48 protein-coding genes, 5 pseudogenes and 1 riboswitch (1 of these 54 only partly in view) are annotated in these 55,711 nt (G+C 72.9%); of the genes and pseudogenes, 27 read left to right on the forward strand and 26 right to left on the reverse strand.

From position 1 onward, the window contains the following. Window positions 1–160: 160 nt before the first annotated feature. A complete protein-coding gene (locus ACFXAZ_RS15430; RefSeq protein WP_384590127.1) occupies window positions 161–403 on the forward strand; it encodes a hypothetical protein in 243 nt (80 codons plus the stop codon). Window positions 404–406: 3 nt separating this feature from the next. Here the strand turns inward: ACFXAZ_RS15430 and ACFXAZ_RS15435 are convergent, their stop codons facing one another. The 5 genes from ACFXAZ_RS15435 to ACFXAZ_RS15455 form a co-directional block, all read right to left on the reverse strand. Then, window positions 407–1,654 carry an RICIN domain-containing protein gene (locus tag ACFXAZ_RS15435; RefSeq protein ID WP_384590130.1) on the reverse strand — a complete coding sequence of 416 codons (1,248 nt, stop codon included), beginning with the start codon at window positions 1,652–1,654 and terminating at the stop codon, window positions 407–409. A gap of 130 nt (window positions 1,655–1,784) precedes the next feature. Then, window positions 1,785–2,444 (reverse strand): VanZ family protein, encoded by a 660-nt coding sequence (locus tag ACFXAZ_RS15440; protein ID WP_384590133.1) that lies wholly within the window; start codon window positions 2,442–2,444, stop codon window positions 1,785–1,787. Window positions 2,445–2,492: 48 nt separating this feature from the next. Next, on the reverse strand, window positions 2,493–3,179 hold the full coding sequence (locus tag ACFXAZ_RS15445; protein WP_384590136.1) for a DUF4230 domain-containing protein: 687 nt from the start codon (window positions 3,177–3,179) through the stop codon (window positions 2,493–2,495). Window positions 3,180–3,382: 203 nt separating this feature from the next. Continuing rightward, complete coding sequence (locus tag ACFXAZ_RS15450; protein WP_384590139.1) at window positions 3,383–3,763, reverse strand: anti-sigma factor antagonist; 381 nt, start codon at window positions 3,761–3,763, stop codon at window positions 3,383–3,385. A gap of 460 nt (window positions 3,764–4,223) precedes the next feature. Further along, the gene (locus tag ACFXAZ_RS15455; RefSeq protein ID WP_384590142.1) at window positions 4,224–4,670 is read right to left on the reverse strand and encodes a nitroreductase family deazaflavin-dependent oxidoreductase; all 447 of its coding nucleotides are present in this window, start codon (window positions 4,668–4,670) and stop codon (window positions 4,224–4,226) included. A gap of 215 nt (window positions 4,671–4,885) precedes the next feature. Here ACFXAZ_RS15455 and ACFXAZ_RS15460 point away from each other — a divergent pair, with 215 nt between their 5' ends. Then, on the forward strand, window positions 4,886–5,335 hold the full coding sequence (locus ACFXAZ_RS15460) for a nuclear transport factor 2 family protein (protein WP_384590145.1): 450 nt from the start codon (window positions 4,886–4,888) through the stop codon (window positions 5,333–5,335). 78 nt (window positions 5,336–5,413) lie between these two features. On the opposite strand, the gene ACFXAZ_RS15465 is transcribed toward ACFXAZ_RS15460, so the two are convergent. After that, window positions 5,414–6,307 carry a sigma-70 family RNA polymerase sigma factor gene (locus ACFXAZ_RS15465; RefSeq protein ID WP_384590148.1) on the reverse strand — a complete coding sequence of 298 codons (894 nt, stop codon included), beginning with the start codon at window positions 6,305–6,307 and terminating at the stop codon, window positions 5,414–5,416. A 73-nt stretch (window positions 6,308–6,380) separates the two neighbouring features. Between ACFXAZ_RS15465 and ACFXAZ_RS15470 the strand changes: the two genes are divergently transcribed. From ACFXAZ_RS15470 to ACFXAZ_RS15480, 3 genes are all read left to right on the forward strand, one after another. Further along, window positions 6,381–7,043: an FMN-dependent NADH-azoreductase gene (locus ACFXAZ_RS15470; protein WP_384590354.1), complete on the forward strand. Its 663-nt coding sequence runs from the start codon at window positions 6,381–6,383 to the stop codon at window positions 7,041–7,043. Between the two features lie 272 nt (window positions 7,044–7,315). Then, entirely contained in the window at window positions 7,316–7,771 is a 456-nt protein-coding gene (locus ACFXAZ_RS15475; RefSeq protein WP_384590151.1) for a DUF1348 family protein, read from the forward strand. Window positions 7,772–7,891: 120 nt separating this feature from the next. Continuing rightward, window positions 7,892–8,437 (forward strand): flavoprotein, encoded by a 546-nt coding sequence (locus ACFXAZ_RS15480; protein WP_384590154.1) that lies wholly within the window; start codon window positions 7,892–7,894, stop codon window positions 8,435–8,437. A 16-nt stretch (window positions 8,438–8,453) separates the two neighbouring features. Here ACFXAZ_RS15480 and ACFXAZ_RS15485 read toward each other — a convergent pair whose 3' ends face one another. Next, complete coding sequence (locus ACFXAZ_RS15485) at window positions 8,454–9,275, reverse strand: phytanoyl-CoA dioxygenase family protein (protein ID WP_384590157.1); 822 nt, start codon at window positions 9,273–9,275, stop codon at window positions 8,454–8,456. Between the two features lie 70 nt (window positions 9,276–9,345). Here ACFXAZ_RS15485 and ACFXAZ_RS15490 point away from each other — a divergent pair, with 70 nt between their 5' ends. Beyond that, entirely contained in the window at window positions 9,346–10,308 is a 963-nt protein-coding gene (locus ACFXAZ_RS15490; protein WP_384590160.1) for a helix-turn-helix transcriptional regulator, read from the forward strand. A gap of 265 nt (window positions 10,309–10,573) precedes the next feature. Further along, window positions 10,574–12,394, forward strand: a complete 1,821-nt coding sequence (locus ACFXAZ_RS15495) for a ricin-type beta-trefoil lectin domain protein (RefSeq protein WP_384590163.1) — start codon at window positions 10,574–10,576, stop codon at window positions 12,392–12,394. A gap of 40 nt (window positions 12,395–12,434) precedes the next feature. Here ACFXAZ_RS15495 and ACFXAZ_RS15500 read toward each other — a convergent pair whose 3' ends face one another. Together ACFXAZ_RS15500 and ACFXAZ_RS15505 are read right to left on the reverse strand one after the other, a co-directional pair. Then, entirely contained in the window at window positions 12,435–14,807 is a 2,373-nt protein-coding gene (locus ACFXAZ_RS15500; RefSeq protein WP_384590166.1) for a SpoIIE family protein phosphatase, read from the reverse strand. A 224-nt stretch (window positions 14,808–15,031) separates the two neighbouring features. After that, window positions 15,032–16,702: a cytochrome bc complex cytochrome b subunit gene (locus ACFXAZ_RS15505; RefSeq protein WP_384590169.1), complete on the reverse strand. Its 1,671-nt coding sequence runs from the start codon at window positions 16,700–16,702 to the stop codon at window positions 15,032–15,034. A gap of 217 nt (window positions 16,703–16,919) precedes the next feature. Between ACFXAZ_RS15505 and ACFXAZ_RS15510 the strand changes: the two genes are divergently transcribed. Continuing rightward, entirely contained in the window at window positions 16,920–17,165 is a 246-nt protein-coding gene (locus ACFXAZ_RS15510) for a hypothetical protein (protein WP_384590172.1), read from the forward strand. A 3-nt stretch (window positions 17,166–17,168) separates the two neighbouring features. Beyond that, a complete protein-coding gene (locus tag ACFXAZ_RS15515; protein ID WP_384590175.1) occupies window positions 17,169–17,552 on the forward strand; it encodes a toxin Doc in 384 nt (127 codons plus the stop codon). Window positions 17,553–17,637: 85 nt separating this feature from the next. On the opposite strand, the gene ACFXAZ_RS15520 is transcribed toward ACFXAZ_RS15515, so the two are convergent. Further along, window positions 17,638–17,907: a hypothetical protein gene (locus tag ACFXAZ_RS15520; protein ID WP_384590178.1), complete on the reverse strand. Its 270-nt coding sequence runs from the start codon at window positions 17,905–17,907 to the stop codon at window positions 17,638–17,640. A 683-nt stretch (window positions 17,908–18,590) separates the two neighbouring features. Here ACFXAZ_RS15520 and ACFXAZ_RS15525 point away from each other — a divergent pair. Then, entirely contained in the window at window positions 18,591–20,201 is a 1,611-nt protein-coding gene (locus ACFXAZ_RS15525) for an RICIN domain-containing protein (RefSeq protein ID WP_384590181.1), read from the forward strand. Here the strand turns inward: ACFXAZ_RS15525 and ACFXAZ_RS15530 are convergent. From ACFXAZ_RS15530 to ACFXAZ_RS15550, 5 genes are all read right to left on the reverse strand, one after another. Beyond that, complete coding sequence (locus ACFXAZ_RS15530) at window positions 20,192–21,136, reverse strand: acetamidase/formamidase family protein (RefSeq protein ID WP_384590184.1); 945 nt, start codon at window positions 21,134–21,136, stop codon at window positions 20,192–20,194. The two genes, ACFXAZ_RS15525 and ACFXAZ_RS15530, sit on opposite strands and share 10 nt — an antisense overlap. A gap of 180 nt (window positions 21,137–21,316) precedes the next feature. After that, window positions 21,317–22,057, reverse strand: a complete 741-nt coding sequence (locus tag ACFXAZ_RS15535; protein WP_384590186.1) for a Type 1 glutamine amidotransferase-like domain-containing protein — start codon at window positions 22,055–22,057, stop codon at window positions 21,317–21,319. A gap of 464 nt (window positions 22,058–22,521) precedes the next feature. After that, complete coding sequence (locus ACFXAZ_RS15540) at window positions 22,522–23,856, reverse strand: ABC transporter substrate-binding protein (protein ID WP_384590189.1); 1,335 nt, start codon at window positions 23,854–23,856, stop codon at window positions 22,522–22,524. Between the two features lie 150 nt (window positions 23,857–24,006). Beyond that, window positions 24,007–24,705, reverse strand: a complete 699-nt coding sequence (locus ACFXAZ_RS15545) for an alpha/beta fold hydrolase (RefSeq protein WP_384590192.1) — start codon at window positions 24,703–24,705, stop codon at window positions 24,007–24,009. Window positions 24,706–24,779: 74 nt separating this feature from the next. Further along, on the reverse strand, window positions 24,780–25,310 hold the full coding sequence (locus ACFXAZ_RS15550) for a hypothetical protein (RefSeq protein ID WP_384590195.1): 531 nt from the start codon (window positions 25,308–25,310) through the stop codon (window positions 24,780–24,782). Between the two features lie 601 nt (window positions 25,311–25,911). On the opposite strand from ACFXAZ_RS15550, the pseudogene ACFXAZ_RS15555 reads away from it, so the two are divergent. From ACFXAZ_RS15555 to ACFXAZ_RS15580, 6 genes and pseudogenes are all read left to right on the forward strand, one after another. Beyond that, window positions 25,912–26,226: pseudogene (locus ACFXAZ_RS15555) on the forward strand (ArsR/SmtB family transcription factor); the annotation flags it as partial. Window positions 26,227–26,421: 195 nt separating this feature from the next. Further along, window positions 26,422–26,952: an SRPBCC family protein gene (locus tag ACFXAZ_RS15560; protein WP_384590198.1), complete on the forward strand. Its 531-nt coding sequence runs from the start codon at window positions 26,422–26,424 to the stop codon at window positions 26,950–26,952. A gap of 144 nt (window positions 26,953–27,096) precedes the next feature. Then, a complete protein-coding gene (locus ACFXAZ_RS15565) occupies window positions 27,097–27,474 on the forward strand; it encodes a hypothetical protein (protein ID WP_384590201.1) in 378 nt (125 codons plus the stop codon). A gap of 10 nt (window positions 27,475–27,484) precedes the next feature. Continuing rightward, window positions 27,485–28,123, forward strand: a pseudogene (locus ACFXAZ_RS15570) (caspase domain-containing protein); the annotation flags it as partial. A gap of 756 nt (window positions 28,124–28,879) precedes the next feature. Further along, window positions 28,880–29,773 (forward strand): annotated as a pseudogene (locus ACFXAZ_RS15575) (PP2C family protein-serine/threonine phosphatase); the annotation flags it as partial. Between the two features lie 165 nt (window positions 29,774–29,938). Beyond that, entirely contained in the window at window positions 29,939–31,183 is a 1,245-nt protein-coding gene (locus ACFXAZ_RS15580) for a S1 family peptidase (protein ID WP_384590204.1), read from the forward strand. A 95-nt stretch (window positions 31,184–31,278) separates the two neighbouring features. Here the strand turns inward: ACFXAZ_RS15580 and ACFXAZ_RS15585 are convergent, their stop codons facing one another. Continuing rightward, a complete protein-coding gene (locus tag ACFXAZ_RS15585; RefSeq protein WP_384590207.1) occupies window positions 31,279–33,405 on the reverse strand; it encodes a SpoIIE family protein phosphatase in 2,127 nt (708 codons plus the stop codon). A 406-nt stretch (window positions 33,406–33,811) separates the two neighbouring features. Here ACFXAZ_RS15585 and ACFXAZ_RS15590 point away from each other — a divergent pair, with 406 nt between their 5' ends. The 4 genes and pseudogenes from ACFXAZ_RS15590 (at window position 33,812) to ACFXAZ_RS15605 (ending at window position 38,749) form a co-directional block, all read left to right on the forward strand. After that, a complete protein-coding gene (locus ACFXAZ_RS15590) occupies window positions 33,812–36,316 on the forward strand; it encodes a SpoIIE family protein phosphatase (RefSeq protein ID WP_384590210.1) in 2,505 nt (834 codons plus the stop codon). Window positions 36,317–36,449: 133 nt separating this feature from the next. Next, a pseudogene (locus tag ACFXAZ_RS15595) lies at window positions 36,450–36,605 on the forward strand (sugar phosphate nucleotidyltransferase); the annotation flags it as partial. 310 nt (window positions 36,606–36,915) lie between these two features. Continuing rightward, the gene (gene rfbB, locus ACFXAZ_RS15600; protein ID WP_384590213.1) at window positions 36,916–37,884 is read left to right on the forward strand and encodes a dTDP-glucose 4,6-dehydratase; all 969 of its coding nucleotides are present in this window, start codon (window positions 36,916–36,918) and stop codon (window positions 37,882–37,884) included. Between the two features lie 61 nt (window positions 37,885–37,945). After that, on the forward strand, window positions 37,946–38,749 hold the full coding sequence (locus tag ACFXAZ_RS15605; protein ID WP_384590216.1) for a class I SAM-dependent methyltransferase: 804 nt from the start codon (window positions 37,946–37,948) through the stop codon (window positions 38,747–38,749). Between the two features lie 103 nt (window positions 38,750–38,852). On the opposite strand, the gene ACFXAZ_RS15610 is transcribed toward ACFXAZ_RS15605, so the two are convergent. After that, window positions 38,853–40,781 (reverse strand): glycosyltransferase family 2 protein, encoded by a 1,929-nt coding sequence (locus ACFXAZ_RS15610; RefSeq protein ID WP_384590219.1) that lies wholly within the window; start codon window positions 40,779–40,781, stop codon window positions 38,853–38,855. A 309-nt stretch (window positions 40,782–41,090) separates the two neighbouring features. Between ACFXAZ_RS15610 and ACFXAZ_RS15615 the strand changes: the two genes are divergently transcribed. Then, the gene (locus tag ACFXAZ_RS15615; protein ID WP_384590222.1) at window positions 41,091–43,061 is read left to right on the forward strand and encodes a GTP-binding protein; all 1,971 of its coding nucleotides are present in this window, start codon (window positions 41,091–41,093) and stop codon (window positions 43,059–43,061) included. 7 nt (window positions 43,062–43,068) lie between these two features. On the opposite strand, the gene ACFXAZ_RS15620 is transcribed toward ACFXAZ_RS15615, so the two are convergent. The 3 genes from ACFXAZ_RS15620 to ACFXAZ_RS15630 all read right to left on the reverse strand — a co-directional run bounded on the left by ACFXAZ_RS15620 (window position 43,069) and on the right by ACFXAZ_RS15630 (window position 44,713). Further along, a complete protein-coding gene (locus ACFXAZ_RS15620) occupies window positions 43,069–43,929 on the reverse strand; it encodes a bifunctional 5,10-methylenetetrahydrofolate dehydrogenase/5,10-methenyltetrahydrofolate cyclohydrolase (protein WP_384590225.1) in 861 nt (286 codons plus the stop codon). 22 nt (window positions 43,930–43,951) lie between these two features. Further along, a riboswitch (ZMP/ZTP riboswitch) is annotated at window positions 43,952–44,033 on the reverse strand. A 63-nt stretch (window positions 44,034–44,096) separates the two neighbouring features. After that, complete coding sequence (locus ACFXAZ_RS15625; protein WP_384590228.1) at window positions 44,097–44,342, reverse strand: hypothetical protein; 246 nt, start codon at window positions 44,340–44,342, stop codon at window positions 44,097–44,099. Between the two features lie 8 nt (window positions 44,343–44,350). Further along, window positions 44,351–44,713: a nuclear transport factor 2 family protein gene (locus ACFXAZ_RS15630; RefSeq protein ID WP_384590231.1), complete on the reverse strand. Its 363-nt coding sequence runs from the start codon at window positions 44,711–44,713 to the stop codon at window positions 44,351–44,353. A gap of 505 nt (window positions 44,714–45,218) precedes the next feature. On the opposite strand from ACFXAZ_RS15630, the gene ACFXAZ_RS15635 reads away from it, so the two are divergent. Next, entirely contained in the window at window positions 45,219–45,524 is a 306-nt protein-coding gene (locus ACFXAZ_RS15635) for a hypothetical protein (protein WP_384590234.1), read from the forward strand. 25 nt (window positions 45,525–45,549) lie between these two features. Here the strand turns inward: ACFXAZ_RS15635 and ACFXAZ_RS15640 are convergent, their stop codons facing one another. Continuing rightward, window positions 45,550–47,304, reverse strand: coding sequence for an ABC transporter ATP-binding protein (locus ACFXAZ_RS15640; RefSeq protein ID WP_384590237.1), 1,755 nt, complete (start codon window positions 47,302–47,304; stop codon window positions 45,550–45,552). Window positions 47,305–47,386: 82 nt separating this feature from the next. Continuing rightward, the gene (locus ACFXAZ_RS15645) at window positions 47,387–47,962 is read right to left on the reverse strand and encodes a rhodanese-like domain-containing protein (RefSeq protein ID WP_384590240.1); all 576 of its coding nucleotides are present in this window, start codon (window positions 47,960–47,962) and stop codon (window positions 47,387–47,389) included. A 72-nt stretch (window positions 47,963–48,034) separates the two neighbouring features. On the opposite strand from ACFXAZ_RS15645, the gene ACFXAZ_RS15650 reads away from it, so the two are divergent. Beyond that, window positions 48,035–48,322, forward strand: a complete 288-nt coding sequence (locus ACFXAZ_RS15650; protein WP_384590243.1) for a metal-sensitive transcriptional regulator — start codon at window positions 48,035–48,037, stop codon at window positions 48,320–48,322. 26 nt (window positions 48,323–48,348) lie between these two features. On the opposite strand, the gene ACFXAZ_RS15655 is transcribed toward ACFXAZ_RS15650, so the two are convergent. The 3 genes and pseudogenes from ACFXAZ_RS15655 to ACFXAZ_RS15665 all read right to left on the reverse strand — a co-directional run bounded on the left by ACFXAZ_RS15655 (window position 48,349) and on the right by ACFXAZ_RS15665 (window position 51,320). Continuing rightward, complete coding sequence (locus ACFXAZ_RS15655) at window positions 48,349–49,311, reverse strand: TSUP family transporter (protein ID WP_384590357.1); 963 nt, start codon at window positions 49,309–49,311, stop codon at window positions 48,349–48,351. A gap of 141 nt (window positions 49,312–49,452) precedes the next feature. Continuing rightward, window positions 49,453–49,950: pseudogene (locus ACFXAZ_RS15660) on the reverse strand (TSUP family transporter); the annotation flags it as partial. A gap of 5 nt (window positions 49,951–49,955) precedes the next feature. Further along, complete coding sequence (locus ACFXAZ_RS15665) at window positions 49,956–51,320, reverse strand: rhodanese-like domain-containing protein (protein WP_384590246.1); 1,365 nt, start codon at window positions 51,318–51,320, stop codon at window positions 49,956–49,958. A gap of 309 nt (window positions 51,321–51,629) precedes the next feature. Between ACFXAZ_RS15665 and ACFXAZ_RS15670 the strand changes: the two genes are divergently transcribed. From ACFXAZ_RS15670 to ACFXAZ_RS15680, 3 genes are all read left to right on the forward strand, one after another. Continuing rightward, on the forward strand, window positions 51,630–52,715 hold the full coding sequence (locus tag ACFXAZ_RS15670) for an S-(hydroxymethyl)mycothiol dehydrogenase (protein WP_382692971.1): 1,086 nt from the start codon (window positions 51,630–51,632) through the stop codon (window positions 52,713–52,715). Further along, complete coding sequence (locus tag ACFXAZ_RS15675) at window positions 52,715–53,344, forward strand: MBL fold metallo-hydrolase (protein ID WP_384590249.1); 630 nt, start codon at window positions 52,715–52,717, stop codon at window positions 53,342–53,344. The genes ACFXAZ_RS15670 and ACFXAZ_RS15675 overlap by 1 nt, the downstream gene beginning before the upstream one ends. Window positions 53,345–53,477: 133 nt before the next feature. Beyond that, window positions 53,478–54,392, forward strand: coding sequence for an SDR family oxidoreductase (locus tag ACFXAZ_RS15680; RefSeq protein WP_384590252.1), 915 nt, complete (start codon window positions 53,478–53,480; stop codon window positions 54,390–54,392). A 50-nt stretch (window positions 54,393–54,442) separates the two neighbouring features. Here the strand turns inward: ACFXAZ_RS15680 and ACFXAZ_RS15685 are convergent, their stop codons facing one another. After that, window positions 54,443–54,994: a hypothetical protein gene (locus ACFXAZ_RS15685; protein WP_384590255.1), complete on the reverse strand. Its 552-nt coding sequence runs from the start codon at window positions 54,992–54,994 to the stop codon at window positions 54,443–54,445. A 49-nt stretch (window positions 54,995–55,043) separates the two neighbouring features. Between ACFXAZ_RS15685 and ACFXAZ_RS15690 the strand changes: the two genes are divergently transcribed. After that, window positions 55,044–55,711, forward strand: partial view of an SDR family NAD(P)-dependent oxidoreductase gene (locus tag ACFXAZ_RS15690; protein ID WP_384590258.1) — the 5' portion only. 130 nt of this gene lie beyond the right edge of the window; 668 of the gene's 798 nt are visible here — the first part of the coding sequence; the start codon lies at window positions 55,044–55,046; the stop codon falls past the right edge of the window.

A 55,711-nucleotide genomic window follows, 5' to 3' on the forward strand; every position in this document is an offset into this window, starting at 1 on the left:
GCGTCGGGGTGCGGGGGGGTGGGGGGGTGGGCGCTGGGTTGTGTGTGCGTGGCGTGCTTGCGTTTCCGGGCGCAAGCGTCGTGGGCGTCGGTCCTCTGTCCTACCACGGGCCCCCCCTATCGACAGATCGTTCCGGCCGAATGCGCTCTACGCTCTAGACATGACCGAAGTAGACAGTCCGCGCATTTCCCAACCGCGGATCCTGGTGCTCGGAGTGCAGCCGGGCACCCCGCCGTTCCGCATCGTGGAGATCGACGGCGAGGTGGTCGGTGCGGCGAGGACCATCATCGACGTGCTCGAAGTGGCCGCCGACTGGGGCATCACCATCCGGGACCTGGACGACCCGGACGTGGTCCGCTGGGTCGGCGGTGACAAGTTCACCTGGACCACACGCCGGATCTGACGCTCAGCCGACGGTCCACTTCTGGGCGGCGGTGCCGTTGCAGGTCCACAGCTGGAGCCGGGTGCCGTTGGCGGAGTTGGCCCCGGTCACGTCCATGCACTTGTTGGCCTGGATGTTCACGATGTCCTGTGCGCCGCTGACCGTCCATCTCTGGGCGCCGGAGCCATTGCAGTCCCACAGCTGGAGCCGGGTGCCGTCGGCGGTCCCGCCCCCCGTGGCGTCCAGGCACTTGCCGAGCGCCCGGATGGTGCCGTCCGACCCGACGGTCCAGCGCTGCGCGGTGCTGCCGTTGCAGTCGTAGAGCTGTACGGGGGTGCCGTTCGCGGAGTTGGCAGCCGCCACGTCGGCACACTTGCCGGCCAGGCCCCGCAGCGCCGAACCGGTGCCCGAGTCGCTGGTCGTCACCGACACATGGTCCACCACGAGCTGCTGCGGGAAGACCGTCGAGCCGTCCGGGTCGCCCGGCCAGTAGCCGCCCACCGCGAGGTTCAGGATCAGGAAGAACGGCTTGTTGAACACCCACTGGTTGCCGCCGAGGTCGGCCGGGGTGCGCCGCTGGTAGACGGTGCCGTCCACGGACCAGGTGATCGCGTCGGGCGCCCAGTCGACGGCGAAGGTGTGGAAGCCGTCGGCGAAGGCCTGGCCGCCCGGCAGCGAGTAGGCGGCGCCGATGCCGCCGGAGCCGGAGTAGCCGGGGCCGTGGAGCGTGCCGTGGATGGTGGAGGGCTCGAAGCCGACGTTCTCCATGATGTCGATCTCGCCCGAGTTGGGCCAGCCGACCTGGCCCAGGTCGTTGCCGAGCATCCAGAACGCGGGCCACATGCCCTGTCCGCGCGGCACCTTGAGGCGGGCCTCGACATGGCCGTACTGGGCGGTGAACTTCCCGGCGGTGTTCAGCCGGGCCGAGGTGTACTCGCACCGGCCGTACCAGCACTGGTAGTTGTTCGGGTTCTCACGGCGGGCGGTGATCACCAGCTGGCCCTGGCCGTTGAGGGCCGCGTTGGCGTTGCCCGCCGTGTAGTACTGGCGCTCGTGGTTGTTGACGTTGTCGCCGGTCTCGATCTGCCAGTTCGCACCGTTGACGGCGGCACCGGCCGGTCCGTCGAAGGTGTCGGAGAAGACCACGGCCTGGGCGCCGATCGGCGCCTCGGCCTGGGCCTGTGCGGGGGTGGTGGCGACGGCTGCCGAACCGACCATCACTGCGGACAGCGCGGCGAGCAGACATCTGCGGAGCAGTCGTGGAGTGGCCACGGCTCTCCCTTCCGTAGGCAGCCCGATGGGGCGGGAGTGCCTACCGATGTGGGGGATAGAGAGGTCGCCCTTGATTTAAGTAATGAAATAAGGGGTCGTCAAGACTCTGGTCCGGACCAGTGTTCGCATTTCAGTGTCCGCGTCCCCAGGTGTGAACGGCCCGGCCCAGTCGTCGGCCGAGCAGCAGATAACCGGCCAGCGCCCCCGCGCTGTTGAGAATGACGTCGTCGATGTCGAACGCCCGCCCGGTGATCATCGCGCCCTGGACCAGCTCCACCAGCAGCATCACGGTCGCGGTGAGCAGCAGGACGCGCAGCATCCCGCGCGCCTTCGGCGCCACCACCGGCACCAGCACCCCGAAGGGGACGCCGAGCAGCAGATTCCCGCCGATCTGCTTGGCCGCGTCCCGCAGTTCGGGCCGGTCCAGATACGCCATGAGTGAGCGGCCGGGGCGCAGATTGGTGTGGGTGAGCGCCTCCGAGGCGGGGGAGGGCTGAAGGGTGAGCCGGGCGAGCACGACCGCGAAGCCCACCATCAGCACGAACGCGCAGACGACGGTGAGCAGCCGCACCAGCAGCCGGAGATACCGTCGCGCCGAGCGCCCGGCACGACGGGCGGGCGATCGCTTGGCGTCATGGGCGGGCGTGCGCTGGGCGGCGCCGGACGCCTTCTGTCCCGTACCGCCGGGTGACGGGTTCGCCTTCTCGGCGCGGGCGCGGGCGCTGGCGCGGGTGCGGGTACCGGTGCGAATGCGTTGCGGGAGCCGGAGACGTGCGGCTGCGCGGGACATGCGGGGTTCCTCCAGTCGTCGACCGCCTGGCGCCGGGCGTACGGCGGTTCAGTCGCCGTACGTCACGCGTACCTCCTCGAAGCCGAGCGAGCGCAGCAGCCCTTGCAGCATCCCGGTGGTGTTGTCCTCGGCGCGGGCGGTGAGCCCGCTCTCCTTCGCCGCGTCGCCGATGTGCCGCACGGCGAGCTGCTGCACGGCCTGTTCGCTGTTGGGGTTGTCGGAGAAGAGGTCGCCGAGGCGGTCGAGGAGCCCGCGCTCCTTGGAGACGGCGTAGGAGCGGTCGGGGTCGAGGGCCGGGGTGCCGAGCGCGGCGTGCGGCAGCCGCAGCGTGGCCGATGTGCGGTCCTCGTCGACCGTGATGTCGTTCTCGCCGACCTTGCCGAGGTCGACGTAGGCGTCGACGGTGCCCGCGCCCACGTACAGGGTGCGGGTGCCGCGGATGGCGTCGGGCAGCAGTTTGGCGTCCTTCTCCAGGTCCACCACGACCTGGAAGTTGCCGGAGGCGGCGTCGTAGCGGCTCATGTCCTGGATGGACTGGAGCAGGGCCGGACCGGAGCGGTCCTGGGTCTCGGTGCCGAACACATCCTTGAGTCCGGGCAGCACACTCAGCCGGAGCCCGGCGAACAGCACGGCGAGCACCAGCACCACGACACTCGCCACCTTGGCCCAGCCAGGTATCCGGCTGGGCGTCCGGTCGGGCGTCCGGTCGGGGAGGCGTCCGAGGGAAGTCGACATGTCGATGGCCCTCCTTCCTTCCTCCCTTCCGGATGCCCACACAAGTCTCCCGGCATACCGACGGGTTGACGCCTTGGGCGCTTTGCCACCGAACGGGCGGTACGGGAGGGACCGGCTGCCGGGCGGGAGTACCGGGGAGCACCGGGGAGGACCGCGGAGGACCAGAGAGGACCGGGGCGGCGGAGGAACCGGGCGAGGCGGGGTCAGACCGAGCCGGACGCGGCTCCCGGACGTTCCAGCGCCGCCGCCAGGGTCGGCCGGGGCGGCAGCAGCCGGGACAGGCCGGTCACCCGCAGCACGCGCAGGGTCAGCGGGTGGACGCAGACCAGCTGAAGCCGGCCGTCACGGTCCAGGACCCGGGAGCGGGCCCGGTACAGCAGGCGCAGCCCGGAGCAGTCGAAGAACTCCACCCGGGTCAGGTCGAGGACGATGAGCGAGCCGGGGCGGGCGGTGACGGCGTCCAGGTGCGGGGCGATCTCCGCCGCCGCGGCGATGTCGATCTCGCCCCGGAACTCCACGATGGTGTGGCCGCGCACCCGGTGGACGAGCAGATGCCGGGTGAGCGGCGCGGGGTCCTGCTGCACGACGACATCGCCTCCTACCTGCTGAACCCGCGGGGCTCGGCCCAACACCGTTCTTTGCCCTGCAAGTTACCCTCGTTAGGAGGAATTTCAGCATGTTCGATTGACATATGTCGCCGAATTGAGAGCGAGTTCTCAGCTCTTGGTGGTGAAGTCCGCGCTCCCGGAGGTGAAGTCGACCGGTGCCGAGCGCTGCGCGGGCCGGGCGGGAGACGCTCACGCCCCACCGCGCGCCGGGGCGCGCCCACCCACCGCCGGCCGGCGGGACCGTCCCCATGGCCTACTCGACAACCCCCGTGCCACCACGCACACGCGTCACACCCCTCCCCGCTGACGGCACAAAGAGGCCCCGCCGCGACGGGGGAACGCGGCGGGGCCTGACAGTGGACTGCCCAGTGGAAACAGATTTATGCGCGCCCGGCGCGGAGAGTTCGCTTCCGCTCCCCGGGCCGCCCCACCCGCATCACCCGTCGGCAGGCTCCACCACGAACAGCGGAAGCACCCGGTCCGTCTTCAGCTGGTAGTCGGCGTACGGCGGGTACGCGGCGACCGCGCGCTCCCACCACTGCTCGCGCTCCGCGCCGGACAGCTCACGGGCGATCATGTCCCGCTTCCTGGGCCCGTCCTGAAGCTCGACCCGTGGGTCGGCCTTCAGGTTGTAGTACCAGACGGGGTGCTTCGGGGCGCCACCCAGCGACGCGACCACGACATAGCTCCCGTCGTGCTCCACCCGCATCAGCGGCGTCTTGCGGATCTTGCCGCTCTTCGCGCCCAGACTGGTGAGGATCACCACCGGCAGATCACCGCCGGGCTGATGGTTGCCCTCGGCCCCGCCGGTGCGCTCGTACAGCGCGACCTGATCCTCCACCCACTTCTGCGGACTCGGCTCGTACTCACCTTCCAGAGGCATGACTTTTCATCCCTTCCCGCTGCCGCGCGGCGTTCCGGCAGCGCACCTTTCGCTCCAACACCGGCCCGCACCCGATTCATCCGGTGCCCAGGGCCTTTCCGGCCGACCGTCATTACCTCGGACGTCATCGACCGCCCGAGGTCCGTCCGGCACAGTGGTGACCACCTCGAACCGATCAACCTCGATCAACATCGCACGACAACAGGGGAGCGGCCATGACCACGGCCATCGACACGACCACCCGCACCGTGGTGGCGGAACTGCTGCGCCGGATCGGCACCGGCGACCCGGAACACATCGCCGAGCTGTACGCCGAGACATCCGACTGGCGGCTGAGCTGGCCCGAGGACGAGCACGGACGCGCCGACACCCCCTGGATCCGCGAGCGCCGCACCCGCGCCGACACCGCCGCCCACTTCCGGGAGCTGGCCGCCCACCACGTCCCCGAAGCGGTCGACACCCGGGTCGAGCGGATCCTCGTGGACGGCGCCGACGCCGTGGTCCTCGGCGAGATCCGCCAGACCGCCGCCCCCACCGGCCGCGCCTACCGCGCCCGGTTCGCCCTCCATCTGACCGTCGAGGACGGCAAGGTCGTACGCCACCACGTGTACGAGGACAGCCTCGCCGTCGCCCGAGCCTTCACCCCGGCCGACGACGCCCGCTGAGCCCTGCCGGGCCACTACCCGGGCCTCCACCGAGCGACACCGAGCCCCCAGCCAGCCCCCATCCGCACCGCCCGGCCTCTACCCCCCAAGCACCCCCACCTGGACCTCCCCCAGCCGCCCCGGATCCGCGATCACCTCGTACGACGCGATCCGCTCCCCCGTCACCACCACCCGGAGTACGGACAGGAGCCGCCCGCCCGGAGCCACGACGATTCCGACCGTGCCGTCGACCAGGGCGACCGCCCCGGACCGGGCCCGCTCCCGGAGCAGCACCGTGCCCTCCGCCACCGCGCGGGCGCCGCGCAGCTCCACCGGCATGCCGGGCGGCAGCGCGGCCGGGTCGGCGCGGCGCACCACCTCGGGCGCGAGCACCGCGAGCAGCGCGGCCGTGTCACCGCCCCGCGCGGCGGCGAGGAACGCCTCGACGACCCGCCGGTGCCGGTCGAGTTCCGCGCCGGGCACCTCGGACGTGCCCCGCACCTTGTGCCGGGCCCGGCTGGCCAGCTTCTTCGCGGCCGGCAGCGAGCGGTCCACGATCGGGGCGATGTCCTCGAACGGCACCGCGAACAGATCGTGCAGCACGAACGCCACCCGCTCGGCCGGGTTCAGCCGCGCCAGCACCACCAGCAGCGCCAGCCCGACCGAGTCCGCCAGCACCGCCTCCTCCTCGGGCACGTTCCCGTCGTCCCCGCCGGGCTCCGGCGTGGGCGGCCCGTACGGCTCCGCCCGCCGGGCCGCCCGCGCCCGCAGCATGTCCAGGCACACCCGGGACACGACCGTCGTCAGCCAGCCCGCCAGATTGCCGATCCCCTCGGCGCCGGTCCGGCTCAGCCGCAGCCACGCCTCCTGGACCGCGTCGTCCGCCTCGTCCGGCGAGCCCAGCATCCGGTACGCGACCGCCCGCAACCTCCCGCGCTGCTCCTCGAACCGCCGCGCCAGCTCACCGGCTCCGCCGTCCTGGTCGTCGTGCATCGGTCACCTTTCCCTGTCGTGCCCCGTCACCCCTGTGACGAGCCCACGACCATCGAGGTGACCACAGATGACCATGACCCTGCTGCACATCGACGCCAGCGCTGACACGCCCGCCGACTCCGTGAGCCGACAGCTCACCGGGCGGTTCGTGACCGCCTGGCGGGCCCGGCACGGCGACCGGGTCCACCACCGTGACCTGGCGGTGGACCCGGTGCCGCCGCTGACCGCCGCCTACACCACGCTCGGCCGCCGCGTCGAGCGCGAGGGCCTCGTCCCGCCGGAGAAGGTGCCCGCGCTGATCGCGAACCCGGCCGAGGAGCGCGAGTGGGCCCACACCCGCCCGCTGATCGACGAACTCCGGGCCGCGCGGACGCTGCTGCTCGGCGTCCCGATGTACAACTTCTCGGTGCCCGCCGCCCTGAAGGCGTGGATCGACCGGATCACCTTCCCCGGCGCGTTCACCGACCCCGACTCCGGCGAGAGCCTGCTGGCCGGGACCCGCGTGGTGGCCGTGCTGGCCCGGGGCGGCGCCTACGGCCCCGGCACCCCGCGCGAGAGCTACGACTTCCAGACACCGTACCTGCGTGCCTACTTCGGCAATCTCGGCGTCACGGACCTGCATGTCGTGGCCGCCGAACTGACCCGCGTCGACGTCATACCGCAGCTCGCCGGGCTCGAAGAGCTGGCCGCCCGCTCGCTCGCCCAGGCGAAGGACGCGGTCACGGCGCTGGCCTGATCTCGGCCCAGCGGCAGCCGGGCCGCCTCCCGGGCGCGGGCGGCGGGCCCGGTGCCGCCCGCGATACCCGCCGTGACCATCGCGCTGTTCGCCAGCCCGAACAGCGCCCCCACCCGCTCGGCCTCGCCCCCCGCCCCGCCCGTACGCGTTGATCCACGCGCACCCCCGGAAGCCCTCCTCGGCGAGCCCCCCGTGCCAGCCCCGAGACCAACCGCACACCCCGCCCGTAGAACCCATGCTCTCCTGGTCCCATCCCCCACGAGGAGCAGCCCATGGACCGCCCGCCCCTGCCGCCCTTCACCCGCGAGACCGCCGCCCGGAAGGTCCAGGCCGCCGAGGACGCCTGGAACACCCGCGACCCGCACAAAGTCGCCCTCGCCTACTCCGAGTACTCCGTCTGGCGCAACCGCGACATCTTTCTCACCGGCCGCGCCGAGATCACCGCGTTCCTCACCGCCAAATGGGCGCGCGAGCACGACTACGCGCTGCGCAAGGACCTGTGGGCCTTCGACGGCAATCGCATCGCCGTGCGCTTCCAGTACGAGTGCCGGGACGCCGACGGCCGCTGGTGGCGCTCGTACGGCAACGAACTGTGGGAGTTCGACGCACACGGCCTGATGACCCGCCGCGAGGCCAGCATCAACGACGTCCCCATCGAGGAGCACGAGCGCCGTATCCACGGCCCCCGCCCGGCAGCCGAGCACGGGGCGTCCTTCCCGGTCCAGTAGGCCCGCGTTCACGGGTTCCGGCGTTCAGTAGGGTTCCCGCGTGAACCAGGTGAGCGAGACGGCCGGATGAGCGGGACGGGCGGGGTGAACGGGCCCGGGCCGAATGACGGGCCGGCCGGGATGAACGGGCCGGGCGGGAAGCCCTTCCTCTACGTCGTCGTCTGCGCCGCCGGGATCGCGGCCGACGTCGGTGAGCTGATCGGCGCCGCCCAGGCACGTGGCTGGGAGGTCGGGGTCATCGCCACGCCCGTGGCCCTGGCGGGCGGCTTCTTCGACACCGCCGCCGTCGAGGAGCGCACCGGCCGCCCGATCCGCTCCGCCTGGCGCAGCCCCGGCGATCCCCGCCCGTTCCCGCCGCCCGACGCGGTGGTGGTCGCCCCCGCCACCTTCAACACCGTCAACAAATGGGCGGCGGGCCTCGCCGACACCCTCGCCGTGGCCACCCTGTGCGAGGCGTACGGTCTCGGCGTCCCGATCGCCGTCCTGCCCTGCGTGGGCGCCGCCCTCGCCGCCCACCCCGCCTACCAGGACAGCCTGACCCGGCTGCGCGGCATGGGCGTGCGCTTCGGCGACCCCTACGCCGGCGACCCGGACCCGGCGGGTCGCCGCCCGGCGTTCGGGTGGGCGCTCGCCCTGGACCTGCTGGAGCGCCGGAGCCCTTCCTGAGCGCCGCGGGCCCCTCTCAGTGCGGGCCCCGGGGCGCGAACTCCGTCCCGCACGGGCCCGCCCCCTCGCTCTGCGGGAGCGGGACCCGTTCGCCGCGCAGGGTCAGGGTGCGGTAGTAGGCGCCGATGCGCTGGGTGGAGCGGCCCACGTAGTGGCCGATGAAGGAGCGGCGGAAGCGGTCGGCGGTGCGGTTCGGCTGGGAGCCGTGCACCAGGCTGCCGTTGAAGAACAGCACGTCACCCGGTGCCATGTCGACCGGTACCGGCGTCAGACCGGGCGGCGGCGGCACGTACTCCCGCGCGAAGGACAGCTCCTCGTCCGCCGTCTCGGGACAGAACAGGTCCATCCGATGGGTCCCCGGCACCACCTGGAGCCCGCCGTTGTCCTGGTCGATGACATCACAGGCCACCCACGCCGCCACACAGGTGCCCGGCTCGACCCGCAGATAGAAGTTGTCCTGGTGCAGCGCCTGCCCCCGGGCGCCCGGCGGCTTGAAGTAGAACATGCTCTGCGCGGCCAGCACCTCCTCGCCCAGCAGCACCTCCAGCACGGTCCGCAGCCGGGCGTCCAGCAGCATGTCCCGCGCGCGGGCGTTGATCTCGTGCGGCTGCATCACCCGCGGATACTCGGCCAGCGGATCGCCGGGCGCCCCCCGCCCCGGCTCGAAGTGCCCCGGTACCGGACCGGCCGCGTGCAGCGCCGCGAACTCCTCGCACAGCCGAGCGATCTCGGCGTACCCGAACAGACCCCGTACCACCAGGAAGCCGTCCTGGAAGCTGGCCAGCTCGGTTTGGGTCAGGATGGAGGTGTCGGCGGTGCCGTTGTCCGTGGCTGTCATGCTGCGCTCCCTCGGTCCGGCGTCCCTGCACACGTCACGCTAGGTCGGCGGACCGTACGGGAGGATGTCCATGAGCGCTGACGAATTGTCCGTGGCTGCCGCCCCGGGCAATCCCTCCCCGCCACCCGGCCTGGTGGTGGCCGGGCACTACGACCAGGGCCCCGGCTACACCGTCAGCCGGCCCGGCGGCGCCGACAGCTGGCTGTTCACCTGGACGACCGGCGGGCGCGGCCGGCTGCGCCAGGGCGGCACCGAGGTGCGCACCGGCCCCGGCGAGCTGGTGGCGCTCGCGCCGGGCGTCCGGCAGCTCTACAGCGTGGCCCCGCGCGCCCGCCACTGGCGGTTCTGGTGGGCGCACTGCCGCGCCCGCGCGTCCTGGCTGGGCTGGCTGCGCCCGTACGAGGCCGGGGACGGCGTCTATCTCGTGGCGCCGGTCGCGGCCGGACTGCACGGCCGGGTGGAGTCGGCGTTCCTGCGGCTGCTCGCCGACGCCCGCTGGAGCGGCGACCCCGCCGCCGCGCCCCGGCCACCCGGCGCCCTCCCGCCACCCGGCGCCCTCCGACCCGGCGGCCCCCGCCCGCACTGCGGCGAGACGGTCGCCGTCGCGCACGGCGCCCTGACCACCGAGCTGGCCCTGGGCGCGCTGGAGGAAGCGGTCCTGCTCGCCACCGGCACCGCCCGCGCCGCCCCCACCGCGCCCGGTATCGACGTCCGGCTGCTGCGCGCGCAGGCCGTCATCGCCGCCGACCCCGGCGCCGCGCACACCGTCGCCTCCCTGGCCGCCGCCGTCGCCCTCTCGCCCTCCCGGTTCGCCCACCTCTTCGCCCAGCAGCTCGGCGAGTCCCCGATGCGGGCCCTGCGCGAGACCCGGCTCCAGTACGCGGCCCGGCTGCTGGAGAGCAGCGATCTGGCCGTCGAACGGGTCGCCCTGACCTCGGGCTTCGCCAGCCCCTTCCACTTCAACCGGATCTTCCACCGCCGCTACGGCGTCCCCCCGGGCGCCTACCGGGCCGCCCACCGACCCCACCGGTGAATGCCCCGGACTTCCGCGTCAGCCGATAACAATTGACGTCGAATTCCCATGTCGACATAGCGCCGATTTCTTGTCGCTACGGCACTCGTGCAGAGGGTTCGGTGATGAATTGACGCGGGGTCAAATAGGTTCCCCCGTGCGGTAATGCCGGGCCGTTGGGAATGCGAGGACGTCTCTTGTTCCGTCTGGTGCCCTGTGCGAAAGTGTGCGCAGTTGGTGTGCGGACTGTGCGTTCGCCGCATGTCCTTTTGAGAGGAACGCAGCCGTGCTCGACGCAGGCTCGTCGAATTCCCCGGACCCCGTGCCCCACCTCGTCGGCGAACTGCTCGACCGGCACTGGGCAGCGGCCTTCGCCTACGCGCGTCTGTGCACCGACGGTTCCCGGGCCGCCGGAATACTCACCACGGCCGCGTTCACCAGGCTCTTCGGCCAATTGCCGGCGCGCGGCGCCCCGTCACCGCTGTGGCGCCAGCGGCTGCTGATCGCCGTACGCCGAATAGCGGCCGAGTGGGGCACCGACGACAGACGCGCGATGCTCGCCCCCGAACTGCGCGGCGACACCGACCGGCGCGGGCCGGTCCCCCTGCTGCCGTCCACCGAACGACGACTGATCGCGGTGGCGTTCCAGCGCCTTCCGGAGCCGGCCCGCGCTCTGCTCTGGCACACCGAGGTCGAGTCCGACCCGCTGTCGGTCCCGGCCGCCCTGCTCGACCTGGACGAGCCGGGCGCGGACCTGGAACTGCGCCGGGCCCGGGAACGGCTGCGCGCCGAATGCGTCCAGGCCCACCACGAACTCGCGCCCTCCCCGCGCTGCGGCCACTTCAGCCGGATGCTCGACGTCAGCTGCCTGCGCGGCGGCACCGGGATCGACCCCGACCTCGGCACCCACCTCGACGCCTGCCCGCACTGCCGGAACGCCGCCGACCAGCTCCGCCGGTTCCACACCGACCTCGGTACCGTCCTCGCCGAGGCGGTCCTCGGCTGGGGCGCCCGGCCCTACGTCGCCGCCCGCGCCGCCCGCGCCGCCCACCCGAGCGCCACCGGGCAGGTCCACGCCGACCTCCCGCCCCGCCCGGCGGACCCTCCCCTCGGCGCCGTGCCCTCCCCCCGGCACGCGCCCGCCGCCGAGTCCCTCACGGCCGTCCCCACTACGCGCCGCGCACCTCGCGCCCCGGCACCCAGGGTCGCCGCCCGCCGCGCCGCCGCCCGGCGCCGCAACCGGGCCGCCGCGCTCTTCACCGTCGGCGCGCTCGTCGCCCTCCCGCTCGGCCTGTGGGCCGCGAACGGCTCCGGCGAGGGCGTCCCCGTCGCCGCCGGGACCCCCGACACCGACCGGCCCGAACCCTCCGCCGACCCGTCCGGCTTCGAGAACGCCGCCGCACCCGAGAGCGATGTCCGCGGCCGGCTCCACAACGTCGCCTCCGGGCTCTGTCTCACCGTCGCGGACGGCGAGGTCGCCAAGGACGCCGGGACCGAACTCGCCCCCTGCGGCGACGACATGGCCCAGCAGTGGTCGTACGAGACCGACGGGTTGCTGCGCAGCGCCGCCGATCCCGGCCTGTGCGTGGACTCCCGCATCGGGCACTCCGTACGGCTCGCCGCCTGCACCGACGCCAAGGCCGTCCGCTACGACTTCAGCCGCCAGGGCGCCCTGATCCCGCGCTGGGACCAGGACCTCGCGCTCGCCCCCGCCGCCACGGACGGCTCGGGCACGCTCATGGTCAAACTGCGCGACGGCGGCCAGACCCAGCGCTGGGTCTTCGACACATCCCACCCCGATCTGCGGATGGCGGCCGTCAACCGGGACACCGTCGGCGGCCTGAACCGCCCACCCGAGACAACCACCCCCACCCCGACGCCTTCCCGGACCACCACCCCACCCCGGGCGGCCCCAGCGGCGACCACCTCGCCCCCGAGCGCCCAGCCGCCCACCGAGTACCCCTGCTACCCGCACCACTACTGCGACGGATTCGACGACGACCATGACGGGGGCGGCGAGGACGGCGGGGGCGGCGGAGGACGTGACGGAAACGGGCGCGGGGCCGGGGGTGGCGGGCGCGACGGCGAGGGCCGGGGCGGACGCTGAGCGCGGCCCCGGTGCGGGGGGACGGCGTGGCCGGTCCGGCTCAGGGTTCGTCGAGGAGGGCCAGTTCCGCCCAGATCGTCTTGCCCTCGGGGGTGTGGCGGCTGCCCCAGCGCTGGGTGAGCTGGGCGACCAGGAGCAGGCCACGGCCGCCCTCGTCCCAGGTGCGGGCGCGGCGCAGGTGCGGCGCGGTGTGGCTGGTGTCGGAGACCTCGCAGATCAGGGTGTCCGTGTCATGGATGAGCCGGAGCCGGATCGGGTGGGAGCCGTAGCGGATGGCGTTGGTGACCAGCTCGCTCACCACCAGTTCGGTGGTGAAGGACGCCTCCTCCAGGTCCCACGTGCCCAGTTGCCGCACGACCTGCTTGCGGATCGGGGCCACCAGCGCGGGGTCGGCCGGGATGTCCCAGGTGGCGACCCGGGCCGGGGCCAGGCCCCGGGTGCGGGCCAGCAGCAGGGCCACGTCGTCGTAGGAGCCGCCCGGCGGCAGCAGGGTGTGCAGGACGTGGTCGCAGATCTCGTCCAGCGAACCGCCCGTGTCGGCGAGCGCCCGGCGCAGCAGCCGCAGCCCCTCCGCGTGGGGGCGGCCCTTGGACTCCAGCAGCCCGTCCGTGTAGAACGCCAGCACACTGCCCTCGGCGAGATACAGCTCCGCGTTCTCGAACGGCAGCCCGTTCACCCCGAGCGCCGGACCCTCCGGCACCTCCACCTCCTTGGGCTCCCCGCCGGGCGGCATCAGCAGCGGCGCCGGATGCCCCGCGCTGGCCATGGTGCAGCGCCGCGACACCGGGTCGTACACCGCGTACAGACAACTGGCCCCCACCTCCCCCGGGTTGGCCTCGCCGCCCGACTCCTCCGACAGCCGCAGCACCAGATCGTCCAGGTGGGTGAGCAGCTCGTCCGGCGCGAGATCGATGTCGGCGAGAGTGCGTACGGCGGTACGCAGCCGGCCCATCGTGGCCGACGCGCTGATGCCCCGCCCGATCACATCCCCGACCACCATGGCGACCCGCAGCCCGGACAGCGGGATGACGTCGAACCAGTCGCCGCCGACCCCGGCCCGCGCGGCCGGCAGATAGCGCGAGGCCGCGTCGACGGCGGCCGTGTGGGGCAGATTGCGCGGCAGCAGACTGCGCTGGAGGGCCAGGGCGGTGTGCCGCTCACGCGCGTAGCGGCGGGCGTTGTCCAGACAGACCGCGGCCCGCGCGGTCAGATCCTCGGCGAGCAGGACATCGTCCTCGGTGAACGGGTCGGGGCGTCGAAAACGGGTGAAGACGGCCACGCCGAGAGTGATGCCCCGGGCCCGGACCGGCACCGACATCGTGGCGTGCACCCCGATCCGCCGTACGCGCTCGCTGCGCAGCTCCGCGGTGGCGAGCCAGGGATCCAGATCGCCCGCCGCGACCGAGGCGATGACCGTATGACCGGCCGTCAGTGAGGAGGCGTGCGGGGAGGCTGCCGGATAGCGGTCGATCTCGCCCGGCTTGACCGTGGCCTCGGGGGTGCCCGGGGTGATCGACCGGTGGGCGGCGCGGCGCAGATCGAGCGGGGCGGTCAGCCGGAGCGGGGGCTCACCTCCGTAGTCCTCCGGGTCCAGCAGATCGACGCTGACGAAATCGGCGAGCACGGGGACACAGAAGTCCGCCAGCTCCTGCGCCGTGCGGGTGAGGTCGAGGGTGGAGCCGATCCGTACGCTCGCCTCGTTGAGGAGTTGCAGACGGTCGCGGGCGAAGTGGTTCTCGGTGACGTCGTGCGCCGCCAGGCACACGCCCCGCACCCGGCCCCGGGCGTCGGTGACCGGCGCGATTCGGGTGAGCCAGGCCCGCGCCCGGTCGGTGCCGCCGGTGCGCATCCACATCTCGACGTCCAGGGACTCGCCGGTGGTGAGTGCCTCAAGCAACCTCCGCTCCAGGTCCTCGGTCTCCGGGGTCCCGCCGACCTCGGAGGGCCGCAGGCCCCGGATGCGCTCGGCGGGCAGGCCGATGATCTTGGCCATGGCGTCATTGAGGTTGTGCACCCGCAACTGCTCGTCGCAGATGGCGACGGCACAGGGCGACTGGGTGAGCACGGCCGTGTCCAGCGGGTCGTCCGGGTCACGGGGGCCGGTGTCCGCCAGGGGCGTGACCACCAGATAGTGGACGGGGCCGCCCTCCGGGGGCCGACGGCGGTGGGCGAGCAGCCACACCGGGAGCGTACGGCCGTCACGGTGGCGCAAAGTGAGCGTTCCGTGCCAGCGCGCGGTCTTCGGGGCCGGGGGAGGGCCGTCCAGCAATGCCGCGGCCGGACGGCCCACGACCTCGGCGGCGGTCCAGCCCAGCAGCCTGCGGGCCCCTTCGTTCCACTCCACCAGATCGCCGTGGGCGTCGATGACAGCCCGCGCCGTCGCGGCATCGTCGAACGGATTGTCCGGGCTCATCGTCGCCACTCCTACGCGCACACTCACGGTGAACAGGTGCGTCACTTGAGTTCCAGCGTAGTGCGTTCCGTCGCATCCCGAGCGGCAAGCTTCAAGGCCCGCCGACCGGAATTCGCCGACAGGTCAAGGAGGGGAACCAGCCGATCCGGTGTACGAGGTACGGCCGTACACCGGAAATCGGCCCGATCCGAAATGACGTACCGTCAAAATCTGTCCTTTCGAGATCAGTTATGGACTCGGGCCCCGCTCGGTGAACCCCCTTCGCCGTCGGCCGGGTGTCCGGTCTCCTGCCCGGCCTCGTGTCCGGAGTCGACTCCGGAGCCGAATCCCGGACCGTCTGCGGGGCCGTCTGTGGAGCCGTCTCCAGGGCCGCCGCCCCCGGGCCGTTGACCGTTCTCGTGGACGTTCTCGTGGCTGTGCTCATGTCCGACCGGCGGGCCGGGCCGTTCGTGCGCGGTCAGGGTGTGGCGCCGGGCCCGGTCGAGCGGCTCGTGGACCTCGACGTACTCGCCGTGCGGCAGCCGTACGATCCGGCCGGTCTCCCGCCCGTGCGCCACCAGCTCCCGATCGCGCAGCCGCAGGCCCAGGCAGATCCGGCGGGTGATCACGAAGGCCGCCGCCGGGACGGCGAAAGTGCCGATCCGCACCGCCCAGGTCACCGTGTTGATGGACAGCTGCAACCGGGTCGCCACGATGTCGTTGCCGCCGCCCGCGAGCAGCACCAGATACAGGCTGATCCAGGCCGCGCCGATCGCCGTGCGCACCGGCCGGTCGCGCGGCCGGTCCAGCAGATGGTGTTCGCCCCGGTCCCCGGTGACCCTGGCCTCGATGAACGGATACACCCCGATGAACACCAGCAGCAGCGGGAAGACCACCACTGGGATCAGCACCCCCAGGACGAGTGTGTGCCCCCAGAGGTCGACCTCCCATCCCGGCATCACCCGGACGAGCCCCTCGGCGAAGCCCAGATACCAGTCGGGCTGGGCGCCCGTGGAGACCTGATCGGCGCGGAACGGGCCGTAACTCCACACCGGGTTGATCGTCGCCACCGCCGCGATCACCGTCAGCACCCCGAACACCAGGAAGAAGAACCCGCCCGCCTTCGCCAGATAGACCGGCATGAACGGCGCGCCCACCACATTGCGTTCGCTGCGGCCGGGGCCGGGAAACTGGGTGTGCTTGTGGTGGATGACCAGCAGGATGTGCGCCACCACCAGCGCCGCCATGATCCCGGGGACCACCAGGACGTGCAGCGAGTAGAAGCGCCCCACGATGTCGTCGCCCGGGAACTCCCCGCCGAACAGGAAGAACGTCAGATACGTCCCCACGATCGGCACCGACAGCAGCGCCCCCGCCACGAACCGCAGGCCCGTGCCCGACAGCAGATCGTCGGGGAGCGAATAGCCGAACAGGCCCTCGAACATCCCGAGGAACAGCAGCAGCCAGCCGAACAGCCAGTTCACCTCACGCGGCCTGCGGAACGAGCCGGTGAAGAAGTGCCGCATCATGTGCGTCAGCATCGCCGCTACGAAGATCAGCGCGGCCCAGTGGTGCAATTGCCGGATCAGCAGACCGCCGCGCACATCGAAGGAGATGTCCAGCGTGGAGGCGTACGCCTCGGACATCCGCACACCGTTCAGCGGCACATAACTGCCGTCGTACACCACCTCGTTCATCGACGGATGGAAGAAGAAGGTGAGCCACACGCCCGTGAGGATCAGCACCACGAAGCTGTAGAGACAGATCTCACCGAGCAGGAACGACCAGTGGTCCGGGAAGACCTTGCGCAGATACCGCCTGCCCAGTGTGTGGACGCCGAGCCGTCCGTCGAACCAGTCGGCCACCCGCTCGCCCCGGGTGGGACGGGCGGTGCCGGGTACAGATGGGTCGGACATACGTATCCCTCCGCAGCGGTGCGCTCGCTCGCCACTGGGAGGGATCCGGGGTGCCGGATTGTGACATGGGATGGGTTCGTGTGACCTACGTCTCATCATGTGGCGGCGCCCCGCGTGCGCCCGTGTGCCCAGTGGACCGCCGTCGCCCGGTACCGTCACACAGCTGCTGTGACCTGGCGATATTTACGGGTGAGTACCCCGGCGGTACCGTTGGGGCATGCCAGCTCTCAACGTGGAGTTCAGTGACCGCGAACTGGAGGATCTCCGGCAGATCGCCAAGGAGCGCGGTACGTCGATGAAGGCGCTCGTGCGCGAGGCCGCCGCCGCCGACATAGCGCGGCATCGGGCCTTGCAGGAGGGGGCGCAGGCGTTCCGCCAGTTCTTCGCGTCCCACGCGGACGAATTCGCGGCGGCGTTCCCGGAGGACGAACCGTTCGCCAAGGGCGCGGGGAGGGTCGGCTGATCGATGACCGCCGCCCCTGTCATCCACATCGATGTCCCCTGGCTGCTCCAGCGGCACGAAGAGGTGCTGCCGGACCAGCCGACCGTCAATGACTTCTCCGCCCTGGTCGCCGCCGTCGCCCGGCACCGCGTGGATCCGCCCCGGCTCGGCGTGGACTCCGACCCGGCCTGGCGCGCCGCGGCCCTGCTGCACACCCTCGCCCTGCTCAAACCCCTCCCCGCCGCCAACGCCCGCTTCGCCTGCGCGACCGCCGTGGCCTACATGTTCGTCAGCGGCGTCGGCATGGACCCGCCCTACGGGGCCCTGGTGGACCTCGTACGGGACCTGATCGACAGCAAGACGGATGTGTACGGGGCGGCGGACCGGTTGCGGTCCTGGCAGATCTGACGGGGGTGGAGGAGGGGGTGCCGGTGTCCGGCGGCCCGCCGGCCATGGTCATCGGCGTCATCGGCCGCCCGTCGCCGGTGCCGCGTCACCGGCCCCGGTACGGCAGCCCGTCGAGCAGTTCCTCCAGTGTGGGTTCGCCCGCGAGGGTCCGGGCTCCGGCGTCCAGGGCCCGGCCCACCCGTTCCACGACGGCGTCCGGCGCGGGGCGGACCTCGGCGTGCGCGCGGGCCTCCTCGGCCAGGTCCGGTACGGGGCCACCGGCCTTGGCGGCGTCGACGGCCGTCTCCCGTGCCCGCGCGCGTCCGACGAGCGGGGTCAGGTACTGGGTGCCACCGCGGCCCGGGAAGATGCCCATACGGGTCTCCGGCTGGCCGAGCCAGGTCGCCCCCGGCGGCGAAGCGCAGGCCGGCTTCCGGCGCGACTCCCGCGCCCCGGCGGCCGACCGGCCGGAGTGAGGGCGCGCGCCACCGCTCGGCGTGCGGAAGCGCCCCCGGCCGAAGTGAGGAAGCGCGCCTCGCGTGGGCCGCGTGGGTTTCCTTCCCGGGGCCGCCGGCCGAGGGCGGGTGATCGGGGCCGGCGGCCCGTGTCGCGCAGGAGTGCCGCCGTCCTGCGCGTGGCCTCGCGGGAAGGGGGCCGGGTCCAGTGGACCGCTCGCGACACCCCACCGGGAGCGTGCGGGAGCGGCCGGTCCGTGCAGAGGATTCACACGGGGCGCGAGGAATGCGGAAATCCCCGCCGGGCGGGCTGCGGTTCTGGAAGTCTGACTTTCCCTCAGTGATATGGATGTTGCTCAAGTGCCTTGTTGGCCAAGAGTGAGTTGTGCGAGGGTTTACGTCCCAAGGGGAGGTAATGGACGGGGCCGGTGAGGCACCCGTCGGTGAACGAAGTCCGCCCTGCCGAAGCCCGGCACACCGCGGACGAATTCACGCTCCCCACGACCACGCCAAAAAGGTACACACCAACTCGGACCAACTCGGACCCCTTTTTCGGCGAACTGAAATCCTGTGTGTCACGCGTGCGTGGGAAGGAATCCGCTCAGTGCCCACCCCCCACCCCCCTCGTCCGCCCTACCCCCCGCCGGGCGGGATGCCCGGAGAATCCGATGAGTCCCTCGCCACCCGCCTCAGCGGCAGCACGGACCGGGAAGTCGCCCATTCCACCGCCCTGCTGACCGCCCGCCACTGGCGCCCGGCCCACGACTACGCCGTGATCTGCCTGGCGGCGTCCTCCGACCTCGCGGACATGGTCACGGGCGCCGCGTTCCACCAGGTCCTCGACCGGCTGACACTGGGCGAGCAGGCCGTGGCGCTGCGCCCGCGCCTGCTGGTGGCCGTGCGGGACACCGTCCGGCTCTGGTCGGCGGACGACCGCATAGCCGCCGTCCACCCCGATGTACGAAGACCGGCCGGTGGACGTGGCATGCGCACGGCAAAATCGCTCACGCCGGAAAACCGGGTGCTGGCCGAACGCGCATTCAAGGGCCTTACCGGACTCGCCCAGTGCCTGCTCTGGCACCACGAGGTCGAGGCCGAGCCGATATCCGTTCCCGCCGCACTGCTCGGCCTGGATCCCGACAGTGCGTCGGCGGGACTCGAACAGGCCCGGGACACCTTCCGCGAGGGCCTTGTCCGCGCCCACCGGGAACTCGCCCCGAGCAAGGACTGCGGTTACTACAACCGCCTTCTCGACGTCCCGATCCGCCGCGGCGGCGCGCTGCTGCCCGATGTGCAGCAGCATCTCGCCGAGTGCCGGTACTGCCGGGACGCGGCCGAACAACTGAGCCATTTCGAGGGCGGACTGGACCTGCTCCTCGCCGAGGCCGTCCTCGGCTGGGGCGCCCGCCGCTACCGCGACTCCCGCCCCGGCCGCACCGACCCCGCCCGCCGCACCGGCCGCGGCGTGCCCGGCGGACGCCACCGGATCGTCTCCCGCTTCCCCCTCCCGCCGCGCCGCGCCGATCCCGCCCGCGCCCGCTCCCCCCGGGCCCTGCTCACCGGCGTCGGCCTGGTCTCCGCCGGGCTGCTGGCCGTCGTCCTGACCGCGACCCCGTGGGGCGACGGCGGCACCGCCGACCCGGTCGCCTCGGACGGCGCCCCCGGCGGCGGCACCCAGGGCTCCGGTGCCTCCGCCCCGCCCGGCACCGCCGGTCTGCCCGGCGCCCCGAGCCAGACCCGGCTGCGCAATGCCGCCACCGACGCCTGTCTCGCCGTCCGCGGCGACGCCGCGCCGGGCGCCGGGACCGAACTCGCCGTGTGCTCGGCGGCCCCGGCGCAGCAGTGGTCGTACGAGGCCGACGGTCTGCTGCGCAGCGTGGTGGCCCCGGACCTGTGTCTCGACTCGCACGCCGACGCCGGGGTGGTGATCCTCGGCCGCTGCGCCGACCAGGACTCCGACCGGGCCGACGACGTCCGCTACGACCTCACCGGCCAGGGCGAACTCCTGCCCCGCTGGGACGACCGGCTCGCGCTCGCCCCCACCACCGAGGACCTGGCCGCCGATATCGTCGTCAAGGTCCGCGACGGCTCCGCCCCGCAGCGCTGGCGCATCGACCCGTCCTCGACGGGCCCCGGCTCCCTGTCCATCGACAGCGCCGGATCGTCACCGAGGGCGGTGGAGGCGGCGGACCGGGACGGCACGACTCACGGCTGACCGGCGTTCACCGGGAAGAACGCCTTCGGCAGATACGCCGAGACGACCCAGTTGGGCGCGTCGACCACCTCGGTGATCCGCAGGTCGACGGCCACGCTGCACAGTACGTAGGCGTCCACCGGGGCCAGCCCGTAGGTGGTGCCGAGGTGGTCGATCATCGCGCGGGTGGCGTCCTGGGCGGCGGTCATCAGGTCCGGTGCGACGCCCATCGTGGCGTAGTAACCGGCCCGGTCGTCACCGGCCCTGGGGGACCCCGCCGTCTCGAACCGCGGCCCCGTGATCCGGCGCCCCTTGTGCAGCCGGACCCGTGCCGCCCCGCTCATCGACGCCTCGATCGCGCTGACACACAGTTCGCCGTCGCCCTGTGCCGCGTGCGGATCCCCGAAGGCCAGCCGGGCGCCGGGCACCTGCACCGGCAGATACAGCTTGGTGCCGGTCACCAGGTCCCGGCAGTCGACATTGCCGCCGAACCGGCCCGGCGGCAGCACGTTCTGCGGCTCGGTGACATCGGGACAGACCCCGACCACCCCGCAGAACGGCCGCATCGGCACCCGCGCGACCCCGAGGAAGTCGGCGCTCCTCCCGTCGGTCAGATCCCACAGGTGCAGATGCGCGTCCGGGAAGTCGTCGGCGAGCAGCCCGAGCCCCGGCAGCACCGCCGTCCACCCCCAGTCCACCGACCGCATCTCCAGGAACTCCACCTCCAGCACATCTCCCGGCTCCGCCCCCTTCACCAGGATCGGCCCGGCGAGCGGATACACCCGGTCCCAGTCGAACCCCGCCACCACGGCGGCCGTCGACTCCGGGGTGAACTGCCCGCCCGTCGCCTCGGTCAGCTCGAACTCCACGGTGTCGCCGTCCGCCACCTCCAGCGCCGGCTCATGCTCGACCGACCACAGCCGGTGCGGTTCCTTCGGGACGAGATGGTGGCTCATGGGACCGTCCTCACCTGATCAGTGACATGTCGGTGCCCCGGACTCTGCCCTCACGATGACCGGAAATCAAGCCTGGAGGGCGAATTCTGTTGACCGTGAGGCATGCGGGTGGTGGCTGTGCGGGGTTTGGGCCGGGAGGCGTGCGCCTACGGTACGTAGGGTGACATGTCCATACGATGGTCAGTACGGGGTCGCGGGCAGCGGGCGGGGCTCGATCCGCTCCTCCACGGCCGCGTCGCCCTCCCGCCGGACCAGATAGGCGCCCTTGCCCGCCATCTCCGTCACCGCCTCGACGAGTTCCGTGCCCCGGTAGACCAGCCCCACCCCGTCGTCCGTGCAGTGCGCCTGTGTGAAGGTGCCGTCCGCGACCAGGCGGTGGATCAGCGGCCGACGGCCCGCGTCCACGTCGTAGTGCACCCCATTGCCGTACGGCAGCAGCCCGAGGCTGTCGGTGATCGGGCGCAGCCGCGGCCCGTACGAGTCCGTCGCGCCGCCCTGGAACCAGCACAGGGATCCGGCGCTGACCCCGCTGAGCACGACGCCCGCCTGCCAGGCGCGGCGCATGATCCGGTCCAGGCCGTGCACCCGCCACACCGCCAGCAGATTCGCCACCGAGCCGCCCATGACCCAGACGACATCCTGTTCCAGCACCGCCGCCTCGATGTCCTCGACATTGGGCATGGGGAACAGATGCAGCGGCGTCAGATCGAACCCCGCGATCCGCGCCGCCTCCGTCATTCGGGCCGTGAAGTGCTCGGCGTCGCCGATGGCCGTGCCGACGTACATCACACGCGGACGCCGCCCGTGCGCCCCGGAGAGGTCCACTGCGTGGTGGACCAGCGAGTCGAACAGCACCCGGGTACGGGCGCCGGCGCGATGACCGCCGGAGGTGGCGAGGATGGTGGGTTCGGATGCCGTCATGCCGATGATCGTATCGACGCGGCTGAGGGGGCCTGGGGGTGTGCTGGTGGGGCGCGGCGGTCAGGCGCGGTGGTCCGGACGCCCGGTGGTCCAGACGCCCAGCGGTTCGGAGCCGGGCGGTTGGGATGCCTGGTGGCCCGGAGGCCCGGACGCCTGGTGGCCCGGAGGCTCGGCGGTCGGTGGCCTGGCGGGCCGTTGGGCCGTGCGGTGATCGTATCCACGCGCCTGCGGCGGTCTGGTGGTCCGGCGGTGCGGATGCCCGGTGGCCCGGGCGCTTGGTGGCTTGGACGCCCGGAGGACGGGAGGCCGGGAGACCCGGCGGTCTGGAATCCCGGAGGCCCAGCGGCAGCGGTCCGGCGGTCCGGAGGTGCTGTGGGTCCATGGGCCCTGCGGGCCATCGGTGGTCGGGCGAGTCCCGTGCGCCCGACCCTAGACGGCCCTTCGGCCTAGGCGCTTCCGGCGTCCTACCGCTGCCAGCCCGCCTGTGCGTTGCGCAGTGCGCGGGTGGCGCTCTGCCCGCCCGCCACGGCCAGGGCGAGTTCGTCGGAGAGGAGTTGCAGGTTGGCGGGGTCGGCCGGGCCCTTGGGCCAGACGACCGGGGTGCCGCCCAGTCCGGCGCGGATCAGGCCGACGGCGGTCGGGGTGGTCGCGCCGTACGTCGCCGAGTTCAGCACGCTGGTGCGGTTGGGGTCGATGGCGCTGTTCTTCTGGGTGGTCTCCCAGAGCATGGATTCCTTGCTCGTCGCCCACTTGATGTAGGCCAGCGCCGCCGTACGCTTGCTCGACGCCGAGGACACCCCGAGTGCGTAACCGCCGTTGAGGGGTGTGCGGCGGCGCCGGTTACGGCCGCCGAGCGGCAGGGCGACCGCACCCCATTTCCCGGCGATCTTCGACAGCGCCGGGTCGTCGGCCCGCCGCGCCAGGCCGGTCCAGGACTCGATCAGCCCGAGCTGCCCGCCGAGGAACGCGTTGGTGGCGGGGTCGAAACTGGGTTGATCCGGCGAGATGTACAGTGAGGACGGCACGACCTCGATCAGATGCCGGGCGGCGGCGACGGCCGCGTCCGTGGTGAGTGTCGGGCGGCCCGAGCGGTCGACGAGATCGCCGCCGTAACCGATGAGCCGGTTGATGAAGCAGCACCCGAGCCCCATCACGTGCGGCTGGCGCTGGAGCACCGCGCCGTAGTGCTCGCCGGCCCCGCCCTGGGTGATCTTCGCGGCCACGGAGTCGAACTGGTCCCAGGTTGCCGGGGGCTGGAGGCCGTACGCGTCGAGGAGTTCGCGGTTGTAGAAGACGAGATGCTGGTCGCCGTCGTAGGGCAGGCCGTAGCGGCGTCCCTCGTGGAGGGTGTAGGCGTCGTAGATGGACGGCAGGAAGTCCTTGGTGTTCAGGTCGCGTTGGGACTTGATCCAGGAGGTGAGATCGACGAGCGCGCCCGCGTCCGCGATCGCGCCCAGCCCGTAGTAGTAGTAGTCGAAGATGTCGAACGCGGCCGTCCCGCTCTGGACGTCGTCGATGATCCGGCCCGTCAGCTGTATGTAGTCGGTGGACGTCACCTCCACCGTGCCGCCGGTCAGTTGCTGCCAGAGCGGTGCCAGGATCGTGCGATGCATGGCGATGTGCGGGGAGTTGACCAGGATCTTGAGGGTCACCCCGGTGAAGTCGAGGAAGGGCAGGGCGGCCGGAGCGGCGCTGGCCGTGACACCGAGGGGCATGAGCGCGGGGCCGGCCACGGCGAGTGAGGCGGCACCGCGCAGGACGGTGCGGCGGGACGAGCGGGCGGGATGCGGAGAGGACACAGGCATTCCTTCAGGAGGGGACGACGGAGATCTACTCGCATCCTGAGAAACGGGTCAAGCGCGCGGAACGATCTCTGGGTAAATACACAGATATCTGATAGCGGCGGAGGGCGCTGCACGCGTGTCGGTCACCTCAAAGAGGGGAAGGCGTCAGACCCGCCCGGCGGAGGCTCTCATCAGTACCTGGGCCAGCTCGCCCGGCCGGGACAGCATCGGCCAGTGACCGGTGTCCATCGTCACCCCTTCCCAGCGCTCGCTCTTGAGCAGCACCGCCACCGGGGGCATCGGCTCGTCCCCGTCCAGCAGACACTTGACGTACGTCGCCGGAAGCTCGGCCAGCGGGCGCTCCAGCACCGCCGGTTCGGCGAGCGTGGCGCCCGGATGCGGCGTGCCGCCCGCCACCAGAGCGGCGATCTGCGCCTCGGACAGCCCCTGACCCGCGTACTCCCCGGCCGTGAGCGGCGGCCAGAATCCGTCGTGTTCCTCGATCGATCTGCGGACGTCGTCACTCGGCCAGCCCGACAGGAACGACTCGCCGTCCACCGGCACACTGGCGTCGACGAACACCACGCGCCGCAGCCGGTCCCCGATCCGCTCCGCCGCCTGGCCGACCGGCACGCCGGAGTAGCTGTGCCCGACCAGCACCACGTCCCGCAGTCCGCGCCGCTCGACCTCCGTCACGATGTCCTGCACATGCGTCCGCTGTCCCGCCTCCTGGCCCTGCCGCTCGGCCAGCCCCGACAGCGTCAGGGCGTGCACGCCATGCCCCGCCGCCCGCAGCTCCCCGGCCACCTCGTCCCAGGCCCACGCGCCCAGCCAGGCCCCCGCCACCAGCACGAAATCCGTCATGGCGCCAACGTAGCCCCCGGCACTGACAATCGCCGGGACGGTCACTCCGTCCGCCCGTGAAGCCTTCCGCGCGCTCAGGACGTGGTCGCGTCCGGGCCCTGGGAGCGCACCCGGTGCACCTGCTCCAGGGACGTACGCAGTTCCGTCAGCCAGTCGTCCGCGTGGCGCTGCACCAGGCGGACACACCAGGCCAGGGCCTCGCTGCGGCTGCGGGCCACGCCGCCCGCTATGAGGGTGTCCAGGACCTGCCGCTCGGGCTGGCGCAGGCGGGTCATCACGGGGGCCGCGACATGCGTGAACAGGGCCCGCTCGGCGCCGCAGACCGCGCCCCAGGACACCTTGCGGCCGAAACGCTGCTCCGCCTCGCGGGCGACCGTCATCCGGGCCTCGCGAGTGCGTTCCCGGAATTCCTGGATGCGGCCCTGCGCCGCCGCCTCCCGCTCGGTCGCCGAGGCGCCCTCGGCCAGCCGGGGTTCGGGGACGCGGCCGATCACGGTGATCTCCTCGCGGTCGACCGTCACCTCGGTCACTTCCTCGAAGAGATCCTCCGGCAGCCGGCCCGCGAACCAGCCGCGTACTTTCTCGATCTGTTCTGAAGTAATCATGTAATGACGATTACTCCGTAAAGGGTGGAAGACAAGGCCCAGCGGAGGTTATCCGCCGAGAGCGGAATCGGAATGTTTCAGGCCGATTAAAGAGCCTGGACAAAGCGGCCTTCCGGCCATCGCCGACGATCAAGAACCGCGTGAAATCGCGGTGGCGTCGCTCCGGCCCTGTGACTTCACGCCACTGATTCAATACGCAAGGTTACTGAAAGCCGTGGGGTCGAGATGAATTTCCGCGCAGGACTCGGCAGACTCGCGCTCGCCGCTCATGGCCCCACCGGGCACTGTCCGGCACCTGTCCCGGAACGATCCGGGGAGGACTGGAGGGGCCCGTCTCTCATGGGTCTCTCTCCAGGGTCGAGTTCGCCGGTTCCCGTGAGTGCGGCAAGGGGGTCCGCGCAGGGGAAGTAGGGGCCCCTGCCACGGGGTGACCGCGATCTCGCACAGGGGGTGCGCCGGCCGGGGGGCTACGGGTAGTCGCGGGGGGGCGGGGGGCGGCGGGGGGCGCCCCCCCCCCCCACCCCGGCACGGTTTCCGGGCCTCGTGCGCCCCGACCGTGTATGCCTTGACTGGAATATAACCCGCGAGGCATATTGGCCCCATGTCCGACGACGCGCTCTGGGCCGCCCTCGCCGATCCCCATCGGCGGGCCATCGTCGCGCTGCTCCTGGAGCGGCCGAGGTCGGTGGGCGAGATCGTGGAGCGCGGCGGGCTGAGCCAGCCGAGCGCCTCCAAGCATCTGAAGGTGCTGCGCGAGGCGGGACTGGTCCGGGTACGGCAGGACGCCCAACGCCGCGTCTACGCCCTGAACCTCGCGCCCATCGCCGCCCTCGACGCCTGGCTCACGCCCTACCGCGAGCTGTGGAACCGCAGCCTGGACGCCCTCGGCCACCGCCTTGACACGCCCGATCACGGGACGGACCCCGTGTCGGCCGGGACGGAATCCGCGCCGGCCGGCCCGGACTTCGCGTCGGCCGGCCCGGACTTCGCGTCGGCCGGCCCGGACTTCGCGTCGGCCCGGACGAACCCCGCGTCGACCGGGACGGACGCCACACCCGCCCGTACGCCGTCGGACCGCACCGAGTCACCCCCACCGAAGGACTGATCCACCATGACCGCCGACCTCACCGGCACCTATCTGACCCTCGACGACGGCCGCCCGGCGATCCGGTTCCACCGTGACTACGACCACCCGATCGACCGCGTCTGGCACTTCGTCACCGACCCCGACGAACTCGCCGGCTGGTTCCCCGCCCGCGCCGAGATGGACCTGCGGCCCGGCGGAGCCGTCACCTTCTCCGGCGACCCCGGCATGGCGGACCACCCCGGCCGGATCATCGCCGTCGACCCGCCCCGCCATCTGTCGTTCGAGTGGGGCGGCGACGAACTGCACTTCGACCTGGAGGCGCTGGACGACGGGCGCACCCGCTTCACCCTCACCAACGTCCTGGTCGCCAGGGACACCGCCGCCCGCAACGGCGCCGGCTGGGAGGTCTGCCTCTCCGCGCTGGACGCCAAGGCGCGCGGCGACCGTTTCGAGGGCCCGCACGCCGGGCTCGGCGCCCCGTGGCAGGGCTTCTACGAGGGTTATGTCGCCGCCGGTTTCCCGTCCGGCGCGGCGATCCCGGGCGCCGACGCCTGACCGGCTCTCCGACCGTCCTTCCAACCGTCCCTCCAACCGGCTCTGACCGGCGGCGCCCCCGTGCCGAACGGCTGCGCGAGCCAGGCGCGTTGTGCCACTGTGTCTGTCGACACATGCTCGAACGGCTCGAACGGGGGGAGAGCCATGGACCTCGTCATCACCGCGGAACCCGCGGATTCCACAGCTTCCGGGGGCTCCGGGGGCCCCGGTACAGACACAGAAGCGGAACTGCGCTCGCTGTATCTGTGGCTGTCCGACGACCCCTACATCCGGCGCAACGCCCGTCTCGAACTCGGCGGCGACCGGCCCGCCCCCGGCACGATGGGCTCCGCCCTCGATGTCCTCCAGCTCGCCCTGGACAGCGGCTTCCAGCTCACCAATCTGGCGCTGGCGTGGATGACCTGGCGGGCCACCCGCCCCCGCCCGCCCGAGATCACCATCGAGCGCGACGGCACCAGGATCACCCTGTCCGGGCAGGACGCCGAGACCGCTGCCCGGCTGCTGGCCGCCCTCGACGAGTAGGGCGGCCGACGTGGACACCTCGGCGTCACCCGCGAGATCCGCCGCCGTACTGATCGGGGTGAGCCGGTACGACCATCTGGAGCCGCTGCCCGGCGTCCAGGGCAATGTGACCGACCTCGCGGCCCAACTGTGCGACCCCTCGGTATGGGGGCTGCCCGCCGATCAGTGCCTGGTGCGGCTCGACCCGGTCAGCCAGAGCGCCGCCCTCGCGCCCCTCCAGGAACTGGAGCACCGGCGGCTGGACACCCTGATCGTCTACTACGCGGGACACGGTCTGATCGACCCGAACACGGGCGAACTCTGGCTGGGACTGCCGGGTTCGCGCACGGGCGCCGTGGAGACGGCCGTGCCGTACGACTGGCTGCGCCGCAAGCTGCTGCGGCTGGACGTCGAGCGCCGGATCGTGATCCTCGACTGCTGCTACAGCGGCCGGGCGCTCGGCATGATGGGCGACCCGCCGTCCGCCGTGGCGAACGGCGCCGTGGTGGAGGGCACGTACCTGATCGCGTCGGCGGGGGAGTCCGCGCAGGCCCTGGCCCCGCCGGGGGCCCGGCACACGGCCTTCACCGGGGAACTGATCGGCATCCTCTCGCGCGGCGTCGAGTACGGGCCCGAGGTCCTGCCGCTGGACGCGCTGTTCGAGTACCTCACCGAGGCACTGCGCGCCCGCTCCTGCCCCCAGCCGCAGAAACGGGTCCGCAACACGGCGGGCCGCCTGCCGCTGTTCCGCAACCGGGCCTACACCCCCGGCCGGGCACAGCGCGTGCTGGCCGACCGGTACGAACTGGGCGCGGTCGTCCGCCGCGACGCGGTCACCGAGACGTACCAGGCCCACGACACGGCCCTCGACCGGCAGGTCGACATCACCTTGATGACCCCACGGGCCGCCGCCGATCCCGCCCTGTCGGCCGGGTTCCGCCACCGGGCCAAGTCACGGGCCCTGCTCCGGCATCCATCGGTCGCCGTGCTCCTGGACATCGGGACGGAACCGCGGGCGGGACTGCCGTGCCCGTATCTCGTGACCGAACGGACGGCGGGCACACCGCTGCGCGTGTTCGCCCAGCCGCGTCCCGCTCCTGTCGACTGGGCCGTGCGCGTCGCCGCCGAACTGCTCGGCGTGCTGACCCATGCCCACCAGTTGGGCGTCCACGGCTGGCGACTGGACGCCGACAGCGTCGTCCTCACCCCCGAGGGCCAGATCAAGGTGGTGGACCTGGGAGACGCCCCCGACGGACGGGACGACCTCCTGGAGGTCGGCCGGCTGCTCCACACGCTCCTGACCGGAGAGTCCCCGGCGGGCGCCCCGCCCTCGGCACGGCGTCCCGAGGTCTCGGACGAACTGGACGCCGTGGTCCTGCGGGCCCTGGCGCCCCACCCGGCCGCCCCATACCGGACCGCCCGGGACATGCAACTCGCGCTGGAGGGGCTGCGGGACCGGGCTGTGCGGCGGAATGCACGGCCCACGGCCCCCGTGACCCCCGTGCGGTCGGCGGCCCGTACGGCAGAGGCCGCGCCCTTCACCCTCCGGTACGCCGCGGGCTCGCACCGAGGCCTGCTGCACGACCGTAACCAGGACTCCGGCTACGCGGGCCCGCGTCTGCTGGCCCTCGCGGACGGCGGGAGCGGGACTCCCGCCGGGGAGGTGGCCAGCTCGGAGGTGATCGCGGCCATCGTCAACCTCGACGACGATCCTCCCGGTACGGATCTCCTCGCCCCGCTCGACGAAGCCGTGCACCGGGCACATCAACAGTTGCGCATCATGGCGGAGGACGGTCCCGGTCTCCTTGGCATGGAAACCACGCTCACCGCCCTGCTCCTGGCCGACCGGCGGCTCGGGCTCGCGCATGTCGGTGACTCACGCGCCTATCTCCTCCGGGACGGACGCCTGGAGCAGATCACGGCGGACCACACCGTGGTGCAGCGCCTGGTGGACGAGGGCCGGATCACTCCCGAACAAGCCTTCGTCCATCCCCAGCGCGGTCTGCTCACGCACGCGTTGGGGCGGGCCGAGGCCGTCGAACCGGACCTGTCGGTAGGGGAGATACGGGCCGGTGACCGGTACCTGCTGTGCACCGACGGTCTGAGTTCCGTGGTCTCCCACGAGACGATGCGCTCCTGCCTGGCGGTATTCGACTCACCCGACGCGACCGTCCAGGAGCTGATCCAGCTGGCCCTGCGCGGCGGCGGTCCGGGCAATGTCTCCTGCGTCGTCGCCGACATCGTCCCCGCGAACAGGGACGAAATCATGGGCTGGACAGCGGACGTTCCTGTCGTCATCGGCGCCGTGGCCGAGAACCAGGTCGACCGCCGGTGAGTCCCTGGCTCCTGCCAACTGCCGCCGCACCAGCGCACGCAGCCGCCCTCGGGATTGAACGCCCCGCCCGCCCCGTGCGTACCAGTGGCCAGCCAGGCGCCCCCCACCGCCGCGCACGGCGGCGGAGCCCGTCCCAGGAGGTCGAGAAGGTTGAGTCACCAGCGAATCCCGAAGCGCAAGGCCGCCATAGCGGCGGGCGGTGTCGTGGCGCTCGGAGCGGCGGCCATCCTGCTGCCGAACGCCAACGCCTCCCAGGACGCCGCCCCGGAGCAGGCCGCGCCCCGCACGCTCAAGGCGCAGGACGCCTCGGACCTCGCCTCCCAGCTCGCCGGAGCGCTCGGTGACGCCTTCGCCGGCTCCTACTACGACGCCGACAGCCGGCACCTCGTCGTGAACGTCACCGAGGACGACCATCAACTCGTCGTCCAGGCCAGGAGCGCGGGCGCGGCCGTACGGGAGGTCGACAACAGCACCGCCGAACTCACCTCGGCCGCCCGGACCCTGAAGAGCGAAGCCACCGTCCCCGGCACGTCCTGGGCCGTCGACCCGCGCACCAACAAGATCCTGGTCACCGCCGACTCCACCGTCACCGGCGCCCGCTGGGACCAGGTGGAGTCGGCCGTCGAGCGGCTCGGCGACGGCATGGCCACCCTGAAGAAGTCGGCCGGCACCTTCACGACCTTCCTCTCCGGCGGCGACGCCATCTTCGGCGGCGGCGCCCGCTGTTCGGCCGGCTTCAATGTCACCGCCGGTGACGGTGCCCCCGCCTTCCTCACCGCCGGGCACTGCGGGGTCGCCGCCGCGCAGTGGTCCGACGCGCAGGGCGGCGCCCCCGTCGGCACCGTCGACCAGGCCGTCTTCCCCGGCGCGGGCGACTTCGCCCTCGTCCGCTACGACGACCCGGCCACCCAGGCGCCCAGCGAGGTCGACCTCGGCGACCAGACCGTCCCGATCGGCCAGGCCGCCGAGGCGACGGTCGGACAGCAGGTCTTCCGGATGGGCAGCACGACCGGCCTCTCCGACGGCCAGGTCCTGGGCCTGGACGCCACCGTCAACTACCCCGAGGGCACGGTCACCGGCCTCATCCAGACGAACGTGTGCGCCGAACCCGGCGACAGCGGCGGCTCCCTGTTCACCCAGGACGGCCTCGCCATCGGCCTCACCTCCGGCGGCAGCGGCGACTGCGCGATCGGGGGCGAGACGTTCTTCCAGCCGGTGACGACCGCCTTGGCGGCGGTGGGGGCGACGCTGGGTGCGGGTGCGGGGGAGCAGGGTGGTGGTGCGGGGGACGCTTCCGGGATCGGTGACGGCTCGGGTGACGCCGGCTCCGGGTCCGATGACCAGTGGCAGGACGGACACCAGGCGGACGGCTCCGCGCTGACCAGGACCCACTGACCGCCTCCCCCACCCGCGGCCGGTGGCGGCGCGGTGGCCCGGCCGCTCGGCGGGACGGCCGGGCCACTCGCGCTCCCGTACGTGCCGTCAGCCCGTCAGCCCGTCGCCCGCAGCAGCAGGAGCGCCACGTCGTCCGGCCGCTCGCCGCCCGCCGCGCCCCGGCTCATCAACGCCTCCGCCAGTTCGTCCAGCGGCAGATGCCCCGCCTCACCGAGCCGGCCGCCCAGGTCGGCCAAGGCGTCCTCGATGTCCACGCCGGGGGATTCGATCAGCCCGTCCGTGTACAGCACCAGCACCGAACCGGGGGCCAGTTCGACCTCCGTCGTCGGGTAGGCCGCCGCGCTGTCGATGCCCAGCAGCGGGCCACCCGCCAGATCCAGCACCCGCACCTGGCCGTCCGGGCGTCTGAGCAGCGGCGGCGGATGCCCGGCCCGCGCCATCACGGCCCGCCCGCGCACCGGATCCAGCCGCAGATACAGACAGCTCGCGAACAGATCCGAACCCAGCTCGATCAGCAGCCGGTTGGTGCTGCTCATCACCTCGTGCGGCGGCTGCCCGACGGTGGTGTAGGCGCGTACGGCGGTACGGATCTGGCCCATCAGCCCCGCCGCCGTCACGTTGTGCCCCTGGACGTCGCCGATCACCGCCGCCGCCGTACCCTCGGCCGGGACCAGGTCGTAGAAGTCGCCGCCTATGTCCATGCCCCGGGTGCCCGGCAGATAGCGGGCCGCGGCGTCGATGCCGGGCAGCGGGGGGAGCGAGCTGGGCAGCAGCGCGGCCTGGAGGCCGTGGGCGAGCTGGTGCTTGACGTCGTACAGCAGGGCCCGTTCCAGGGCGAGCGCGATCAGCGCGCTGAGACTGGTCAGCACCGCCCGTTCCTCGGTGGGGAAGGGATGCCGCTCGGCGTAGGCGAGCACACAGGTGCCGACCAGCCGGCCGGAGGCGATCAGCGGGAGATAGGCCCAGGCCGCGAAGCCGTCAGGGGTGGCGTACCGCGCGGGATACAGATGCTCCAGATGCTCCTGGGACTCGAAGAACGACGGCACCGCGCTGTTCGCGGCCTGCACGCCCGGGATCGGCTCGGACAGCGAGGTCCCGTCGAAGCGCTCGATGACCTGCGCGTCCGGATAGCCGCGATGCCCCAGGACGTGCAGCCGCCCCGCGCGCGCGGTGAGCAGGACGACGGCCTGACCGCCCACCGCCGGGGCCACCTCGTCCGCGACCAGTTCCACCACGTCCCGCACGCTCGCCGCCTGCGTCAGCGCCCCGGCCAGGGTCAGCACCTGCGACATGGTCACCAGTCGGGGCGGCGTACCGTCCTCGCCCGCCCCCGGCCGGCCCATCTCCGCCACTGCCCGCGCCGGGCTGATCCGCACGCTCAGCCCGGTCCGGCTGGGAAAGAGCCGGAACGACAGCCAGTCGCCCGGCGGGCGCAGCGCCACGAACGACGTGATCTGCTGGCTGATCAGCGCGGCCCGGTAGCGGTCCTCGAACACCGGGTCGTTCAGCCAGGGCACCGTCGCCCACAGCTGGAGGCCCAGCAGCCGGCTCACCGGGACGCCGATCAGGTCGGCCGCCGCCGGGTTGGCGAAACCGATCCGGCCGTGCAGATCCAGCGAGCACAGCCCGTACGGCAGCCGCGCCGCCATCCGGACCGCTTCCACCGCCCCGAGCGTGCCCGACAGCCCGCCGACCATCTGCGCACCGGGCGGATCCGGTTCGGGCGGCAGCGGGAGACTGTCCTGGGCGTGCCGTTCCAGACGCAGCGCGAGCCGCCCGCAGGCCGCCGTCAGCTGCTCGCGCTCCCGGTCGGACAGCTCCGGCGGATGCGATCCGGGCCAGGTGACGAAGACCGCCCCGTACACCATGGTGTCCGTGGCCAGCGGCAGCGCGGCCAGCGCGAACGGGTACGGCAGCACCACCGAGACCCGCGGATAGTGGCTCGCCATCTCCTCCTCGCCGCTCACCCACACCACCCGGCGCTCGCGCGCCGCGTCGGCGACCGGGATCGGCGCGGCCAGCCCCACCCGCTCCCAGGGCGCCGCGAAGGCCCGTGGCAGCCCCGCCATCACCGCCATCTCCAGCACCGGCTCCTCCTCCGCGAGCAGGTACACCGCGCCGGAGTGCGCGTTCACGCCCTCCATCATCTCGATCAGGGCGAGGGACAGCAGCGGCCGTCCGGCCGGGCCCCTCGGCCGCCCGGAGGGCTGCCCGTCGGACATGCCGACCACCTCCTCGACCGGCCGCGGGACGGGCCCCAGGGAACAGAACACACTCTCCCCCGGCACGTCCCCCGGCGCACGGCGAACGAGGGTGAGCGACGGTGAGCGGGCGGATACGGGGTGTGCGATTCGGGGGCGATCAACGGTGTGGGGTGGGGCTATCGGATTGCTGCCTGTCGCTGATCGGCGGCGGGGGCGGGGCGATTGGGTGGTGGTTCGGCGGTGGTCGGTGGTGGGTGGCGGGTGATCGGGTTGTGGTTCGGCGGTGATCGGTCGTGGCGGAGCGGCGCGATCGGGTCGTGGCCCCGAGATGACCGCCCGTGGGCGGTGGCATGGCGGGGGCGGGGCCATGGCCGTACGGGCGCCGGTGCACGGGGGGCTGCGTTACGGCGGCATACGCGCTGTAATGACGGACGTGGTCGACGAGGGCGCAGCGGAGCGCGGAGCAGGGGTGCCGCGTGCCGAGGCCGCCCTGAAAGCGCTCGCCGGCGATCCGGATTCCGTCGAGCGGCGCCACCGGGTGCTGGAGCAGGCGCTCGCCTTCACCTGTGCCACCTTCGCGGGCGTGTACACCCCGGCCGGGGACGGCGGACGGCTGCGGCTGGCCGAGGCGGCGGGGGCGCCGCGCGCGCTGTACGGGCTGCCGGACTCCTACCCCACCGACGGACCCTCCGCGCCAGCCACCGCCCTGCGCACCGGCGAGCCCGTCTGGCGGGGGCCCGCAGAGACCGCCGCCGGGGGAGCGGAGCCGGACGCGGCCGGTCACTGCCTCGCCGTCCTCCCCGCACGGCACGGCGGTCTGCTGCTGGCCATCACCGAGTCCCCGGAGGGCTTCGGCCCCGCCGAGCGCGCGTGTCTCGAACTGATCGCCGACGCCGTCACGGGCGCCGCCCCCGACCGCCCACCGGACGCCGGGGACCCGATGCCCGGCGGTTTCGTGCTCGCCATGGACACCGGACGCATAGAGGCCGGTCATGAACTGCTGGAGCTGTTCGGGCTCGGGCCGACCGAATTCGACGGCCGGGTCGAGACGCTCCTCGGGCTGACCGTCCCCGAGGACCTGCCGTCCCTGATGTCCGTGGTCGAGGCCGACCACATGGCCGTCGGGGACCGCGAGCTGGACTTCCGGGTGGCCGGACCCGCCGGACCCGCCGCACCGCCACGCTGGCTGCGGCTGCGCGGCCGGCTGCTGCCCGCCGCCCCGGGCCGCGCCGCCCGGCTGGTCGGCACCGTCGCCGACGCCACCAGCGGGCGCTCCGACGCCACCGACGTGGCCCGCGTCCAGCGGCTCGCCGCCGCGCTGGCCACCGCCGGAACCGTCCGGGACGTCGGCCACGCCGTGGTCGCCGCCCTGCGCCGCCCGCTGCGCGCCGACCGGATCGCCCTCGCCGAACTGGAGGGCGACCGGCTCGTCGTCACCGTCCTCGACCCGCCCGAGCCCGAGTCCTGGCCCGAGCTGTGGCGGCTGGAGTGGCGCACGGAGTGGCCCGAGGCGCCGCTCCGGGCCATGCCGACCCTCGCCGCCTCCCTGCGGGAGGGCCGCGCCCAGATCTGGCCCGCCGGGACCGCGCTGGAACCCGCCCTCGCCGAGGTCGGTCCCGGTGCTCTCGCCGTACTGCCGCTGCCCGCGGGCACCAGGATGGCCGGGGCCTGTCTGATCGGCTGGGACACCCCGCACGACGTCGGCCCCGACGAACGCGCCCTGCTCACCGCCGCCGCCGGACTCGCCGGACAGGCCCTCCTCCGGGCCCACGCCTTCGACGCCGAGCACGAACTCGTCGGCATGCTCCAGCGCCAGCTGCTGCCGCGCCGCCTGCCCCGGCTCCCCGGCGCCAGGGCCGTCGCCCGCTATCTGCCCGCCACCGCGGGACTGGAGCTGGGCGGCGACTGGTACGACATGATCCCGCTGCCCGACAACCATGTCGCCCTCGTCATCGGCGACGTCCAGGGCCACAGCGCCGCCGCCGCGACCCTGATGGGCCAGCTGCGGACCGCGCTGCGCGCCTACGCCGCCGAGGGGCACCCGCCCGACGTGGTGGTCTCGCACGCCAACCGGCTGCTGCTGGAGATGGAGACCGACCTCTTCGCCACCTGCGCCTATGTCGCCGTCGACATCGAGGAGGGCACCGCCTGGTGCGTGCGCGCCGGTCATCTGCCGCCCGTGCTGCGCCATCCCGACGGCACCACGGAGATCGCCGAGGCGGAGGGCGGACCGCCGCTCGGGGTTCTCGCGCGGGCGGACTTCCCGATGACTGAGCTGCGGCTCCGGCCGGGCACGCTGATCGCCCTGGTCACGGACGGCCTGGTCGAGGACCCCGGGAGCGACATCGACGAAGGTATGGAGCGCTTCGCCCACGACCTGGCGGGCGCCGACCCGGCCCACCTCGGCCCGGTCGCCGACACCCTGCTGCTGGGCGCCCGCCGCAACGACGACATCGCGCTGCTGCTGATGCGCTACGACGGTCTCGCCGTGCGCCCCCGGCGGGAGAGCTGGACGGTGTGGCGGGTCCTGGAGGCGGCCCGGCACGCCCGCCGCTTCACCCGCCGCACCCTGCGCACCTGGGGCGTCACCGAGAACCCCGAGAACCCCGGGAACCCCGGGAACCCCGAGAACCCCGGAAACACCGAGGAGTACGACGCCGTACTGCTGGTGGTGTCGGAGCTGGTCACCAACGCCCTGGTGCACACCGACGGACAGGTCCGTCTCGATCTGACGCTGCTCGGCGGCCGGCTCCGGATCGCCGTCGCCGACGCCCTGGCACGCAGCCCCGTCAAACCGACCAGCATCGGCTGGGAGGCCACCGGGGGACGCGGGCTGCTGCTGGTGGAGGCCCTGTCGGCGACCTGGGGAACCGTGCCCGTGAGCGGCGGCAAACAGGTCTGGAGCGAGATCATCGTGACGGGCAGCTGATCCACCCCCAACGGCCTCGCTCCGCCCCCGCCTTGCCCAGGTGACACCTCGGGAAACGGGAGTCGGAATGGAGTGATACGCAACCACAACGGAGCACCTCCATTCGGGCCGTTCCCCGGCTATGGTGTGCCAGATGAAGGCACTTGTGCTGTCCGGGGGCGCCGGAACACGCCTCCGGCCGATCACGCACACCTCGGCCGGGCATCTCGACCCGGTGGCCGACAGAGCCGCGCTGCTCCACGGCCCGGAACCCCTCGCGCGAGCCGGGGTCACCGACGACGGCCCGGTGGAGGCGTTCGTCGCCGAGCCGAGCCCCTCCGGGCACGTGGTCCGGCCGAAGGACAAGCCCGAGCACCCGCGCGACACCGGCGATCACGGCAAGGTCCCGATCCGCACATGAACGACCCGCGGCGGTCCCGTACCCCGGCCCGCTGTGCCCTCCCCGCTCACCCCGTCCTCTCCGTTCACCCCGTTCTCCCAGTTCGCTCAGCCCGCTCCGTTCTCCCAGCTCTCCCAGCTCTCCCAGTAATCCCCCACCCGCGCCCGGCGCGAGCCGGTCGTACTGCCTCTCCGGACATGACCAAGGTGCAGATCCCTACATGAACCTCCTCGTCACCGGCGCCGCCGGGTTCATCGGCTCCACGTACGTCCGCGGGCTGCTGGCCCGGCCCGGCGGACCACGGGTCACGGTGCTCGACCGGCTCACCCACGCCGGCACCCGGGACAACCTCCCCGACGCGCACCCCCGGCTGGAGTTCGTCCACGGCGACATCTGCGACCCGGCCGCCGTCGACCGGGTGATGGCCCGCACCCACCAGGTCGTGCACTTCGCCGCCGAGTCCCAGGTGGACCGCTCCATGGACGGCGGCGCCGGGTTCGTCCGCACCAACGTCATGGGCACCCAGACCCTGCTGGAAGCCGCCCTGCGGCACGACGTGGAGACCTTCGTGCATGTCTCCACCGACGAGGTGTACGGCTCGATCAAGGCCGGCTCCTGGCCCGAGGAACACCCGCTGCGCCCCAGCTCCCCGTACTCCGCCTCCAAGGCCTCCTCCGACCTCCTCGCCCTCGCCTACCACCACACCCACGGCCTGGACGTGCGCGTCACCCGCTGCTCCAACAACTACGGGCCGCACCAGTTCCCCGAGAAGGTCATCCCGCGCTTCATCACCAACCTCCTGGAGGGCCGCAAGGTCCCGCTGTACGGCGATGGCCTCAACGTCCGTGACTGGCTGCACGTCGAGGACCACTGCCACGGCATCGAGCTGGTGCGCACCAAGGGCCGGGCCGGTGAGATCTACAACATCGGCGGCGGCACCGAGATGACCAACAGGGAACTCACCTCCCTGATCCTCGACGTCTTCGGCGAGAGCTGGGACATGGTCGAGCACGTCACCGACCGCAAGGGCCACGACCTGCGCTACAGCGTCGACTGGACCAAGGCCCGCGCCGAACTCGGCTACCGCCCGCTGCACGACTTCGAGACCGGCATCGCCACCACGGCCGCCTGGTACCGCACCCACCGCGCCTGGTGGCGCGCGCTCAAGCAGCGCGTGGTGCCGACGTGAGTGCCCACCCGACCCGCACACCGCACCAAGAACCGCCCCTGATCCGCGAGGAGTCACCTGCGTGAAACGCCATGAGTTCCTGCGGGGCCTGCACCGGGCCACCGCCAACCGCAACTACCTGGAGATCGGCGTCAACGACGGCCGCAGCCTCACGCTGTCACGGGTGCCCAGCATCGCCATCGACCCGGCGTTCAAGGTGGTCACGGAGATCCGCTGCGATGTCCACCTGGTGAAGGCGACCAGCGACGACTTCTTCGCCCGGGACAACCCCCTGGCCCACCTCAAGGGCGGCCGGCACCCGCTGCGCAATCTGGCCCGGGGCCGCAGCCCGCTCGGCCACTGGCGGCGCACCTCGCTCGACCTGTCCTTCATCGACGGCATGCACCTGTTCGAGTACGCGCTGCGCGACTTCATGAACGTCGAGAAGCACTCCGACTGGGCCAGTGTGATCGTCCTGGACGACATGCTGCCGCGCAGCATCGACGAGGCCGCCCGTGACCGGCACACCAACGCCTGGACCGGCGATGTCTACAAGCTGGTCGAGATCCTCACCCGGTACCGCCCCGACCTGGTGACGGTCCTGGTCGACACCGAGCCCACCGGCCAGCTGGTGGTGTTCGGCGCCGACCCCACCAACACCGTGCTCACCGAGAAGTACGACGACATCATCGCCGAGTTCGAGGTCCCCGACCCGCAGAAGGTGCCCGAGGCCATCCTCGACCGGGTCAACACGGTCCGCCCGGAGGACCTGCTGTCGGCCGGCTTCTGGGGCCCGCTCGCCCGCGCCCGCAACATCGGCGCGGGCCGCTCCCGGGGCTGGCCCCCGCTGCGCCGCGCCGTGGAGGAACTCGCGGTCACCCGCTGACGGTTCCCGCCCGGACCGGGGCGCGGCGGCCCGCATCCGCCGCGCCCCTGCACATCGGCTCATAGAGCACCCCGGGACACCCCGGGGCACACCGGCTCCGCCGTCACCGCGCCCCGCGCAGCACCCGCCCGACCTTGCCGGCCAGCCGTGACAGCGGGCCGGGCCTGGTCCCTCGTACCACCTCGAACCCGTGCGCGGCCGGTCGCAGCCGCACCGGCAGCGGGTGGAAGCGGGGCTTGTCCGCCGTGGGCGCGAGGTTCACGGAGACGCGCCAGGTCTGGCCGTCGAGCGCCTCCGCCGGTACCTCCGCGAGGAGCAACGCCCCCTCCCCTTCCGCCTCCGGCGCGAGCCTCCCCGGCAGGTCCCGCACCCCGTCCGCCCCCGCCGCCGTCAGCCGTACGAGGACGTCGGTGGCGGCGGGCACATGGAGCGGGAGCCGCGCCCGGAGGCGGCCGTCCACGCTCGCCACCGCGTCCGGCGTCAGCCCGTCCAGGCCGAGGCTCTTGCGGGCCCGGTCGACGTCCAGGGAGAGATGGGCGTGCTGCTGGGTCCAGTACGGCAGCACCACATGCCCGGCGACCACGGCGGCGGGCGGCAGCGCGCGCCGGTGGGCCTGGGCGGGGCCGAGGCGCCGCCCCTTGGTCCAGCCGCCCAGCTTGACCCGGGCGTCGAGGTCCCAGAGCCCGCCGGCCGGCGGTGCGCCCTCCACGGCGGTGGTGAGATCGAGCAGCGCCGTGCCGCGCAGCACCAGCCGGACCCGGGAGCCGTCGCCGACGGGCATGCGCGCGCGGGTCACTTCCACGGGCTGGAAGTGGGTGGCGGAGCTGGCCCGTTCACGCAGCAGCACGTCCAGCGTGGCCCGGTCGAAGCGGGCGGTGGTGTCCATGCCCACCCAGTCGATCGCGCCGGGCGCGTCGAGCGGCGGTTCGGCGGGCAGCTCCTCAAAGGTCCCGGCCGGGAAGGTCATCGGCTCACCGTGCACCGTGTATTCGGCGGTGAGGTCGATGCGCAGGGTGCCGTCCCGCCAACTCACCTGTTCCGGTAGGGCCTTGAGGGCGACGCCGGTCTCCCACTCGGCGAACGCGGTCACCTCGTCGTAGCGTCCCGCCGCCGCCAGCGCGGCCACCACCCGCTGGGTCGGCTGGAGCCCGTCGGTCACCCCCGGCCCGAACCGCTCGACCACCACCTGGTGGATCTGCTCGAACAGGTCCCGGCGGAAGTCCTCGGGCGCCGACAGGAAGCGCTGCCCGCGCAGCCGCTCCACCATCTCGTTGCGCAGCCAGCGCCGGAACAGCCGGTCGCGCACCGGGCCCGGCTCGGTGTACCGCTCCACGACGTCGAGCGCCTCGCGCAGATTGCCGAAGTACCCGGCGGGGTCGTAGCGCTGGAACCCGGCGTTGGAGGAGTCGTCGCGGCGGATGTGGTAGTAGCAGGTGTAGTCGCTGAGCACGGAGACGTTCCCGGCGCGCAGGAACGCCTCGGTGACGAAGACATGGTCCTCCAGCCGGCGCCGGCCCTCGGGGAAGCGCAGCCCGGTGCGGTCCAGGAACGCGCGGCGGACCATCTTGTGCGGCGTGAGGCTGTCGATCAGCGGGGCGTTCGCGACCGAGGCGCGGGGCCGGTTCACCTTGAACAGCTCGACCGGCACCCCGCGTCCCTTGCCGGCCATCTTGCCGACGACGACATCCGCGTCATGGGCCACCCCATAGTCGTACATCCGCTCCAGGGCCTCGTCGCCGAGATAGTCGTCGTTGTCGACGAACATCACGAACTCGCCCCGGGCGGCGGCGATCCCGACGTTGCGCGGCTTGCCGGGCCAGCCGGAGTTCTCCTGGTGGATGACCCGCACCCGCTCGTGCTCGGCGGCCACCGCGTCGAGCCGCGCCGGGGTGCCGTCCGTGGAACCGTCGTTGACGAAGATGACCTCATACGCGTCCGGGGGCAGGGACTGCCGCAGCAGCGAGTCGACGCAGTCGGCTATGTAGTCCCCGGGGTTGTACACCGGGACAATGACACTGACTTTCACCGGCAACGTCCGGCCCCCTCAGAGTTTTTCGCCGTTGGCGCGAGATTGGCGCACGAGACATGTGCGCGAGACATGCGTGAAGTGCCCGATGCTATCCCGGTGGTGGTGAAGGGGCCGTGAGCGTCGGCGAAGGCTCCGGCACCGCCTTGTCGAGCGTTAATCGATTGCCCCGAGGGCCCGGCCTCTGCTGCACTGCCGGAGTTCACGGCACCGTCCACCCCACCGCACCCCGAGGAGCCCCGATGCGAGCACCGTTCATGTCCGCCAAGGAAGGAATGACCCCCGTTTCGAAGAACTTCGAAGGACATGGCACCGGTGCATCTGCTCAATCTCGGCATTCTCGCGCACATCGACGCAGGTAAGACCAGCCTCACCGAGCGGCTGCTGCACTCCGCAGGAGTGATCGACGAGATCGGCAGCGTCGACGCCGGCAGCACGCAGACCGACACGCTCGCGCTGGAACGCCGGCGCGGCATCACCATCAAGTCCGCCGTGGTCTCGTTCCCGGTCGGCGGCATCACCGTCAACCTCATCGACACCCCCGGCCACCCGGACTTCATCGCCGAGGTCGAACGCGTCCTCGGTGTCCTCGACGGCGCCGTCCTCGTCGTGTCGGCGGTCGAGGGCGTCCAGGCCCAGACCCGCGTCCTGATGCGCACCCTGCGCCGGCTGCGCATCCCCACCCTGATCTTCGTCAACAAGATCGACCGCCGGGGCGCCCGCTACGACGCCGTGGTGCGGTCCCTCGCCGACCGGCTGACCGCGTCCGTCGTGCCCATGGGCACCGCCACCGCCCTCGGCACCCCGGCCGCCCGCTTCACCTCCGGCCCCGGCCGCGCGGCCCTGGAGGTCCTCACCCGGCACGACGACGACCTCCTCGCCGCGTACGTCGACGGCACGGCGGACCCCTCCCGGCTGCGCGCCGCCCTGGCCCGCCGGACCCGGCAGGCGCGGGTGCACCCCGTGTACGCGGGGTCGGCGGTCACCGGCGCCGGGGTGGACGCCCTGATCACCGGCATCGAGGAACTGCTCCCGGCCGCGTCCGGCGACCCGGCCGGACCCGTCTCGGGCACCGTCTTCAAGGTCGAGCGCGGCCCGGCGGGGGAGAAGGTGGCGTACGTCCGGCTCTTCACCGGCACCCTGCGCACCCGCGACCGGATCCCCTTCGGCCCGGCGGGGCAGGAGGGCAAGGTCACCGCGATCAGCGTCTTCGACGGCGGTACCGACGCCCGCGCCGACACGGTGGCGGCGGGCCGGATCGCCCGGCTCTGGGGCCTGCCGGACATCCGCATCGGCGACGCGATCGGCGTGCCGCACGCGGCGCCCGGCCGGCACTTCGCCCCGCCCACCCTGGAGACGGTGGTGGTCCCCGCCGCCGGAACCGGCCGGGGCGCACTGCACCAGGCCCTCACCCAGCTCGCCGAACAGGACCCGCTGATCGCCCTGCGCCACGACGAACCGCGCCGCGAGACCTCGGTCTCCCTGTACGGCGAGGTGCAGAAGGAGGTCATCGAGGCCACCCTCGCCGACGAGTACGGCCTTGAGGTCACCTTCCGCGAGACCACCCCCCTGTGCATCGAACGCCCCACCGGCTCAGGGGCGGCGGTCGAGCTGATCGGGAAGGACCCCAACCCCTTCCTCGCCACGGTCGGCCTGCGCGTGGACCCGGCGCCGCCCGGCAGCGGGCTCGCCTTCCGCCTGGAGGTCGAGCTGGGCTCGATGCCGTACGCCTTCTTCCGGGCGGTCGAGGACACCGTGCGCGAAACCCTCGGCCAGGGCCTGTACGGCTGGCAGGTCACCGACCTCACCGTCACCATGACCCACTCCGGCTACTACCCCCGGCAGAGCCACGCCCACCAGGGCTTCGACAAGAGCATGTCCAGCACCGGCCAGGACTTCCGCGGGCTGACCCCGCTGGTCCTGATGGCGGCCCTGCGCCGCGCGGGCACCCAGGTCCACGAGCCGATGCACCGCTTCCGCGCCGAGACCCCCACGGACACCCTCGGCGCCCTGCTGCCGGTGCTGTCCGCCCACCGGGCCGTCCCCGGGACCACCGACTCCCGAGGCCCCCGCACCCTCCTGGAAGGCATCGTCCCCGCCGCCCGCGTCCACGCCCTGGAACAGCGGCTGCCGGGGCTGACCCGCGGCGAGGGTGCCTGGGAGAGCGCCTTCGACCACTACGCCCCGGTCCGCCACGGCACCCTCCCCGAACGCCCGCGCACCGACCACAACCCTCTGAACCGGAAGGAGTACCTGCTGAGCGTCGTCCGCAGGGTGACCGGCTAACCCCCGGTCAGCGCCCCTCGCCCACTCCCAGCTGCCGGGCGGCGGCCGTCACCGTCTGCTCCAGCAGCGTGGCGATGGTCATCGGACCCACACCGCCCGGCACCGGCGTGATCAGCGAGGCCCGCTCCACGGCCGAATCGAAGTCGACATCACCGACATTGCCCGCGTTGTACCCGGCGTCGAGCACCACCGCGCCCGGCTTGATGTCCCGCCCCCGGATCAGCCGGGGCCGGCCCACCGCCGCCACCACGATGTCCGCCTCCCGCACCACATCGGCCAGCTCCCGGGTACGGGAGTGGCAGTACGTGACCGTCGCGTCCCGGCCCAGCAGCAGCATGCCGACCGGCTTGCCCAGAATGGCGCTGCGGCCGACGACCACGGCCCGCCTGCCCGCCGGGTCCACGTCGTACGCGTCGAGCAGCCGCATGATCCCGCCCGGCGTGCAGGACACGAAACCCGGCAGACCGAAGCTCATCGTCGCGAACGAGGCGAAGGTGACCCCGTCGACATCCTTCTGCGGCGCGATCGCCTCGAACGCCGCCCGCTCGTCGATGTGCCCGCCGACCGGATGCTGAAGCAGGATCCCGTGCACGTCCGGGTCCCGCGACAACTCCCGGAGCGCGGCGACGAGTTCGCCGGTCGTCGTGGTGGCGGGCAGCACCACCCGCCGCGAGCCGATCCCCGCCTCGCGGCAGCGGTTCTGCTTCATCCGGACGTAGGTGACGGATGCCGGGTCCTCGCCGACCAGTACGGTCGCGAGGGTCGGCACCCGGCCGGTGCGCTCGGTGAGGGCGGCGGCGCGCTCACCGGCCTCCGCGACGATACGGCGGGCGAGTCCGGTGCCGTCCATGAGCCGGGCCTGGGGCATGGTCCACTCCTGAGCTGATCGACCTCTTCGCCCAGGCGCACGGCAGCAACATGCGGACCGCTCCCCGGTGGTGCTCCACCTCAGCGCCAGTCACGGCCCACGGTGAGGGTAACCGAGGGCCGGTCGGGGCGGTCGGGCGCGGTCGGCTCGGCTCGGCTCGGCTCGGCTCAGCCGCTCCCGCGCCGACGTGCGGGCCGGTGCGGGAGCAGGTGCGGGTGGGGGAGCAGGTGGTGGCGCCGGTGCCCCGGGGGGATCGCCTGCCGCTCCGTGGAACGGGCGGCGGCGCGCAGAAGGGCGCGCAGGACCGACGCCCGGGCCATTCGCGTGGCCGTCGAGGCGCGGCGGGGCCGGCCGATTCCGGCGCGGGCCGAGAAGGACCAGTTCAGGCGGGTACGGACATGGAACTCGGGCATCCCCCGGCCTACTCGTCCCACGCCTGGATCAGCGTCTGCCGGGCGATCCTGCCGTCCCGCAGCGACAGCATCGACTCGGCCAGCACCCGCACACCGTCGGGGTACTCGCAGGATTCGGTGAACGCCGCCCGCTCGTCCTGGATCACACAGTCCTCCAGCGTGTGGGTCATGTCCCGGCCGTAGATGTCGTCCAGCATCGCGCTGATCTCGTCCCGCCCGCGCAGCACCCGGGGGTGACTGGGCCCGCTGACCTGGTCCACCACCCGTACCTCGGCATCGCCCGCGTAGAGCGCGAGCAGTGTGTTCGGATTGCCCTCGATGCCCCGGCGCAGTGTCTCGGCGTCGAAGACGGGGCTCGCCACAGTGCCCATCGTGACCTCCTTCGAGGACGTGACCCGACGGAGGGACGGGCCACGGAGGGCCTCTGTTACGAGCCTCCCCCGCGCCGACGGGGTCGGCAAACGCGGGGCGGTGGGTGGGGGCGGTGGGGCTGCGGCGGCGGGCGCCGATCCTGGAGCGTGGAGGGTCGGCGGGCGGCCACCTGGCTAACCGGCCTGCCCGGCCTGCCCGGCTGGTAGGGCTCGTCTCGCTCGTCCTCGTCGGGCGCGTGGGAGCGCGGGAAGCCGGCCGGTCCTGGCGGATTGGTTGGATTGTTCGGACTGTCTGAACGTGTGGCCGGATGGACGGATGGATCCGCTCGGCGGGCCGGGCCGCGCAGGGTCTCCGCCGGGCCGCGTAAGGTCCCGGGCCAGCCCCGCAGGGCGCCCAGCGCCCATTCGAAAGACGCATTCGGCCGGTGCCTGCCGGTGGTGCGCCTGTCGGGTGAGGGGGCCGCCCCGGCCGTGTCCGGTACGGGCCGCGCGCGTTGCTGAAGACATGATCTCAACTCGTCGTATTCTCGCCGCCGCCGCTCTCGCCGTCGGGGCCGCCGGTCTCGCCGCGCCGCAGGCGGGCGCGGCCGAGGCGGGCGCCGCCAGCGAGGGCAAGGTGAACCCGGTCGCCGTGCTCGACTCGCTGACCGTCTCCGACATCCCCGCCGAGCACCAGGCCGCCGTGCCGCGCCCCTCCCAGCAGCTCGCCGAGCTGAACCAGCTCAACGGCCTCCACCAGCTCAGCGAGCTGCACCAGCTCACCGATCTGGCCGCGCCGGTCACGGGCCTGGTGCCCGCCGTGGGGTACTGAGCCCGCGAGGATCCCGCGCCCCGGCCTACCCGGTCGTGGCAAGAAATTGGGTGGCCGCCAGCTCCGCGTACAGCGGATCGGCGGCCACCAGCTCTTGGTGGGTGCCCACCGCCCGGACCCGGCCCGCGTCCATCACCACGATCCGGTCCGCCATGGTCACCGTCGACAGCCGGTGCGCGACCACCAGCACCGTCGTGGACCGCGCGACATCGGCCACCGTGTCCCGTAGCGCCGCCTCGTTCACCGCGTCCAGCTGCGAGGTCGCCTCGTCCAGCAGCAGCAGCCGGGGGCGGCGCAGCAGCGCGCGGGCGATCGCGACCCGCTGACGCTCCCCGCCGGACAGCTTGGTGCCACGATGGCCGACCAGCGTGTCCAGTCCCTCCGGCAGCCGCTCCACCAGGTCGTCCAGCCGGGTCGTCTTGAGCACCCGTGCCACCTGGCCGTCGTCCGCCTCCGGATGGCCCAGCAGCAGATTCTCCCGCAGCGAACCCGACAGCACCGGCGCGTCCTGCTCCACATACCCGATGGCCGCCCGCAGCCGGGGCAGCTCCCACTGCGCGACATCCCGGCCGTCCAGGGTGATCACGCCCGACTCGGGGTCGTAGAACCGCTCGATCAGCGAGAACACCGTCGTCTTCCCGGCGCCCGAGGGCCCCACGAACGCCGTCATGCCCTGCGGCGGCACCTCGAAGCTCACCCCGTGGTGGACGTACGGCAGATCGTCCGCGTACCGGAACCGGACGTCCTCGAAGGTGACCGCCGCCGGACTGGTCTCCGGCGCGGGCAACGGGGCCGCTGTCGGCCGGGGTTCGGCCGGCAGGCTCAGCGCCTCCTGGATCCGGCTCAGGGCCGCCGAGCCCGCCTGGTACTGCGTGATCGCCCCGACGACCTGCTGGATCGGCATCATCAGATAGAAGACGTACAGCAGGAACGCGACGAGTGTGCCGACGTCCACCGCGCCGGTCGCCACCCGCGCCCCGCCCACCGCGAGCACGGTGATGAAGGCGATCTGCATCGCCAGCCCGGCCGTGTTGCCCGCGGCGGCGGACCACTTGGCGGCACGCACGCTCTGCCGCCAGGACTCCTCGGCCGCCTCGTGCAGCCGCTCCTCCTCGCGGTGCTCGGCGCCGGACGCCTTCACCGTGCGCAGCGCGCCCAGCACCCGCTCCAGGGAGGCGCCCATCACGCCCACCGCGGCCTGGGCCTGTCTGCTGGCCCGGTTGATGCGCGGCACGATCACCGTGAGCACCGTACTGGCGCCGAGGATCACCGCGAGGGTGACGCCGAGCAGCACCGGATCGACGACGCCCATCATCACCAGTGTCGCGATCAGCGTGAGCCCGCCGGTGCCCAGGCCCACCAGGGAGTCGGCGGTCACCTCGCGCAACAGCGTGGTGTCGGAGGTGATCCGGGCCATCAGATCGCCGGGCTCGCTGCGGTCCACGGCGGATATGCGCAGCCGCAGCAGATAGGAGGAGAGGGTGCGCCGGGCGCCGAGCACCACCGACTCGGCCGTGCGCCGCAGGACGTACGCGCCGACCCCGCCCACCGCGGCGTTGGCCACGACCAGGCCGGACATCGCGACCAACGCGCCCGTGATGGCCCGGTCGTGCTCCAGGTCGTCGATCAATCCCCGCGCCACCAGCGGCAGCAGCAGTCCGGTGGCCCCGGTGACCAGCGAGAGCACCGCGCCGAGCAGCAACGCCCAGCGGTGCGGCCGGACATAGCCGAGGAGCATGCGCCACGGGGGTGTGACGGTCTCCGTGTGTGCGGTGCTCACAGGGCTCCTCGGGCGGCGCGGATCGGACGATGCTTGTCAGCGTACGGGGAGCCACTGACAACGGGCCGTCCGGTTCTACGGGTCAGCGCCCCGCCGTCGCCGCCAGTTGCGCCAGCGTCGCCTCCAGGTCCGCCGGACGCGGCCGGTTGTGCGGCAGCTTCGCCAGCAGCGCGGCCATTCCGCAGGTGCCGGTCACCGCGGAGAAGACCAGCCCGCCCGCGATCCCCGCTGACAGCAACAGCCAGGCGGGGTGCAGAAGTCCCAGCCCCAGGCCGGTCAGGACGAGCGTCCCGGCGGTGAACCGGACCTGCCGGTCCATGGGCCACACGGCGCGCGCACCGGACGCCGGGCGGCCCAGGGCGTGGCCGCGCCGCGACCAGTCGGCCGTGCCGCCGGTCAGCGTCATGGCCCGGACGCCCTCCTCGGCGAGCAGCGCGCAGGCGTTCGCCGAACGGGCCCCGGAGGCGCACACCACGAGCAGCTCGCCGCGCAGCTCGCGCAGGGCGGGCAGGGCGCGGCCGAGGTGGTCCAGCGGGATGTTCAGGGCGCCGGGCAGATGGCCGGAGGCGTACTCGCCGGGCGTGCGTACGTCGATGACGGTCAGCTCGGCGAGCCGGGTACGGGCCTGGTCGGCGTCGAGGGCGAGGGGAGTGCTCATGAGCGGGAGATACCTTTCTGGAAGCCCGAGGGGGAGGTAATATACCCCCGAGGGTATATGGAGGAGTGGATCGTGGAACTTCGGTTCGAAGGTGATGATCTGAAGTCGGTGCTGAACCGGCTGCGTCGGGCACAGGGGCAGATCTCCGGGGTGATCCGGATGATCGAGGAGGGGCGGGACTGCGAGGACGTGGTGACCCAGCTGGCCGCCGCGTCGCGGGCGCTGGACCGGGCGGGGTTCGCGATCATCGCGACCGGGCTCCAGCAGTGTGTGACGGACCTGGAGAAGGGCCGCAGCGACGGGGAGTCCGCCGAGCAGATGAAGGCGCGCCTGGAGCGCCTGTTCCTCTCCCTGGCCTGACCGGCGGCGGCCGGTCATCAGGAGGCTCATAGCACCGCCTCCACCAGCATGAACGCCGCGACGCCCAGCAACCCCCAGGCGAAGACCCGCTGAAGCGTCCCGGCCGACACCTTCGCCGCCAGCCGCCGCCCGTCCCAGGCGCCCAGCACGGCCGCCGCCGCGAACGGGGCGACAAGCGACCAGTCGACGGGCACGGACGCGCCCGCCCGTCCGGCCAGGGCGACGACCGAGTTGACGCTGATGACCAGGAGGCTGGTGCCCACGGCGACGCGCATCCGCAGCCCCACCACATTCACCAACGCGGGCACGGCAAGAAAGCCTCCACCCACCCCCAGCACCCCGGTAACCGCCCCCAGCCCAAACCCGGCCCCGGCGACGCGCCCGGCCTTGGCTCCGGCAACGGGCTTGGCCCCGGCTTCGGCGCCGCGCCGGTCACCGGCTTCCGGGACGCGCCCGTTGCTGGCTTCCGCGACGCCCTCGGCTTCCGCCGCGCGCCCATCACCGTTTCCCTCGACGGGCCTGCCGTCGGCCCTTGGACCCCGCCCGGCCTCCGGGACGCGCCCGGTTCCGGTCTCCGCGACGTACCCGGGGTCGGCGTTTGGGCCCTGCCCGGTGCTGGCTTCCGTTGCACGCTCGGCCTGGGCTTCCGCGACGGGCCTGGCTTCGGTTCCCGCGACGGGCCCGGTTCCGGTTTTCGCCAGGTACTCGGGGTCGGCCCCTGGCCCCTGCCGGGCCTCGGCCCCTGAGACGAGCCCGGTGCTGGCTTCCGCTACCCCCTCGGCTTCGGCTCCCGCGACCGGCCCTGGTACGGCTTCCGCCAGGTACCCGGCGTCGGACCCTGGCCCCTGCCCGGCCCCGGCACCCAGGACCCGCCAGGCATCGGCTTCCACGACGCGCCGGACACCGGCTCCCGCGACGCGCCCGGCCTCGGTTTCCGCGACGTGCCCGGCGTCGGCCCCAGGGACGAGCCCGGTTTCGGCTTCCGCCATGCGCCCGTCACCAGCCCCCGCGACGCGCCGGGCCTGGGATTCCGCCCCGCGCCCGGCGTCGGCCCCGTACCCGGCGCCGGCTCCCACGACGCGCCCCGCGTCAGCCCTTGCGACGCGGCCGGCATCGCTGCCTGGAACCCGCCCGCCACCAGCCCCCGCCCCTCGCCCAGCACCACCCCCGGCCACCCACCCAGCCCGCCGAACCGTCCCACCCCCGCGCCGCCACCGGACGGCCGTGCCGTCTCCGTGTCGCCGTCCCCGGCGGACCGCCCCGCCCCCGTCGGGGGACGCCCGCAGCATCCGCAGTGCGGCCACCCCCGCCAGGACGGCGAACGTCCCGGTGAGGACGGCGGCCGGAAGCCGCGTGGAGAGTGCGCCGCCGAGTGCCGCGGGGGCCAGGCCCGCGAGGGCGAACAGGGCGCCCCGGCGCCAGTCGACCGTGCCTCCGCGCGCGTGCCCGGCCAGAGCCGTCACCGAGGTGATCGTGACGACGACCAGGCTCGCGGTCGCCGCCGCGGCCGGGGTGAAGTCCAGCAGATAGATCAGCGCGGGCACGGCGAGCACACTGCCCCCGCCGCCCAGCGCACCGAGCGCCAGCCCGGTGAGCGCGCCCGCCGCCAGGGCCAGGATCAGGACCAGCGTGCTCACGGGAGCCCTGCCGCCACGGTCAGCCCGGCCGCCCGCGCGGCGTCGAAGCCGTCGTCGACGGCGACCACCGGATGCCCCGCCGCGTCGAGGATCGAGGCCGCGACGGCCGCCCGCGCCCCTCCGGCGCAGTGCACCCACACCGTGGTGTCCGGCAGCTCCGCGAGCCGGTCGCGCAGCCGGTGCAGCGGGATGTGCAGCGAGCCCGGTATGTGCTCGGCCGCCCGCTCCCGGTCCCGTCGTACATCGAGGACCACCCCGTCCGTGCGGGCGGCGAGGTCGGCGAACGTGGCGCGGGGGAACGCGCGGGGCGTCTCGCCCGGCACCAGCCACTCGCCCGGACCGCCGGTGGCCGCCGCGGCGGGCCGGTCGATGCCGACGCGCACCAGCTCCCGCTGGGCGGCGGCGAGCTGCCCGGCCGACTCCGCGAGCAGCGTCACCGGCCTGTCCCACGGCAGCAGCCAGGCCAGCTGGACGGCGAACTGTCCCGCCGCCTCGAAGTTCAGCGCCCCGGCGACATGGCCGTGCGCGAACGCGACCCGGTTCCTGAGGTCGACCACCCACTCCCCGGCGGCCAGCCGGTCCGCGATCTCCCGGGCGTCCGCGCGGCGCGGCGGCGTGAGATCCACCGGCGCGGGACCGTCGGCATTGACCGGGCCCATGTGGGCGTAGTACGCGGGAATGTCGTCCAGCCCGGCCAGCAGCTCGGCGACGAAGGTACCGGCGTCCTTGACCAGGGCGGCGTTGACCGTCCTCTCCCGGCCGATGGTCGTAGCTCCCGCGCCCTCGCCGGACGGCGTGGCCGCGCACAGGCTGCCGAAGCCGTGCGTGGGCAGCACCTCCGTGGCGTCGGGCAGCTCGGCCGCCAGCCGGTGCGCCGAGTCGTACTGCGCGTGCGCGAGCCGCCGGGTCAGCCGGGGCTCGACCAGATCGGGCCGCCCGACCGTGCCGATCAGCAGCGAACCCCCGGTGAACACGGCCGCCGCCGTGCCGCCGTCCTCCAGGACGTACGACATGTGGTGCGGTGTGTGGCCGGGCGTGGCCAGGGCGCGCAGCTCCAGTCCGGCGTCGACCGTCACCCGGTCCCCGTCCTCGACCGGCACGCGCGCGTAGCCGACCCGGGCCCGCGCGGGCACCAGATAGGCGGCGCCGGTGAGCCGGGCCAGCTCCAGACCGCCGGAGACGTAGTCGTTGTGGACATGGGTCTCGGCGACCTGCGTGATGCGTACCCCGCGCCGCGCGGCGGCGGCGATCACCCGGTCCGCGTCGCGCGGCGGATCGATCACCACGGCGGTGTCGGCGCCGCCCGCCAGATAGCCGCGGTTGCCCAGTCCGGGCACGTCGATGGCCTCGACGAAATACACGGCGGCACTCCTTCCTCGTACACGTTCGTCGTGCGCGTTCTCGTGCGCGTCCTCGCGCTTTCCCCGGACTCGCTCCTCACGGCGCGGTGGCACCTCACTCACGTGGGCGCCGGGCACCGGTCTCGCGAATTACCCCGGGGGGTATCTTTCAGCCACCGTAGCAGAGTACCCCCGGGGGTATGCCAGGCATGGGTTCGAGGGCCGGTCGGCGACCGGTGGCGCCCGGCGGGGCCCGGTGCTGGCCGCGGCCGATCGATCACGCGTAGGGTCGGCGGCGGGACGCATGATCACCGACGAGAGGGGCTGCACATGGCGCAGGAAGTGCGCGGAGTCATCGCACCGGGCAAGGACGAGCCGGTCAGGGTCGAGACCATCGTGGTGCCGGACCCCGGTCCGGGCGAGGCTGTCGTACGCGTCCAGGCGTGCGGCGTCTGCCACACCGATCTGCACTACAAGCAGGGCGGCATCAACGACGACTTCCCCTTCCTGCTCGGGCACGAGGCCGCGGGCGTGGTGGAGTCCGTCGGCGCCGGGGTCACCGACGTGGCGCCCGGCGACTTCGTGATCCTCAACTGGCGTGCCGTGTGCGGCCGGTGCCGCGCCTGTCTGCGCGGGCGCCCGTGGTACTGCTTCGACACCCACAACGCGAAACAGCGGATGACGCTCACCGATGGCACCGAGCTGTCCCCGGCCCTGGGCATCGGCGCCTTCGCCGAGAAGACCCTGGTCGCCGCCGGGCAGTGCACCAAGGTGGACCCGGCCGTGTCACCCGCCGTCGCCGGACTGCTGGGCTGCGGGGTGATGGCCGGCATCGGCGCCGCGATCAACACCGGCAATGTGGGCCGGGGCGACACCGTCGCCGTCATCGGCTGCGGCGGCGTCGGGGACGCGGCGATCGCCGGGTCCCGGCTGGCCGGCGCGGCCCGGATCATCGCCGTCGACATCGACGACCGCAAGCTGGAGCAGGCCCGCGCCATGGGCGCCACCCACACCGTCAACTCCAAGGACACCGACCCCGTCGAGGCGATCCGCGAGCTGACCGGCGGCTTCGGCGCCGATGTCGTCATCGACGCGGTCGGCCGCCCGGAGACCTACCGGCAGGCGTTCTACGCCCGCGACCTCGCCGGGACCGTCGTCCTGGTCGGCGTCCCCACCCCCGAGATGAAGCTGGAGCTTCCGCTCCTCGACTTCTTCGGCCGGGGCGGCGCCCTGAAGTCCTCCTGGTACGGCGACTGTCTGCCCTCCCGCGACTTCCCCATGCTCATCGACCTCCATCTGCAAGGACGGCTGGACCTCGGCGCGTTCGTCACCGAGACCATCGCCCTCGACCAGGTGGAGCACGCGTTCGAGCGGATGCACCAGGGCGATGTCCTGCGCTCGGTGGTGGTGCTCTGATGACCGCCCGCATCGAACACCTCGTCACCTCCGGGCAGTTCACGCTCGACGGCGGCACCTGGGACGTCGACAACAACGTCTGGCTCGTCGGCGACGACCACGAGGTCCTCGTCATCGACCCCGCGCACGACGCCGACGCCATCGCCACGGCCGTCGGGGACCGCCGGCTCACCGCGATCGTGTGCACCCACGCCCACAACGACCACGTGAACGCCGCCCCCGCGCTCGCCGAGCGCACCGGAGCACCCATCTGGCTGCACTCCGACGACCTCCCGCTGTGGAAGCTCACCCACCCCCACCGCGCACCCGACGCGCATCTCACCGACGGCCAGGTCATCGAGACCGCGGGCGCCGACCTGCGCGTCCTGCACGCCCCCGGCCACGCCCCGGGCGCCGTCTGCCTGTACGACCCCGGGCTCGGCGCGGTCTTCACCGGCGACACCCTGTTCCAGGGCGGACCCGGCGCCACCGGACGCTCGTACTCCCACTTCCCGACGATCATCGACTCGATCCGCGACCGGCTCCTCACCCTGCCGCCCGAGACCCGGGTCCTCACCGGACACGGCGACGCCACCACCATCGGCGCCGAGGCCCCCCACCTCCAGGAGTGGATCGCACGCGGGCACTGAACCGGGACGCCCCGCAGCGGCGGACAGCGACTCACCGCCAATACCGACAGAAGATGTCCGGCTTTCCCGTGACAGTGGTGCCGGCCAGGTACGAGCAGGTACGACACCACGCGCACCCCACAGGAGTACGGACATGTCAGCACCGTTGCAGGGCAAGGTGGCGCTGGTCGCCGGGGCGACCCGGGGCGCCGGACGCGGGATCGCCGTCGAACTGGGCGCGGCCGGCGCCACCGTCTACGTCACCGGCCGCAGCACCCGCGCCCGGCGCTCCGAGTACGACCGCCCCGAGACCCTGGAGGACACCGCCGACCTGGTCACCGAGGCCGGCGGCCAGGGCATCGCCGTCCCCACCGACCACCTGGACCCCGCGCAGGTCGCCACCCTCATCGGCCGCGTCGACGACGAACAGGGACGGCTCGATGTCCTGGTCAACGACATCTGGGGCGGCGAGAAGCTCTTCGAGTGGGACACCCCGATGTGGGAGCACGACCTGGACAACGGCCTGCGGCTGCTCCGCCTCGCCGTCGAGACCCACGCGATCACCAGCCATCACGCCCTGCCCCTGCTGCTGCGCCACCCCGGCGGCCTGGTGATCGAGATGACCGACGGCACCGCCGACTACAACACCGCGCACTACCGCGTGAGCTACTTCTACGACCTCGCCAAGACGTCCGTACTGCGGATGGGCTTCGCCCTCGGCCATGAACTGGGCCCGCGCGGCGCCACCGCCGTCACCCTCACCCCGGGCTGGATGCGTTCGGAGATCATGCTGGAGGGTTTCGGGGTCCGCGAGGACAACTGGCGCGACGCCCTCGCACAGGTCCCGCACTTCGCGATCTCCGAGACCCCGCGCTTCGTCGGCCGCGCGGTCGCCGCACTCGCCGCCGACCCCGAGGTGCACCGCTTCAACGGCCGGTCGCTGTCCAGCGGCGGCCTCGCCCAGGAGTACGGCTTCACCGACCTGGACGGCAGCCGCCCCGACGCCTGGCGCTACATCGTCGAGGTCCAGGACCCGGACAGGCCCGCGGACACCACCGGCTACCGCTGAGCCCGGACCGGCCACGGCCGGACCCGCCACCGCTGAGGCAAGGAAGCGCCCTACCGCTGCCGCCCGGCCGCGTCACCGGGCACCGGCAGTGCCCAGCGCCCACCGTGCCCCGGCGGCAGCGCCAGATCACCGCGCACGGCCGCGTAGTACGCCTCCCGCGCGGCCCGCTGCCGCTCCATCAGCGCACGCCACACCTCCGGATCCCGGGTCCGGGCCCGCAGGAACGACTCCATCTCCATCACGGCCACCACCCACGTCCGCGCCTTCGCCACCACCTCCGCGCTGCCCAGCAGGAGCAGCGTCTCGCCCGACGGGTCCCGGGCCACCGTCGCCTCGGCCAGCAGCGGCGCGGCCTCCTCGGGGGTGAGCGGATGCGGATGCGGGTCGTTGCCGAGGTGCGCGGCGACCCGGTAGGACAGGGTGACGGACGTCTTCAGCGCCCGCGCGTAGTCGGCGTACACCGTGAGCAGCCGCTCCTCCCACCGGGCCGCCTGCTCCCGCCGGAAGCGGACCTGTTCGCCCCGCATCACCGCCACGTACGAACCGAGCGCGCCGACCACGACACCTATCAGAGCGGGCAGTTGCCCCAGGAACTCAGACATGGACGCACGCTATCTGCCGCGATGATCTCCGCGGCAGTAGGTTCGCCCCATGGCTGACAGCGAGCGCTTCGAGGGGTACGGGGTTCTGGTCACCGGCGCGGCCCGGGGCATCGGCGCGGCCGTCGTCCGTCGTTTCGCGCGGGAGGGCGCCCAGGTCCTGGTCACCGACGTCGATCAACCCGCCGCGCGGCGGACGGCGGGTGCCCTGTGCGAACAGGGCCTGTCCGCCGAGGCGTTCGCCTGCGATGTGACCGACCGGGCGTCGGTCGAGGCGGCCGTCGCCCACGCCGTCGGCGTCTTCGGCTCCCTGGACGTCCTGGTCAACAACGCCTACCACTGCTCGCCCGACGCCCCGCGCTTCGAGGACGAGCCGGACGACTCCTGGGCCCTGGACCTCGACGTCACCCTCACCGGCGCCTACCGGTGCAGCCGTGCCGCCCTGCCCCACCTCGCCGCCTCCGGACGCGGGGCGATCGTCAGCGTCGGTTCCGTCAACGGGCTGCGCGACTTCGGCAACCACGCCTACAGCGCCGCCAAGGCCGGCCTCGGCTCCCTGACCCGCACCCTCGCCGGACACGCGGCCGGTCGCGGGGTGCGGGTCAATCTGGTGGCACCCGGCACCGTACGCACCCCGGCCTGGGAGGGCCGTGACGAGGCACTCGACGCGGTCGGCGCCCTCTACCCGCTCGGCCGGGTCGGCGAACCGGAGGACATCGC

Source organism: Streptomyces sp. NPDC059477, from assembly GCF_042749375.1.
Classification (GTDB): Bacteria; Actinomycetota; Actinomycetes; order Streptomycetales; family Streptomycetaceae; genus Streptomyces.

Bases quoted from the DNA above. Each gene is read 5' to 3' on its own strand.
- ACFXAZ_RS15545 (WP_384590192.1), bottom strand. From the start codon at position 24,705: ATGACGGATTTCGTGCTGGTGGCGGGGGCCTGGCTGGGCGCGTGGGCC.
- ACFXAZ_RS15480 (WP_384590154.1), top strand. From the start codon at position 7,892: ATGAACGGGCCGGGCGGGAAGCCCTTCCTCTACGTCGTCGTCTGCGCC.
- ACFXAZ_RS15475 (WP_384590151.1), top strand. From the start codon at position 7,316: ATGGACCGCCCGCCCCTGCCGCCCTTCACCCGCGAGACCGCCGCCCGG.
- ACFXAZ_RS15490 (WP_384590160.1), top strand. From the start codon at position 9,346: ATGAGCGCTGACGAATTGTCCGTGGCTGCCGCCCCGGGCAATCCCTCC.
- ACFXAZ_RS15445 (WP_384590136.1), bottom strand. From the start codon at position 3,179: ATGTCGACTTCCCTCGGACGCCTCCCCGACCGGACGCCCGACCGGACG.
- ACFXAZ_RS15675 (WP_384590249.1), top strand. From the start codon at position 52,715: ATGACCGCCCGCATCGAACACCTCGTCACCTCCGGGCAGTTCACGCTC.
- ACFXAZ_RS15430 (WP_384590127.1), top strand. From the start codon at position 161: ATGACCGAAGTAGACAGTCCGCGCATTTCCCAACCGCGGATCCTGGTG.
- rfbB (WP_384590213.1), top strand. From the start codon at position 36,916: ATGAACCTCCTCGTCACCGGCGCCGCCGGGTTCATCGGCTCCACGTAC.
- ACFXAZ_RS15620 (WP_384590225.1), bottom strand. From the start codon at position 43,929: ATGCCCCAGGCCCGGCTCATGGACGGCACCGGACTCGCCCGCCGTATC.
- ACFXAZ_RS15485 (WP_384590157.1), bottom strand. From the start codon at position 9,275: ATGACAGCCACGGACAACGGCACCGCCGACACCTCCATCCTGACCCAA.
- ACFXAZ_RS15670 (WP_382692971.1), top strand. From the start codon at position 51,630: ATGGCGCAGGAAGTGCGCGGAGTCATCGCACCGGGCAAGGACGAGCCG.
- ACFXAZ_RS15510 (WP_384590172.1), top strand. From the start codon at position 16,920: ATGCCAGCTCTCAACGTGGAGTTCAGTGACCGCGAACTGGAGGATCTC.
- ACFXAZ_RS15630 (WP_384590231.1), bottom strand. From the start codon at position 44,713: ATGGGCACTGTGGCGAGCCCCGTCTTCGACGCCGAGACACTGCGCCGG.
- ACFXAZ_RS15470 (WP_384590354.1), top strand. From the start codon at position 6,381: ATGACCCTGCTGCACATCGACGCCAGCGCTGACACGCCCGCCGACTCC.
- ACFXAZ_RS15585 (WP_384590207.1), bottom strand. From the start codon at position 33,405: ATGTCCGACGGGCAGCCCTCCGGGCGGCCGAGGGGCCCGGCCGGACGG.
- ACFXAZ_RS15520 (WP_384590178.1), bottom strand. From the start codon at position 17,907: ATGGGCATCTTCCCGGGCCGCGGTGGCACCCAGTACCTGACCCCGCTC.
- ACFXAZ_RS15590 (WP_384590210.1), top strand. From the start codon at position 33,812: ATGACGGACGTGGTCGACGAGGGCGCAGCGGAGCGCGGAGCAGGGGTG.
- ACFXAZ_RS15685 (WP_384590255.1), bottom strand. From the start codon at position 54,994: ATGTCTGAGTTCCTGGGGCAACTGCCCGCTCTGATAGGTGTCGTGGTC.
- ACFXAZ_RS15680 (WP_384590252.1), top strand. From the start codon at position 53,478: ATGTCAGCACCGTTGCAGGGCAAGGTGGCGCTGGTCGCCGGGGCGACC.
- ACFXAZ_RS15455 (WP_384590142.1), bottom strand. From the start codon at position 4,670: ATGCCTCTGGAAGGTGAGTACGAGCCGAGTCCGCAGAAGTGGGTGGAG.
- ACFXAZ_RS15505 (WP_384590169.1), bottom strand. From the start codon at position 16,702: ATGTCCGACCCATCTGTACCCGGCACCGCCCGTCCCACCCGGGGCGAG.
- ACFXAZ_RS15460 (WP_384590145.1), top strand. From the start codon at position 4,886: ATGACCACGGCCATCGACACGACCACCCGCACCGTGGTGGCGGAACTG.
- ACFXAZ_RS15515 (WP_384590175.1), top strand. From the start codon at position 17,169: ATGACCGCCGCCCCTGTCATCCACATCGATGTCCCCTGGCTGCTCCAG.
- ACFXAZ_RS15635 (WP_384590234.1), top strand. From the start codon at position 45,219: ATGATCTCAACTCGTCGTATTCTCGCCGCCGCCGCTCTCGCCGTCGGG.
- ACFXAZ_RS15560 (WP_384590198.1), top strand. From the start codon at position 26,422: ATGACCGCCGACCTCACCGGCACCTATCTGACCCTCGACGACGGCCGC.
- ACFXAZ_RS15440 (WP_384590133.1), bottom strand. From the start codon at position 2,444: ATGTCCCGCGCAGCCGCACGTCTCCGGCTCCCGCAACGCATTCGCACC.
- ACFXAZ_RS15465 (WP_384590148.1), bottom strand. From the start codon at position 6,307: ATGCACGACGACCAGGACGGCGGAGCCGGTGAGCTGGCGCGGCGGTTC.
- ACFXAZ_RS15550 (WP_384590195.1), bottom strand. From the start codon at position 25,310: ATGATTACTTCAGAACAGATCGAGAAAGTACGCGGCTGGTTCGCGGGC.
- ACFXAZ_RS15655 (WP_384590357.1), bottom strand. From the start codon at position 49,311: ATGGCGGAAGCCGAAACCGGGCTCGTCCCTGGGGCCGACGCCGGGCAC.
- ACFXAZ_RS15645 (WP_384590240.1), bottom strand. From the start codon at position 47,962: ATGAGCACTCCCCTCGCCCTCGACGCCGACCAGGCCCGTACCCGGCTC.
- ACFXAZ_RS15530 (WP_384590184.1), bottom strand. From the start codon at position 21,136: ATGAGCCACCATCTCGTCCCGAAGGAACCGCACCGGCTGTGGTCGGTC.
- ACFXAZ_RS15535 (WP_384590186.1), bottom strand. From the start codon at position 22,057: ATGACGGCATCCGAACCCACCATCCTCGCCACCTCCGGCGGTCATCGC.
- ACFXAZ_RS15500 (WP_384590166.1), bottom strand. From the start codon at position 14,807: ATGAGCCCGGACAATCCGTTCGACGATGCCGCGACGGCGCGGGCTGTC.
- ACFXAZ_RS15625 (WP_384590228.1), bottom strand. From the start codon at position 44,342: ATGCCCGAGTTCCATGTCCGTACCCGCCTGAACTGGTCCTTCTCGGCC.
- ACFXAZ_RS15565 (WP_384590201.1), top strand. From the start codon at position 27,097: ATGGACCTCGTCATCACCGCGGAACCCGCGGATTCCACAGCTTCCGGG.